Source organism: Emergencia sp., assembly GCF_048465375.1.
Classification (GTDB): domain Bacteria; phylum Bacillota; class Clostridia; order Peptostreptococcales; family Anaerovoracaceae; genus Senimuribacter.
Genome location: NZ_DBFWLQ010000011.1, coordinates 57,672 through 115,342, shown reverse-complemented (window position 1 = coordinate 115,342; position 57,671 = coordinate 57,672). Strand labels below are relative to the sequence as shown.

Here is a 57,671-nt window from a genome sequence, read left to right as displayed (position 1 = left end):
TCCCGGTGCAAACATCAGCGCGGATATGATGATATTGCTGATACCTGTTGCAAAGAGCAGCCAAAATCCGTAAATGGTTCCCAATATGGAAACCAGCCACACCTTGAAGGTGACATTATTTTGCCCCAGCCTGTTATCATGAATGGTGACTTTCAGGCAGTACAGAGCTGATAATACAAATGGTATCATAATGGCACTGGTGGCCAGGGTGTACATCGCCTGATAGGTGGATGATTGAAAATATACGACGATCAGCAGCACTTGCACCACGGCAGCTGTCAGTATCAAAGCGGCTACGGGCGCTTTTTTTCTGTTTTCGCCAGTGAGAAATTTAGGGAAGCAGCCGTGCAGAGCGGGGGCAAAGGCGCTGTCAGCAGTTACGATGGTATAGGAGAACATGGCGCCGGCAATGGAAATGATGACGCCGATGTTGATCAGTGTTGCACCCCAAGGACCGACGATGCTGGCCAGCAAGGTTGCCATAGCGGGATTTCCCAGTGCTGCCAGTTCGCTTCTTGGCATCACGCCCATGCTGAGGACGGAGATTAACACATAGAGTACCAGCAAGAAAAGAAAGGACAGTTCCGTAGCCTTGCCAGCAACTGCTGTATTTTTTGCTCTGCCGGAGATGACCACGGCCCCCTCGATACCTGTGAAAATCCAGACTGTCGTATAGGTAGTTTCGAGGACCTGCTTGCCGAGGGAAAGACCGGTGTCCTGCCCGAGGAAATTATCCAAAAAAATATCAAAGTCAAAAGCACCCAAGAAAATGATGAAGATGATGAAAGCGAAAATCGGGACAATTTTGGCGATGACGATAACAGCATTTATGGTAACCGCTTCCTGCACGCCGCCCATGATCAAAATGGTAAAGACCCAGATCAGAATGGAGGCGCCGATGATAGAGGCCAGGTTGTTGCCGTCACCGAACACAGGCATGAATTGCCCCAAAGCTGCAAATAATAACGTAGCAAAGGACACCTGAGAGAGGATGGCGCTGATCCAATATCCCCAGGCGGCGTTGAAGCCGATATATTCACCAAAGCCCTCTTTGGCGTAGGCGAAGATGCCGCTTTTTAAATTTGGTTTTACAATGCTCAATCTATTGAAGCACATAGCCAGACAGTACATGCCGATGCCGGCGATGGCCCAGCCGATGAGTACGGCCAGTGTTCCGGCTCCATTGTTTGCCATGTCCGCAAAACTGCTGAAAACCCCGCTTGCCAGGGTTGTTCCTATGGCGAAACAAGTTAATTTAAAAAGGCCCAGGCCTTGACGTTCACTCATAATTTGTGTCCTCGCTTGTAAATAAAGATAGTATTAATATGAGTGAGACAGAGAAAATTATACATGGGAAATAAATGGAGATACTGTTGAACTGTAACGTAGTTTGCGTTACGATATAATAAATAGGAAGGTGACAATATGGATAACTATTCCATATTTTACGTTATCTGAGATGAAAAAGTAATCGTAACCAATGTCCTATACAGCGCTTATGATATTAATAGGCGTTTGAGCAGGGAAAGTGAATACGAATAAATACAGCCTTTTTAGAGGCTGTATTCATTATCCATTAAAAGCTACAGAAACAGAAAACCACTCTTCATCGTATTTGACGTCAAAGATGCCGCCGCTTTTTTGGACGATGTCCTCCACGTTGCGCAGTCCCAGGCCGTGAACACCTGGGTTTGACTTGGTGGTCGCAAGACGGTCGCCGACGGTTTTGACGATGCCGTCATAGGTGTTTTTTATTTTAATGATCAGACAACCCTGTTTGTAGGCGATGGATAAATGAATTTCTTTGTTAGAGCAGCCCTCTTTTCTAACTGCTTCCAGGGCGTTGTCAATCAGGTTTCCCAGGACTAAAGTCAGGTTGTAAGCATCAAAATGAAGGTCAGCGGGAATCTGAATCTGGTAATTAAAGGAGATTCCTTCGTCCCCAACGTGGAAAAACTTGTAATTGATCAGGCTATCGATGACGGGATAGCCGCTTGCAGATATTTCATCACTGGAATTGAGATTTGCTAGAATTCTTTCCATATAGTCATGAACCTCTTCGTGACGTCCCTTTTGAATCAACCCCTGAATAACGGTTAGATGATTTTTCATGTCGTGACGAGTGCTTTTGACTGCAGCACCAGAATTTTGCAGTATCTCAAGCTGTTTTTGGTAGGAGTCGTTCTGCTGCACAATCATGTTGTTTTCCATCTGCAGACGCGAAACACGGGTAGAGCGGTCGTAGAGGAAGAACAAAATTACATTCAGAAGGAGAAGAATCGCTGAACCGATATAAAAGGTGAGATCCAAGCCGTTTACCTCAGCAAATAGGGGAATATTCTGAAGCTTAGAACCTCGCGAAAGGACGTTGATATCCACTAGCAGGGAGAAACCCACCAGCAGCAAAATGGAAATTGGCGTCATCAGGCTGGAAATCCAGCGAATCCAGGCAGTCTGGTGATTTTGTCGGTATTCTGTTAAGAATGAAATGGGCAGAAACAACAGCCAGAGAATGACGGCATAGAGAATCAGGCCAAAGGTGGCGTTGAACCTTGGCGGCGTGAACAGTCCCAGATGGATTCGTCCGGATAGGCGGATCAAAAAATATTCTACTGCCAGCATTACCGTAATTAGAAGGATTGTGGATAAAACTCTGCGGGCAGTTTTTGATTGGTAGATAAAAGTCAGACCAAGGCAGAGCAGCAGCTTAAGGCCCCAACCGACGTAGTAATTGACGTGAAGGAGGGGCAGAAGGGTGGAGACGCACCAAAACAAAACATAAGCAGAGAGTTCGAACCTTTTGCTCAGCTTCGCAACGGGATACAGCAGATGGTAATACCGATAAATTAGATAGGTCAGAAATCCGTCTGTCAGAGCAGATGCAAGCAGATAGAGATATATCATACATCTTCCTCCTCAAGTAATTGCCTTTTTTTGTGCTCTTTGAAACTTTGCTTATAAGTCTCTCCGATGGACAAAACCGCACCGTCTGACATCGTGACGGCAGCTGCGTGAAACTCCATGACCCGGCGCAGGTTGATGATGTAGGATTTGTGAATCCGACAAAATTGAATGGGCAGGGAGGGAATGATTTTCTGCAGCTGGCCGTAATAGGTAAAGCGGTTCGTTTCTGTAACGACAGTGATTTTACGATTGCGGCTCTCGAAGTAGAGAATCTGATTGTAGGGAATTCGGAAGGTGTCTCTTCCAATCTGAAAGATATGGGTTTTCTCCAAATCGCCGCATCTCTTTCTTGCAAGCTCCAAATCCTTGATGACCAGCTGCGGATCAATTGGTTTTGCGATGAAGTGGAGGGGCTGCACATCGAAAAGCTGTCGGTCGTATTGCGTCGTTCCCGATACAAAGACAATCTCGGTATCGCTGTCGCAGAGGACGCTGCGGATGTTCCGACTCAGTTCTATGCCGCTGAGGGAAGGCATTTCGATATCCAGATAGATCAGGTCAAAGCCGTGTTCCCGGCAGATAAAATCGTAAAGATCAGTGCCGTCATAGAAGACTTCAATCTCTGCGCGTATTTTGTTTTCTTGCGTGTATTGAATCAGCGTATTTTCAATAAAGTGACAGATCGCTCTGACGTCGTCACAAATGGCGATATTCAGCATCACAGTTCTCCTTTTATAGGGGTATCTTATCATATTTTTTACCGATTTACTACATTTAACTTTGCTGTTTACAACATCAAAAGGCAGAGACCGCAGTTATGAGGTAAAATAAGAGAAAGAAAGGGGTGTTTAAAATGAATAGGAATCGAAAAATTCTGCTGTTGGTAATCTCTGCCTGTCTGTTTACAATGGCTATAGCTGGCTGCAGCGGTGATAACACAGCAAAAAGCAGCGAGGGAGAAAGTCACACCGTCAGCCAAAAGGGGACAGGTGTTGATGTGGACAAGTATACTATGGATTTAAAATTAGATACGGAGAAAAAGACCTTGTCGGGAACTGTAATCATAGATTTGACTAACCATACGAAAGAGACGATTCCCGACATCTGCATCCGCAATTATGCTGCGTCCATTCTGAAAGAAGAGAAAAAGGGAAACAGTGAAATCCACAGCGTAACTGTGAACGGTAACCAGATGGAATCTTCTGTTGCGAGAGACCCTTCCGTGATTTATGTAAAGCTTCAGGATAAGAAACTGAAACCGGGCCAGTCCATCTCTCTAAAGGTGGATTACCTGACCGACATACCGAAGGTCAGAGATCGATTCGGTTATTATCAGGCGGGAAAGCGGCAGAACTACCTATTGTCTTTCTGCTTTCCGCAGCTTGCAATGTATGAGGCCGGAAAATGGAAGACACCGCCATACATTTCTGGCGCAGAATCCACCTGCAACAACGTCACTGACTACCGGGTGCGACTGGAAACAGAAAAAGACTTTATAATCGCTGCCAGCGGTGAAGAGAAGACGGAGGACGGGATTACGACGATTACGGCAGAAAACATGCGGGATATGGTCATTACGGCTTCCAATAACATGGATGTGAAAACAGAAACGGCAGAAGGCGTGAAAATCAATCATTATACCTTGCAGTACGACGGAGCTGGGAGATATAACGACTATGCCATGGAGGCGGCGAAGGATGCAGTAAAGCTGTTTACGGAAAGGTTCGGTAAATATCCTTACGAGGAACTGGATATGGTTCAGTGTTTTGACGAAGGAGGAATGGAATATCCGGGATTGATTCTGGTTGGTCTGCCGGATATCGCTCCGGCAGAAGACATCGTGTCTCAGCTTGATAAAAATGGAGGCTACAGCGAACTATGCCTTTTGGTCGCTCATGAAACCGCGCACCAGTGGTTCTACGGGGCAGTGGGAAACGATCAGTTTGAGGAACCGTGGCTGGATGAAAGCTTTGCCGAATTCTGCGAAAGCATGGTTTTCGGACTCTCACGGCCAGACAGCTTGAAGAACGCCATGGCATCAGATGAGAAACGGTTTGAGTATTACGGCAGTCCGCTTATCTTTTACGAAACTGAAAAAGATGTCGAGGAACATCTGAAATATGCGGATGAGGATCAGTTTCCAATCAACAAAGCTTATGATGAATACAAGGAACCTGACGATTACTCATGGACTGTTTATCAGGATGGAGCGCTGTTCCTCTACGAATTGAAAAAATCTATGGGCGAGGAGAACTTTTATGAAGCCATGCAGGATTACTATAAGACTTATTGTCTTAAAATCGCTAAGGGAGAGGACTTCTTAAAAATCATCAGGAAGTATGATGATTCTGCTAAAACCCAGAAGGTAATAGACAAATACATTGAAACCTCCAGCTAAAGGCGGTATCCTATAGTCAGAAGGAGACGGATTGGATGAAGAAACAAATTATTTTTTCCATGGTGGCGCTGATTGCAGTATTGGTTTTGGTCATCGTGCGCATTACCATCGGCTATGACATAGAAAAGAAAGAAATTCTGGACGACGAATATTATAACCGGCGTGTGAAAGCTGAGTGGAAGATGCAGGAGAAGGCAGATGGAGATGCCCTGGAGACTTTCCGCAAGCTTGAGAAAAACCCGGAAGACAGGGCGCAATGCGTTGAAGAGGTCACTGACTGCCTGCAGTATGCCCTGGATCACTTTGCAGAATTGGACAAGGGGCAGGAGGCAGATATAGAAATTACTGCTAAATTGTGTTACGCCCATAGCTTTATCACCGCCTTGTATATGCACAGTGATTATGACCAGACGGTGCACACCGCAAAGGAAAAACGATTTTGGAAATGCCTGGTCAATCGCTATATCCACCTTTACAGAAACTATGCGATTAATGCTACGTCGAATCATCAGGAGAAGGCTGAGCTACTTGAAATCGAGGCGCTGGCACGCAAACTATTGCCGAACCTGGACGAAGAGGCAGCGGTTTTCGTCAATCGTCTGGCAGATGTGATGGAAGAAAGCAGCCATTGAGAAGGTCTGCATCTGCAACTATGCGGCTTTGATTCTGGAAATCATCAGAGTACTAGTGACATTTTAATCTGCCGTTTCTTTTGCAGGCGATTCCTCTAAAAAGGTTGAACAGCACTTTGCAATCAGTATGAACTGCCCCAGATTATCAAATCTGCCATAAAACTCAAAAAAATAAAGAAATATGGCAGATGTTAAAAGAGATCAGGGGTATATTGGTTCTCAAATAGGCAAAAATTCATAAAAAAATAGCCAGGTAACGCATATAATAAGAATGAACTATATGAATTTTGATGATTTTTCCTGCTGAGCTGAGCGTATTGCGGTACGTAGGTGTCTGTAACCATGGAATAGATGCAAAAATTCGCCAGAACTCGCAAAAAAATAGTGAAATATGGCATTTTTGTGATCCACACCTTGTGACATACCTGGACGGGGTATAGTGAACTGCCTTCGCGGTTTTTGCTGAAACGAAAGACCCAACAAAAAACACATCTTTTGAATGGAAACATTCTTAAGATGTGTTTGTATTTGCAAGATAAATTGAGGCAACTCTATTATATGACTAGCGTCTAACGGCTCGCGGGAAGCTAAAGCATAAGATCTGTCAAGTCAAATCAAAGATTTGGGGCAGGACCATTACAATATCGGCAATTTGAACATGATAATGGTAAAGATGATCATACCGAACAAGGCGAACGGATAAGTTGCGCCGTAGCCTGCGCCGGGATCATCGCTGCCCAGTGCGTCAGTGGCAGCACCCAGTCCTGGAGTGGAGGTCATGCCCCCGCAGATCGCACCGCAGAGCATTACCCAATTGAGTTTAAATACGTAGCGTCCCAGGAGGAATCCGACCAGAATTGCCAGCAGCCCGACAATAATAGATACGATGGCGAGGGTCAGGCCTGCACCAGCTAAGGCGGTGATTGCGCCGTAACCGTAGTTGAGGCCTACGATGGCCAGGAAGAAAACCAGCCCCAGTTCTCTGACCGTGGCCAGAGTTTTCGGATCCATCCTAAAAGAAAGGGGACCGATTTTGCCGATGTATCCGAGAGCCAGAGAGGCGATAAGAACGCCGCCGGTGGATTCCAGGCTGACATAACCCAGAGGTCCCATATAGATATTCAGGTTTCCTAATAAATAACCGACAAAACATACGATGGCGAAGGACAGAATATTGAAAGGCGTCGTTGGAATCTCCTTGACCTTGACGTCTTTTTTCGCTTGCGCCATTTCCAGGGCGTACCTTCGCTTTTCCTCCTCCACATCAAAACGGAAGATGACATTTAGAAAGTTGACTGCTAAGATAACGACGATGACACCAAAAGGGTAACCGACGGCGTACCCCATGCCCACCTGCCCGGCGGCATTGGATGCATAGGCAGCTGTCATACCTTCATCCAGAGTTTTGACTTCAGAGGCCTTCAGATTATAATCGTCGCTGATATTGATGACGTCGATGACGGCAGCTTTTTCTTCCACAGACAAAGTCTCATAGTCTGAAGCCACATCTTCTGCATGCTTTTCTGACGTTTCCAGTGCAGAAGCGAGACCTGGAGAACTGGTCAAAGCGCCGGTGTAGACGCCGGATACCGCATAGGCGTTGGTTCCTTTGACGATGGCTGTCGCGCCGTAAGTGGCACCGGCACCGACTAAAGTGATTACCAGACCTAGTATGACGAACTTGGCACCATATTTTCTGAGGACGATGCCCAAATCCTTTGCTGCCAGCAAGCCTACTGCCGCTACAAAGAAAATCAAAGAAGTAGAAAAGAAGTTGGTGTGAATCAGTTTGCCGCCGTTTCCAGAGAAAATGGTGGCCGCTGCGGCAAAACCAGCTGCACTTTCGTCGCCCGATTCATAGACGCCGTTGGCGTATTTGTAAACTATCCAGCCGATGACCAGACCTACAAATAAAGCGCCCGATGCACCAAAGCTAAACTTGCCAAACTTGATTTTACCGAATAGCAGACCCAAAGCGATGGTGACGAACATCAGCACAAAGGGGTTAAATAGCAGACTCATGTAGTCAAAGTGAATAAAATCCATTCCGTCCTCCCATTGTAGTTATTTTTCAACACTATGGTCAATTATATAGCAATAGGAGGGGGTTACAACCCCCGTGACAGATTGAAAACTTGTACATTTGTTTATTTTTTGTATATTCCGGTTGTATAACATGTAAAAATATGGTAGCATAATGGTGATAACAAAAGGAGCTATAAGAGGAAGGGTTTAGAGATGACAGATGCATTGCTAATTGGAATCAAGTGCCTGTCGGCAATTCTGGTGGGAATTTTTGCCGGCAACGGCGCTGTGTACTTTTTTAATAAGATGCCAGCTGCGTGGCTTTGTGACTATGGGGAAAAACCATCGCAGGAATTGCTCGACCCTTATACGCAGAGAGTGAAAAGCTACCCGTGGAAATTTATTTTTACTATGCTTTTTGTCGTATTGGGGATTAAAATGGTCATAGATGACTGGCAGTTCGCTGTAGCAGGAATCTGCGCACTTTGGCTGTTGCTGGAAATGGCCATTGCAGATCAGAAATACCGTATCGTACCGGATCAGTTAATTATTCTCCTGGCTTTGACTGCGTTAGGGTTTATTCCTTTTCACGGCAGCTGGCTGGACTGTCTGATCGGCGGCGCTTTGGGCTTTGGCATCATGGGGTTTGTCGCCATTCTGGGCAAGATGGCTTACAAGCGGGAGACCTTGGGCGGCGGAGACATCAAGCTTTTTGCCAGTCTGGGTCTGATTGCGGGAACCAGCGGCATTTTGGTCATCTTCGTGATGACGACATTGCTCAGCGCAGCCCATTTGATCTGGCTTTTGGCTCGTAAAAAAATCAAACGCAGCGATACCATAGCGATGGTTCCCTATATCTCAGGCGCGGCGGGCGTTTATCTGGTGTTTCTGTGGGGAAGCTTCGACGTGCTGCTGCTTTAGATGTTTGGCAGAGGCTGCTTTATTACATATAAAGTATGGCTGTACTGTTGAAGTTGGTTTAACAGTGTGAAAATCCGGCGCTCAGGTATTAAAAATACAGGATTTGTGCCAAATTGACGGATTCCTTTTTTCAGAGATAGCGGAGAGGTGACAGTATGTTTATAGATATGAAATCTCAGTGCTTTATGGAAGCAGCAAAATGCCTGAACTTCACGAGAGCGGCGGAGAAACTGTATATTTCACAGCCAGCGCTGTCCAAAAACATCGCTGCTTTGGAAGAAGAGTGCGGCATGAAGCTTTTTTTCCGCGATACTAAGCGCAGCAAGGTGAAACTGACGCCGGCGGGAGCAGTGATGCTCTGTGAATTTCAGAAGATGGAAGAGATTTTAGATGGCGTTATCGACAAAGCCCGCCGGGCAGAATCGGGTCAGGAGGGACATCTGACCATCGGTTTGCTCTTCGGTCAGATTTTCAATGAAATCACGCGGGAAGTCCTAAACCATATCGATGATAGTTACCCGAAGATTGAAATTGAGAAGCTGACAGGCGGCTTTCGAGACTTGCGCGGCTGGCTGGAGGATGGCACAGCGGATATGGTAGTGACGTATGAGGAAGAAGCGCAGTTGGTGAAAGGCGTTCTTTATGAGGAAGTGGCTGAGACGCCACTGGGCTTTTTAATCCCGAAGGGACATCCTCTGACGCGTAAGCGCACCATCAAAATTCGGGATTTGGAAAAACAGAGGATTATTTTCCCGGACGAAAAAGAAACCTTTGCGATTTACGATCATTTTAGGGAATTATGCATGCTGGAAGGGTTTGTGCCTCAAGAGATCCAAGCGGTGGATCTGAATCACATGAACATGATGGCGGAGATGGGACGGGGAATCAGCATTGCCAGGGAAGACACCATGGTGACCAGAAGCCCCAACGTCAAATATTATAGAAGTGAAGAACTGGGAAAGGTCAGATTGGTGGCTGCCTGGAAAAAGGATAATCTCAATCCGATCATCACTTTCTATCACAATATGTATGAAGAAATCTACCAAAAAAACAAAACAGAATAGTCAGACGTATTACATTGTGCCCATAACCTCTGGTTATGGGCGTATAAATTTTTGCTATTTTACGGCAGGCGAATTATTTGGTATCTTGTAATTGACAGAAAATTAACGGACTTATTTGAAAGTGATTTACACAAACCAAACTTAAGTATCGGAGGAATTATTTATGAGTAACCAAACTACTACCGTAAAAGCCAGCAAGAGCAATTTTGGCTCTAAGGGCTGGTTCGTCATCATCTTTTCATTCTTATGTATCCTGTTGCAGAGTTCACTGATCAATGACTCGCTGAACGTCGTTATTGAAGCTTTTGCCAAAACCAGAGGATGGAGCACCAACTCACTATACGCATTCTCATCTATTTGTTCAGCAATCTCAGTATTGGGCGCGGCCTTCTGGGGATTTGTCTCAAACAAAACTAACATTCGATTCGCATGGGGCATCTCCTTGGCAGTCACAGCAGCAGCCTGCTTCTTCTGGGGCAGCGCACAGAGCAGCACCATCTACTTCATCTGCCTGGCAGTCTCCACCGTCTGCGGCATGGCCTTCTGCTACATCGCCAACATGAACGTCATCTCCAACTGGTTCCCTAAGAAGAAGGGCATCGCCATGGGATGGGTCACCATCGGATTCCCACTTTCTGCATCTATCACCACACCTTTGGTAGGCGGTATAGTGGAATCTGGGGGACTGGAGAGAGTCTACACCGTATATGCCATCATTGCGGCAGTCTTCGCTGTCATCGCATTCGCTTTCATCAGAGACTATCCAGAGCAGGCGGGCGCTTATCCTGACAACGACAAGTCCTACTCCAAAGAGGAGGCGGACAGAGAGCTGGCAAAAGGTCTGGAATATATGAAGATATCCCCGTGGAAGCCAGGTAAACTATTCAAAACTGCCACCGTATGGAAAATGGCATTCTCCCTAGGGGTATTAGAACTGTTATCTCTGGGAATCATGACAAATTTCAGACCAAGATTTTTGCAGGCAGGCTATGAAGATCCTGAAATCTTTAAGATGTTAGGTATCGCAGGCATCCTGGCTTGCTTCGGAAGCTACCTCTGCGGACAGCTTGACGCTCACGTGGGATCAAAGAAAGCCATCTTGATCACACAGGCCATCGCCATCGTCGCTATCGTGCTGAACCTGATCCCGACGAAGCCGACACAGTACCTGTCCCTGCCGTTCCTGGCAATGATGCTGGGCGGCGCGTCCAACTACCTGGTATCCCTGGCAAACACTATCTGGGGCCGTTACGACTTCCCGATGGCATACAAGGTGCTGAAACCGATGGTAGCTTTAGTAGGCGCTTGTGGCGTTGCTATCACAGGCATCCTGGGTCAGACTTTCTCCTACGTCATCGCTTACGGCGTGCTGGGAGGATTGGCAGCACTGGCGCTGATCGTCATGATGGTCACACCAGACACTTACCTTGGAAGAACCGAGGACGACGTCAACAAAGCAGCATAGTCAATATAACTGATTTGGCATTAGCCTTTTGATAAGTAATAAAGTATAATATTTTAGGAAAATAGAAAGAGGAGTTTTAAAAATGAAGATTTTAGGAATTTCTGGCGGAAGCAAAAACGGCAACAACGACGCTATGTGTAAAGAAGCTCTCATGGGCGCAAAGGAAGCAGGCGCTGAAGTTGAGTTTATCAACCTGAACGAATTACATATCGAGCACTGCACAGGCTGTACAGCCTGTGTCATGAGTCTGATGAGCGGTAAAGGCGGAGCCTGTCCGGTCAAAGACGATTTTGAATGGCTGAGAGATAAGATGATGGATGCAGACGGTATCGTTTGGGCGATTCCAATCTTTGAGAAAGGTGCATCCGGACTGTTCAGAACGATTACAGACAGAATGGGACCTAGAAACGACAAGGCGATGATCATCGTCGGCAGCAAGATTGCGGAAGAGAGCGGCGGAACCATGCCTGATCAGAGAATGCTGAAAGAAAAAGTCGTTTCCTACATCGGCATCGGCGGATCTGACTGGTCAACGAGAATCCAATGTGACTTCTTCAACCAGGCGCTGACTCCAGCGTGGACTGTTGTGGACACAGAAGTGTTCCCTTGGTCAAAATGTATCGTCATGGAAGATGAGAAGGTGAAGAGAAGTCATCAGATCGGCGCAGACCTTGCCAATGCTGCAAAAGACATCGAAAACGCGAAGTGGATCGGCGATCCTGGAATCTGCCCGCACTGCCACTGCAGAAACTTCTACCTCAATGACGACGCGACAAAAGCTGTCTGCTGCGCTTGCGGATTAGAGGGCGAAATCAAGGTTACAGACGGAAAGGTATCTTTCCACTTTGATCCAGAGACAGAACATCACGCACACGACCTTCTGTCCGGCAAGTTCATCCACGTGGACGATATCAAAGAAAACGAAGGCAAACTGATGGAATGGAAGAAGACCGATGAATTCAAGCAGAAGAAGCAGGCCTATATCGACTTCATTTCTTCCAGCAAACCGGCAAAATAAGAATAGGAGATGAGTGCATCATGACGAAGAACATGCTTGGCTTTGAGCCGATGAGAAGCTTGATTTATGTTGATGTAGCAAAAGAAGACTACAGAGTAAAATTGGAGAACTGGCTGTATAAGTATCACATTCCAGACAGCATTTCCCAGTTCGGACCTTATGTATCGAAATACGCGTTTTACCAGGCGCTGCCTGTGCCAGAAGGCGGGGAACGTTTTGGCGCCATCAAAATGCAGCTGACAGAGCACTACTGGCTGGCGAACCCTAATAACATCGCGCAGTTTGACCACCACAAGGCTTTGACGGAGTACTTTCCGCCAGACGTGCTAAAATGGCAGGGCAATCTGCCGGACGAAGACTTCCAGTGTGAGAATGTAGAGGGTGATGAGGCCAGAGCCGTCAAAGGCGACGCGTCAAAGGGAACAGTCCCTTTCATCTTTGCTTTCGTACCAGTTTGGTGGGAGGAAGATTACAAAGGAGCGGGCAGGACCATCGAGGATGGACCGAATTATAGATGGCAGATGGTCATCAAATTCCCGGATGATGCCAAGGACACCGGAGACAAGTGGCTGCGCGATGAATTCATTCCGGCCTTTGTAGAATGCGAAGAGACGACGAGAATTTTGTCCAGCAAAGTCATTAAAGAAGCTAACGGCTGTGAATTTGACAGAGTGGTTGAAATGTGGTTTGAAGGACCGAGTGCCTGGAAAGCCGCGGTAGACAAGGCAGCAAAGAAGGTGCGCAGACCTGCCTGGTTCGAAACAGAGGACTTCCCGTACCTGACACAGTCCTACGGTATCTCCAGCATCTTCCTGTCAGATATCGCAAGATCAGACAACATGACACAGTACAACGGATATGTTACAATGAGATAATGGTTCTGGTCCCAATTTGCGGGAGCAAATTGGCAGACAGACCTTATGCTTTCGCGTCCCAAGAGAGCGAGCGAAGAGAAGCTCGATTGGCGAGGAGCGAGTCGTATAATGGTTCTGGTCCCAATTTGCGGGAGCAAATAGGATAGACAGACTTTTCATGGTTAGAGACTGGCCTCGCCGGCCGGTCTTTCGCCTATTTGAGACAGAAAGGAGACAATATGGCAGAAGAAAAATTCTACGCAAAAGGACCTGGCAACGAAGGGTTCATCAAGAATCTGGAAGTCCAGTCCTTCTGCAATCTGGATGGCGAATGCGGCATGTTCCAGATGGCTTTATATAAGACAGAAGAGGGTAAATACTATCTTTACGGCGCCTGCTTCGGCGGCACTAAGAACGGTGTCATGATCAGTGATGTGACTGATCCGCAAAATCCGGAATTTATCAAACATTTTCAGCTGGTAGACCCGCAGGAATATCCGACGACGACCACGCCAAAGCTGCAGATTGCAGATGATCTGATGATCTGCGCCATGAGCGCAGGTTCTGGCCCTGACGCCCTGGTGGATCAGTCAGAACTGAAGGATATGAAGTGCGAGGTAGGCATCAGGATTTACAGCCTCAAGAAAGATCCCCTCAACCCTGAGTTCCTGGGTTATTGGGACTGCGGCGTACCCCATTCCATCGGTGTACATCGGTTCATGTATAACGGAGGCAGATATGTACATCTTTCCTGCGAATCGGATCGTTTTGAAGGAATGATCTATAGAATTGTCGATATTGCAGATCCAACCCATCCGGTAGAAGTGGGTAACTGGTGGTCGCCAGAACAATTTGCAGACGGCTATCCGGGCAGGACTGTGGATCACACGGCTCCGCATGTGCCGGCCTTCATGGACAAAGGATGGATGCACGGGCCTCCTTTTGTCAGAGATGGCAAAGCCTACTTAGGTTACTGTGGAGACGGACTCTACGTTTTAGATGTAGAGGATATGACTCGCCCTAAGTGCTTAGGCAATCTGCGGTTTATGCCGGCCTTCAGCAGCGAACTGGCGGGCGCGAGAACCCATACAGCATTGCCGCTGCCGGGAAGAGATTTGGTAGTTGTAACCAACGAAGGCGAACGATTCCAGTTCTTTCCGCAGGATAAGGTGCTGAAACCGCAGGCTATGAACAACATCCACATGGTCGACGTCAGCGACCCGACTCGGCCGACACTCATTGCAGAGTTCCCTTATCCGGAGGTTCCTGAAAACTTCCCTTATCAGAACTTTAATGTAATGCAGAGAGTCAATGCCGGACCTTTCGGGCCTCATAACCTTCACGAGCCGATGGACGGAAAACCATGGCTGGAACAGAGGGGCGACAGAGTCTACTGCTGCTACTTCCATGCAGGTCTCAGAGTTTACGATGTCAGCGATCCATATTATATTAAAGAAATCGCCTACTTCATTCCGCCAAATCCAGGCAAAGAGCCGGAAGGGTCTTATTTCCCTGGATTTCCAGGTCCGCGCAACGCGACCACAGAAGACTGCATCGTAGATGATAGAGGAAACATCATCATCGATGCCCTCGATGACGGATTTTATATCTTAAAGATGAAAGAAGACAAGTAACAATCCATTCATTCTGAAAAATCAGGGCATGTGTCTTTATTTGAAGACACGGCACTGATTTTTTTGTACAGAAAAAGAATGTTCAATTGACATATGCTTGCCTAAATGATAAGTTTAATATATAAAGAGAGAAAGCGTGGTACGATTAATCTATGAAGAGAAAATGCAGCCTGAAAAATTTGATGATAGCAATTTTCTTACTATCTGCTGTTATTTGCGCTGTGGGGGTCATGCAGATGAACGACTTTCCAAATGAAAAGATCCCACAGAGGACGGATCCGACCTTTGAAAAAGGCTGGACGTACCAGATCGGGGCCAGGCAGGGCACAGTGGACAGTTTTCCGCTTATTGAAAAAGGGAAGGCTGATCGTCTGGTTTTGACGGCAAAGCTCCCGCATCTTGATGGCAGCGAATATTTGTCCTTTGCCAATCAATATGCTGGCTGCCAGGTTTTCGTGGACGGTGTGAAAATCTTTGACTACGGAGAAGAGATGACGGCACCCTTCGGATCCATGCTGGGCAATCTGTCTTGCAATGTGCCCCTGAAAGGACAGTATAGTGGAAAAACTCTTTCCATCCACTTAGAGAAAAAGTATGATTTTGCCAGCTTTAAAGTAGAAGAGATATTACTGGGTTCTGGCAGTGAAATTCGATTCTACTATGCGAAAACCAACGTTGGAGTGCTGGCATGCACCTTGTTGATGTCCCTCCTTTCCCTTGCCATGTTCGTTTTGTATCTGGTGCAGAAGTCAAAGAAATTCAGATACGATTATAAGTTGTTTCTTCACTTAGGATTCGTTTCCTTCATCGGCGCCATATGGATTTTTACAGACTCTTTATTGCCCCAGTTTCTCTTTGGCAACACGCTCATCATTACCGTTCTCTCTTTCTGGTCCTTTATGGCCATGCCGATTCCCGTCATTCACTTAGTCGATGATTTATGCCGGTATGGGAAAAAAGGTCTTCATACAGCTGAAATGGCTATCTTTCTCAATATGATTGGTCAGACCCTGCTCTATATGTTGAACTTGGCCGATTTCCCGCAGATGCTGCTGGCAACCCACGCCATTTTAGTGTTTACATTGGGATGCATTGTCTACGCCTTGCTCAAGGATTCCAGGAGCAGCGAAGCCAGATTTGCAAATGACATCTTGTTTGCCATCCTCGTATTAATTCTCTTCGGCCTTGTCGCGCTGACAGACTTTTACGTTTCTGGCAGCAGCAATAACAACAGTCTCTATTACCGCTGGGGTATCGTCATTTTCGTCCTTCTTCTGATTGTGGCGAATATCAAACGAATGGGCGCTTTCCTGGAAGAGTGGGAGCAGAACCGTGTTCTCAGCAAGCTGGCTTTTATGGACATCATGACCAAAACCGGCAATCGATCCGCCTATGAGCGGTTTTTGGACGATAAGGCCGACTTAGATGTTAAAGGGGGGAATTTATCTCTCGTTCTGCTTGATCTCAACGACCTCAAGAAAATCAACGATACTTATGGACATAATGCAGGCGATCAGGTCCTGGTCGAAGCTGCCAGGTGCATCAAAACGATCTTTCAGAACGTGGGCGATGTATATCGAATCGGCGGTGATGAGTTTTTGGTGATTATCGAAGGAGACGATGTGGATGGTCAGCATTATCAGGAGAAGCTGAGCGCAGAAATAGAAAAGAACAATCAAAAGACGAAATACCCGTTTACACTGGCTTTTGGTTTTGCCTCTGCCAGAGGAGACGACTGCAGCGATTTGAAAGAACTGCAGAAAAAAGCTGATTTGAACATGTATCAGGATAAACAAAAATACAAGAAGTGAAAACAAGAGACGGCTGCAGACCGTCTCTTTTCTTTGGCGCTGATGTCAAAAATCTGTGTAATCAGTAATTATTTAGAGAAAAAAACAGTGATTTATGGTATACTATAATGGATTATAACTAGAAATAAGATGAAAGAGGATTTGAATATGATATCGAGCAAACAGAGAAGCTATTTGAGGGGGCTTGCACAGCAGGTCGACCCTACTGTATATATTGGAAAACAGGGACTGACAGAGAATGTAGTCAAGGAAATTGACACTGGTCTGACATGTCGCGAACTTGTGAAGGTCAAGCTGCAGGAAGGCGCTGACCTGGAGCCCAAGGATGTGGCTAACGAGATGGCAGAAAAATTGAAGGCCGAATTTGTACAGGCAATCGGCAGAAAATTCGTCTTATACAGAGAATCTAAGGATAATAAGCAGATCGAGCTGCCAAAGAAATAGAGATGGAGAGAAATATTCTGCTGACAATAGAATATGACGGCACCAACTTCTGCGGCTGGCAGCGACAGCCAGGCGTCCGTACGGTGCAAGGCGAGTTGGAGCAGGCTCTGAGCAAGGTCTGCGGCGAAGCAATCAAGTTGAACGGAACCAGCCGCACTGACGCCGGGGTGCACGCTCTGGGACAGCGGGCTTCGTTTAAAGGGGAGTTTGGCATTCCCACAGACAGAATCATGCTGGCCGCCAACAATTTGCTCTGTGGCGGTATGAACGTCAAAGGCAAATGCTCTGATGTGTGTATCCGCGAGGTGAAAGAAATGGCGCCAGCCTTTCATGCCCGTTTTGATGCCAGAGGGAAGAAATACCGTTATATCATCAGAAACAGCCGAGAAATGGATGTCTTCGCACGCAATTACTGTTACCAGGTAAAAACACCGCTGGACCTTGCGGCCATGCGGCAAGCGGCCTCTTTGATCGTCGGCACACACGATTTCGCCTGCTTCCAAGCTGCAGGCGGCAATCCCAGAGAGACTACGGTGAGGACTGTTTTCAGCCTGGATGTTTTCCACAGAGAAGATGGGCATATTGTCATCGAAATCACTGGCGATGGATTCCTCTACAACATGGTGAGGATTATTGCAGGAACACTGGTCGAAGTCGGACAGGGGAAAATAAACCCCCAGGAGATTTCAGCTGTCATTATGAGTAAGGAAAGACAACGAGCGGGACATACTGCCCCGCCAGAAGGGTTATATCTAGTAGAAATTTATTATGGAGAGTTTTATGAAAGAGAGGCATGAAGAGATGGTTCAGATTGTTGACGACAGACCCAGCTGGGACGAGTATTTTATGCAGATGGCACAGCTGACCGCACAGAGATCCACTTGTCTGCGCAGAAAAGTGGGGGCGGTGATTGTCAAGGACAAGCATATTATCGCCACTGGCTATAATGGAGCGCCGCGGGGGCTTAAGCACTGCGTTGAACTAGGCGGCTGCCTGAGAGAGAAACTGAAAATTCCCTCAGGTCAGAGACATGAACTCTGCAGAGCCCTTCATGCGGAGCAGAATGCGATCATACAGGCGGCGACGCTGGGACAAAGCATAGAGGACGGAACGATCTATATCACCCATCAGCCTTGTGCAATTTGTGCAAAGATGATCATTAACGCAGGATTAAAGAGAATCGTAGTAAAAGAAGGGTATCCAGATGACCTCTCAGTAGAAATTCTGGATGAGGCAGGACTGAAAATTGTCATGCTGAACAAATAGACAGACTAGGAGATGTTGAAAGAAGATTATGGAAATTACTAGGATAACATTACTGGCTGCCTTTGTTACATCTCTGGTGCTGGCACTGATTTTTTCGCCGGTAGCAATGAAATTGGCGCCCAAAATCGGGGCTATGGATATACCAAAGGATGGCAGGAGAATGCATACGAAGGCCATGCCGCGATTTGGCGGACTAGCCATCTATCTGGGGACAATCGCCTCCCTCCTGATTTATGCCGGCAATAACGAAAAAATCATCGCGGTCGCCGTAGGCGGCACTTTGATCTATCTATTGGGCATTGTGGACGACCTGATCAATCTGGACGCAAAGATCAAGTTTGCAGGTCAGCTCCTGGTGGCGGTTCTCATGTATTACATGGGACTGCAGATTAAATTTATCAGCAATTATTTTGGGGAAGGTGCGCTGCACTTCGGTACGGCGATGTGCTTCATCGTTACGATTTTATGGATTGTGGGAATCACTAACACCATCAATCTGATTGACGGTTTAGACGGTCTGGCGGCGGGAACAGCTTCTATTGCCGCCCTCTGTATCGCATATGTGGCGTACATCCACGGTGACGAATACGGAATGATGGTGGTTTGCCTGGCCATGCTGGCATTGGCAGGCGGCTGTATTGGATTTCTGCCGTTCAACTTTTATCCGGCCAAGATTTTTATGGGTGATGGCGGTTCGCTGTTTCTGGGCTTTATGATGGCGGCCCTCTCTGTGGTCGGACCCCTAAAACGTTCTACGGTCATCGCCGTGGTAGTGCCAGTCATCGTCCTGGGGATTCCCATTTTCGATACCTTTTTTGCCATTTTTCGCAGATTGATCAACAAAAGGCCGATTATGGAGGCCGACAAAGGACATCTGCATCACAAGCTGATGGCTTCTGGTTACGGGCAGCGGAGAGCGGTTCTGATGCTGTATGGTATCAGCGCCATCATGGGCATGGCGGCAGTTCTGATCAGCCGCGAGTTATATAAGGATTCCTTTGTTCTGGTGGCAATTGCGGCAATTTATCTCTATGTGTTCTTGACAGATCCTAACCACAAGATGCCGCAGATCAAAGCAGTCAATATAGCAAAAGAAGAACGAAAAGAAGAGAAACAGGAGCCAAGGTGTCAAGAAGAGAAGGAAGAATAGAGATTGATGACAGCCAGCTTTATAGGAAGCTGGCCCGGATAGCGGTTCCCATCTCCATCCAGGGAGTGGTTTCTGCAACGCTGAATTTGATTGACAATCTGATGGTCGGATTTCTAGGAGAAGCTGATCTTGCAGCCGTGGGCATCGCATCACAGATCTATTTTATCCATTATCTGATCCTCTACGGGTTTACTAGTGGGACAGCGACTTTTATGGCGCAATTCTATGGAGCGAAGGATTACAAGAACATCCGAAAAGTCGTCGGCTTTTCCATCGTCGTCGCCCTCTGTATTGCAATCATTTTTTTTACTGCTGGATTTTTTTTCACGGACAAAATTTTGGGTATCTATTCTAATGATCCGCGTATTATAGAAATGGCTCGTCCCTATGTGAAAATCGGTACGGCCAATTTCTTTTTCCTGGCCGTTTCCGTGCCTTTGGAAATGGCTTTTAAGGCGACGCAGCAGACCAGGGTGCCTCTGATTGTCAGCACTGTCGTTTTCAGCACCAATACGTGCTTGAATTACATATTTATCTTCGGCAAATTTGGCGCACCGGCTATGGGCGTAGCGGGGGCTGCACTGGCGACAGCTATTGCCAGATTTCTCGAGGTTTTGATCAGTTTGATCTTCGCCCACAGGAAGAGCAACTGCTTTCACGGATCTTACAGCGAGTTCTTCGGCTGGAAAAAAGAGATGGTGCTCAGAATCGTCAAGAATTCCATGCCGACTACACTCAATGAACTGCTTTGGAGCGTAGGACAGTCTATGTATGTAGCCGCTTTTTCCAGAATCGGCACGACGGCCTATGCGGCCTACCAGGCGGCAGCTTCCATCAACAGCATCTTTTCCTTTGCTGCTTTCAGCGTAGGGGATGCAGCGCTGATTTTGGTGGGCGAAAAGCTGGGAGAGGGCGAGGGAGAGCAGACCTATCTTCTGGGGAAGAAGCTGCTGAAAATCGGCACGGTTTTGGGCATTATCGTGGGAATTCTGCTAGTTTTGGCGGCAAAACCGCTGGTGGGATTTTTCAGTCTTACAGTTCTGGGCAAGACTTACGCCTTTCGAATTTTAGTTATTTACGGCCTGTGCATGGGCTTGAGTTTGTATAACGGGATCAACATCACCGGAACTCTGCGCGGCGGTGGTGACACGCGCTTTGCCATGGTCGCCGAATGCAGCTGCGTATGGATTGTGGCTGTACCGCTGGCGTTTTTGGCATCTCAGGTGCTGCACGTGCCAATTTTTATCGCTGTTTTGATGATCAAAGCAGAGGAAGTGGTCAAGTGCGTCATTCTGACAAAACGTTTTATATCAAAAAAGTGGGTAAACAACGTAATTACAGGACTTTAATAGGGGGATATTTACATGCAAAGATTAACAAATTTTAAAAGAGTGATTTTGATGGTCACCATTGTGACGCTGATTGCCGTTTCAATACCGGTGACGGCATATGGCGACGAACAGCCGGAGACCATCAAAAAAGAATATATCATTACGTCCAGTGGAGATTTATCGGCCGTAAAGGAAGAGGGACATATCGTCGACGTCATTCTTGCGGACAGCCATACAGCCTTAATCAAATTGGACAGTGCGGCTAATTTGGATAAAGCACAGCAGATGTTGACCGATCAATTTCCTGACCTGACTGTCCAACCCAACTATGTATACGAGACTACCAGCGTCAACGATCCTTACTACGATCTGCAGTGGGGACTACTCAATACGGCTGGCGGCGTGGATATCGGATTTGAAGAGGCGCAGAATTTTATCGAGTCTAAAAAACCGATGCTGAAAAAGACTGTCGTGGCAGTCATCGACACGGGTTTTGACTTTACACATAATGACCTGGTGGATAACGTGTGGATTAACAAGGATGAAATTCCTGGCAACGGCAAGGATGACGACGGAAACGGATATGTGGACGATACATACGGTTACGATTTTTCTTCCAGTTCATCCGTGACAATGCGGCCTACGAGCAGTGAATATGAACACGGCACCCATTGTGCGGGCATCATCGGTGCGGTCAGCAACAACAACATCGGCATCACGGGCATCGCCTCCATCACTGACAAGGTTCAGCTGATGAATCTAAAGGTGCTGGCTGGAAACGACGGCGAGGGTTCTTCTTTTAACCTGATTCGTGCCATCAAGTATGCGGAAAACAACGGTGCAGATATCTGCAATCTGAGTATGGGTTCTTATGGCAATGATACGGCCCTCTACACTGCTATCGCAAAATCTAAAATGCTCTTCGTCTGCGCCGCAGGTAACGATGGGAGGAATCTGGATAACATGCGTGTCTATCCTGGCAGCTATGATTTGGACAACGTTATCTGTGTAGCCAATATGAAATCCAACGGAACGCTGAATCGGCTCTCTAATTACAGCAGCAGGTATGTAGAACTGGCGGCGCCGGGAACAGAAATTTACAGCACCGTGCCGGGAGACAAATATCGAAACATGAGTGGTACGTCTATGGCCACGCCTTATGTGAGCGGGGTCGCAGCTTTACTGCATTCCTATTATAATGGAATCAGCGCGGCGCAGATGCGTCAGCTGATTATTGAACACACCACTTATTCGCAGAACCTGCGGGGGAGAACGGAGACCAGCGGTTATCTTAACGCTTACGAACCTCTGTCCGCCTATGATTCAGATGCCTTCAAACCAGATGAGACGGCACCTGTAGTTACGGCTTCCGTGGTGGACATCGAAGGCTCTTATAAGCAGAAGTTAGTCATTACGGCTACCGATGACAGCGGGGAAACGCCAGAGGTAAGATATGTAAGGGGCGATAAGACGCTGGCCTACTTCAGAGGCGGCAAGGGCTATGACGTGAATCTGGACGAAGACAATACCGGTTCAAAGACCATGGCAGTACCGTCGGTTTATTCGATTTATGCTGTGGATTCCTCTGGAAACGACGTGCTGTATCAGGTAGAATGCACAGCCGATGCTGTGAAAAGTATCAAGCTGAATTACATCAAAAAAACCGTCAAACAAGGGAAAACTTACAAACTGAAGACGACGCTGTCAAAGAGCGGAACTTATGGCCGAAAGGTGACTTATACCTCATCTAAGAAATCTGTCGCCACGGTATCCAGCACTGGAAAGGTGACGGCAAAGAAAAAGGGAATTACAACGATTACTGCAAAGACTGAAAATGGTTTGACTGCGAAATGCAAGATTGTGGTGAAATAAGAACATATATTATAAAAACTGCGGACCGAAAATGGTTCGCAGTTTTTTGTTGAAGTGAGGTATGGAGCCGTAGAGGCTTATGTTAAATGTTGATTTCGCCTTCAGCTAGAATGACAGCGCTGCCGCCGACTTTGATCAGGCAGTCTTCTCCTTCGGCATTGATTTCCGTCAAGATGATAGATGGACGTTCCATTTTCTCTCCCTGGATGATTTTGCAGTGGTCTTTGGCCTGTACAATATTGTTGAGATAGAAGTAGTAAGTAAGCGCGCCGTTGGAAGTGCCTGTTGCCGCTTCTTCGTCGATGTCATACAGTGGCGCAAAGTTTCTCGTATGAGCCGTCACACCGTCTTCAGCATCCAGGGTGAAGGCGTGAACACCTGTAACCTTGTAGCGTGCTGATAGGTCTGACAGAGCCTTCATATCGGGCTCCATGGCGTTCAGATCAGCTTGCGAAGCCAAAGGCATCATGATGTCGGGCAGTCCAGTGGAAATCAGCTTTGGCAAGAGTTCGATGTTTGTTGGATTGTAAGCGGCACCCATGACGTCGTAAAGCTCTCTGATTGCGGCTTCGTCTTCGATTGTGGATATTTCCACTGGAGAAGCCATATCCATCATGACAAAACCGTCTTTTATGTTAATGTTCAGATCACCTGCAAGGGTGTGGTTGATGCAGTGACAATTTTCGCTGACAATCCCCATATGCATCAAAGCGCAGAAGGAACCGATGGTTGCATGACCGCAGAGGTCCACTTCTGCTGCAGGCGTAAAATATCTGATTTTAAATTCGTTTTCAGCTAGTTTTTTGATAAATGCGGTCTCAGAGTAGCGGAGTTCTGCGGCGGTTTTTACCATGACCTCGTCGGATGGAAAATCGGCACCCTCTGACAGAACGACTACTCCGGCAGGATTTCCGCCGAAAGCTGTCTCTGTAAACGCATCGACAATTAAAAATTTCATATGATTGGCCCTCCTAATTTATTCAATAATCGTACGACAAACTTCAATAACTATAGTATATTGTAAAACCTTTTTTTTAGCAAGAAGTAAAATAAATTGCACATAATAGTGTTAAAGATACAACAAATTACGATGAAATTTATTGATACAACACAATTTTACGCGACGCCGTGTGAAATAAATGTGAAAACTATTGGCTTCGGGTGTATTCGACAATTAGGATGCTTATAATAGTAGAGTCGCTTAAAACAAGTGACAAATTTAAAACAGAAAAAGAGGAGAAACAAGAATATGGCAAAGAAGCTATTTGTTGTGTGGCTCTTGATCACCATGGTAACGTTCTCATCGATTTCTATTTATGCTACAGAACAGACACAAGGAGATTTTTTTATTCCAAAGACCCCGTTGATGAAAGTCAATGAGGAGGACGCGAAAAGCGTAAAAGAGGAAAAAGAAAGCCGCACAAAGACAGAACCAGAAAAACTGGAAACTGCCATGGCAGTAAAAGCTACTGCCATCAGAAGTAAATTAGAAGACAAAGAATATTTAGAAGGCCTGTCCTCGTACATCCGCCATGTGAACCGCAATGTCGGCAAGCAGGAGTCGATGGATATGGCAGAGAGTTTTGTAAAATATGCTGAAAAATATGGAGTTGATGAGAAGATTGTCATGGCAATCGCTCAGAACGAAAGCTGTTATTACAGCGATGCAGTCAGCTGTGAAGACTTTAAGGGTCTCATGCAGACTGGAGACGGACTGGCAAGAAATGCTGGGTATGATCCGCAGGAATTATTTAATCCTGCCGTGAGCATCAAGGTTGGTGCGAGGTATATCAGCATGAAGCTGGATGAGTTTGGAGACGTCAGTCTCGCACTTACCGCATACAATCAGGGTTCAGGTTCCGTTCACTCGGGAAACTATTCTACCGGTTATGCAGAGCTTGCTATGGCAAGGACTGCCGCCATGGAAGACTACCTTGAAGAGAACGGATATGTTGAATAAAAAATCATTAGACTAATTTGAGAGCATTTAATAGAAAGCAGTCAGCGGCCGGGGAGCTTCCCGGCCGCTGACTGCTTTTTGTAATTCTTAAGAAATCTTAAGAATTACCGCTGGAAATTGTATTCATTTGTAGATAAACAACAAGTAATAAAAGAAAAATATGGACTGCATCACCAAAGAATCGAAAACCTTTGTGAAAAGCCTGTGAAATATAAGAATTTCTTAAGAAAAAGCCTTGCACATTGTTTATAATAAATAAAGCAGCAGGAAAGAAATCCCTGCCGCACAATAAAAATATAGAGAAAAAGAGGAGAAGAAAGAAATGGCAAAAAAGCTAGTTACAGCGCTTTTAACGATTACCATCATCGCTTGCTCATCAATTTCCATTTATGCTACAGACACGAATCAAATTGAAACAACAGAAGCTAAAGCTACAGCGACAACAGAGAATGCGGAACCAGCGGCGGATACTACAGTCAAAGTACAGAGCTCATCTACAAAAACAAATTCTAAGTATAAAAAGGGATTGGCTGCTTACATTAGAAAAATCAACCCCAATGTAAGTAAAACGAAATCATTGAATATGGCAGGTCATTTTATCTCAAAGGGAAAGAAGTACAATTTGGACGCTAAAGTCTTAATGGCTATTGCTCAGAACGAAAGCACATTTTACACTAACGCGAGGAGTCCTTATGGATACAAGGGACTGATGCAGACCAGCGATGCACTGGCGAGACAGTACGGTTATAAGCCTTCCAGCCTATACAAGGCACAGGTGAGTATTGAAGTAGGAGCTAGATATCTAAGAGCCATGAAAAACGAATTCAATACTTATACCAAAGCGCTTTCTGCGTATGCTTACGGTTCAGGAACGGTAAAGTCAGGGAACTATTCTACAAAGATTGCCAAGAAGCTGTTGAACACCAGAGTACAGATCAGAAAGTATCTTGAGAGAAATAACTATATTTAATTAAGGCTTATATTTACGGCACTAGCATGTAAATAGAATTTAAAAGACGCCGGGGAAGGCAGGTTTGCTTTCCCCGACGTCTTTTAAATTCTTTATTTAGTCCACATGTTTATCGAAATGCTGAATCAGCAGCTGGTGAACCAGTTCGTGCTCGCAGGCTCTGATGGCGTCGAGGATCTGTACGTGTTCTTTGATGTTGTCTTCTCGGTTCAGAGCGGCTTTCTGATAGTTGTACCGCGCAAGAAGAAAGAGCAGGGTGTATTGCTCCTCAAAGGCTCTGGATAGCTTTTCATTGCCGATGACATCGACAAAACAGCGATCAAAAGCCAGGGCGGCATGGATGGAAGTTGCGATATCTTTATCCAGGCTCTTTTGCTGTTTCTCCAAAGCTTTTTCTAACATGATGCGCAGTTTACTGGTAATATTTTTGACCACGCAAAGCTGATAGGAGCCTGATATGAGAACAAGAAAGATCTGATTCATTTCGTTGCCCAGGCTCTCAGTCATTTCGACGACCTTTACTCTGGAATTGAGGGAAGAGGTCACCAGGCCTTCCATTTCTAAGAGAGAAAGTGCTTCTCTCACCGGCGTATTGCTGACGCCCAGTTCCTTGCAGAGGGGCAGAATTCTGATCTGATCTCCCCAATCGTATTCTTGAGACAGAATCTTTTGTTTTATTATTTCATAGACCTGCGTCCTCATGCTGACCTTGTTTAACTGTAACATGGGTTCGTTCTCCTTTGATAAATAGTGTGCACAGTACATATTTTAATACAATCAGAAAGAAATGTCAAACAATTGTGAAAACAGCTTGACAAATTTCGCACAGAGTGTAAAATGATAATAACAATTTAAAGTATGCATACTATTGTGGGCATACTTTGCGCAAGCAAAATAGGAGGATGTTATCATGTCTGAGAAAAAACAAAATGAGGGATTCAGTTCGCTCTTCGGGTTCCTGCTCACGGTAATCGGTTTTGCCGTCGGCGTAGGCAGCCTTTGGCGTTTCCCTTATGTCTGTGGAACCAATGGGGGTGCGTTGTTTATCCTTACATATGTGCTGGTCATTGTCCTCGTCGGTATCCCTTTGTTAACTGCAGAAATCTCGATGGGATATGTTTCGCAGAAAACAGCCATTGGAGCGTACAAGACTCTAAAGCCCGGCAGCAAGTGGTATACCGCCAGCTATCTGCATATCGTCGTGGCGCTGTTGATTTTCTGCTACACAGTGCCGATTTACGTATGGGTTCTGGCCTATATATGGAGAACTGCTACGGGATTTTTTGTAGGATTAGATGCAGAAGGCATCGCGCAGTCTTTTGAGGCTCTGTCCGGCGATCCGAAAACCATGTTTATATTCGCAATTATTAACTGGGCGTTAATCGCCATTATCGTCAGCGGAGGAGTGCAGAAAGGCGTAGAAAAAGTCAACAAGTTTCTGCTTCCCGCATTGGCCGTTATCATGGTTGTCTGTATCGTCATCGGGCTCAATGTGGAGGGATCGTCAAAAGGGCTTGCGTATATGTTCAAACCAGATCTCTCGTCTTTTTCCTTTGACGCGGTAACAGCTGCTACTGGCCAGGCATTTTTCGCCTTGGGCCTGGCTATGCTGGGGTCTATGATTTTCGGCAGTTACATCAAAGATAAAAAGGCCAATATTCTGAAGCAGGCTACGATTGTCAGCGGCTCTATCGTAGCGGCTGGTCTGGCGGCGGGCATGATGATCTTTCCGATGGTATTTGCCTTTGGTCTGGAACCAGGCGCGGGCACGGGCTTAACCATGATTACGCTGCCTAATGTGTTCAACTATATCACCGGGGGCAGAATTATCGGGACACTGTTCTATGTGGGTTTTTACTTCGCAGCCTTGTCATCTGCAATCGGTATCGGTGAAGCCATTGCTGCTGTCTTCATGGATCTTTTCCACATCAGCAGAAAAAAGGCCGTCGCTTTGGTTATGGCCTTTGCTGTGGTCATCGGCAGCTGCTCCATTTTGATTCCGGGATTCCTGGACACAGTGGACATCATCACGGGTAATTACTTGTTAGTCATCAGCGGCCTTTTAATTGACATCTTTGTAGCCTGGATTTGGGGCGCGGATAACTTCCTCGACGCGATTCACGTGGAAAAGAAAGCACTGCGCATCTGGCTCAAGGTCTCAGTAAAATATCTCTGCCCGATTGCCATTGTTATCATTCTGGTGGGAAATTTCTTACAGTAAATTCTAATTTCATTATAAGTCTTCTAAAAAGCCGCCATGCTGTTGATCACCGAATCAGCAGCATGGCGGCTTTTTGTCGTGTTTGCAGCCCCCCCTTGTTTGAGGGTTACGCATTTTAGGTGTATTATTGGCCTGCCAGATAAATTTTTTCAGGTTTTAAGCTGAATCCGCGTAACCTTCTGGCATGTCGAGCTCGGCAGTTACGCAGCGAGAAGAGGTTCTGGGGTCTGTTTCTTAACTTTTTGCAGTTTTTAACTGAATCTGCGTAACGGTCCCGGTACGTCTAGCTGCCGTGTTACGCAGAATGGGGAGTACGCCGGACGTAACGATAATTTCTAAGAATTTTGAAAATTTCCCCTTGACAAAATATTTTAGAAGGGTAAAATGAAACTATAAAATATGCATAGTGCACGATGCATAAGTTGATGAGAACAAACTGAGGAGGAATATGATGAGAAGTTTATACGAACCAATGAAGGCAGAGGGCCTTACTACACTGAAAATCAGATATGACTGGAAAAAAGACCAGTTCTGGATGGAAGCCATGAAGCAGTGGGAGCAGGATCTGGATTTCAGCAAGTACAACAAAGAATTCTACGTGGAAAGCATTTTGACAGAAGACGTGGTCTACCTGAACACAAAACAGGTGAGAGCACTGTACAAGAAATACGACCTGGAGGATTACCTGGATGAAATTCTCGACTTGATCAGACAGGGCAGACACTTTGGAATCGAGTGCTATTATAACGACAAGTATAACATCCGGTTCATGTGCCACCAGCACAGCCGCAAGCTGGGTGTCAACAACCGGCTGCACGCCACTTTGGCAGGCGGAATCAGACGTCATGATGTAAACGAAGACGAAAAAGAGGTCATTATCGACGGATTGAACCTGGGGCGAGGTATGAGTTTTAAAAACGTGGCCGGCAACCTGGCCTTCGGCGGCTGTAAAACGACGGTACAGATGGAGGAACTGGATCTTTCAAATCTGGAAATCATGGGATTCCTCGGCTTTGCCATCGACAACTGCAGAACCATGACCGGTCCGGATATGAACTTCCCGACAGAGATGGCTGATGTGGAAAACGCTAATTTCTCCATGAACTACACCAGCGGACCCAATTCACCACTGGGGGAAACGGGAAAACCTACGGCATATGGAGTCTATGTGACTATGAAGCAGGCGGTCAGATTTAAGGAAGGTACAGACAGTCTGAATGGAAAGACCATCACTTTGATCGGTCTGGGTGCAGTAGGCTGGTACTTGGGCGAATATCTGCTGCAGGAAAACGTCAAGCTTTACATAGCGGACTTGAATCAGGAAACTGCACAGAAATTTATAAACGAAAATCCTGGCAAAGACATAGAAATCGTATCCCTGGATGAGGCTTTATATATGGATGTGGATATTGTCAGCCCTTGCGCCATCGGCGGCATCCTCTACGACGACAACATTCCAATGTTGAAATGCAAGATCATCTGGGGATCGGCCAACAACCAGTTAAGAGCTTCCAGTCAGGAAGAAGAAATACGCATTGCGAAGCTGCTGGCTGACCGAGATATTCTCTTCCAGACAGAGTGGTGGCATAATACCGCCGGCGTCATCTGTGGTGCGCAGGAATACATGGAAGGCGAAAATGCAAGCTATGAAAAACTGACCAAGGTCATCGACGAAACCATGCCAAAGCAGACGTGGGATAACCTGACCAAGGCCGAGGCTTTAGGAATTACGCCGTGCGAGAACGTTTACAGGACTTGCCAGGACGTGATATACGGTAGATAACCGGGGAGGACATGATGTCAGAGAAAAAACAAAACGAGGGATTCAGCTCGATTCTGGGCTTTCTCCTCACAACCATCGGTTTTGCTGTAGGCGTGGGGAGCCTCTGGCGTTTTCCATATGTGTGCGGAACCAACGGAGGCGCGCTGTTTATCATCACCTACGTACTGGTCATCGTGCTGATCGGAATTCCCCTTTTGACAGCGGAGATTTCCATGGGTTACGTAACGCAGAAAACCGCAGTCGGCGCTTACCAGACTCTGAGGCCGGGAACAAAATGGTACACTTCCAGCTATCTCCATATTCTGGTGGCACTGCTGGTCTTCTGCTATACCGTTCCTATCTATGTATGGGTTCTGGCCTATATCTGGAGGACGGCGACGGGTTTCTTTTCCGGTATGGATGCGGCAGGCCTCGCAGACTCTTTTGCGGCACTGACCAGCGATCCCAAAACTATGTTTCTCTTTGCCGTCGTCAACTGGGTGATTATCGCTGTCATCATCAGCGGCGGCGTGCAGAAGGGCGTGGAGAAGGTGAATAAGTTCCTGTTGCCGGCATTGGCTGTCATCATGGTGGTCTGCATCGTAATCGGCCTCAACGTGGAAGGGGCGTCAAAAGGGCTGGCATACATGTTCAAGCCGGATATAAGCACATTTTCTTTTGACGCTGTAACCTCGGCAGTGGGGCAGGCATTCTTTGCCATCGGCATCGGCATGTTGGCCTCCATGATCTTTGATAGCTATATCAAAAATAAGAAGGAAAATATATTGAAGCAGGCTGCAATCGTCAGCACTTCCATCGTAGCAGCCGGAATCGCCGCCGGACTGATGATCTTCCCGATGGTATTTGCTTTCGGTTTAGAACCAGGGGCAGGCGTCGGCCTGACTATGATCACTTTGCCAAATGTCTTCAATTATATTTCTGGCGGGAGAATCATCGGTACTTTGTTCTATGTAGGCTTCTACTTTGCTGCACTGTCTTCTGCCATCGGCATCGGTGAAGCCATCGTGGCAGTGGTCATGGATGGCTTTCACATAAATAGGAAGAAAGCTGTCGCCATTGTCATGGCGTTCGCCGTGGTCATCGGCAGCTGCTCTATTCTGATTCCAGGCTTCCTGGACACCGTGGACGTCATTACCAGTAATTATCTGCTGGTCGTCAGCGGGCTGCTGATTTCTATCTTTGTAGGGTGGATTTGGGGAATTGACAACTTCCTCGATTCTATCAACGTACAAAACAAAGTCCAGCGCACCTGGCTGAGGATTTCAGTCAAATATCTGTGTCCAGTAGCAATACTGATCATTTTCATCGGTAATTTTCTATAACATCAATGGCGGCATTACATGGATGCTTGCCGCAAGAGCAATTCATTGCTTGCAAGTGAAGTGCTGTTTGCAGCACTTTGAAATAGAAGAACACTGTCGGACGAATTCGTCTGACAGTGTTCTTTTATCACATAAAAAATCGTCTGAAGGACATATTTTTAGTATTCAAAATGTTTGTCGTAGTGAATATAGATGAGTTTCTGGGCTCCCATGAAGTTGTTCTTCCTGACCGCATCGAGAATCTGCTGGTGCTCACTCAGATTGAATTCCCGGTTAGGTTCAGGATGCTGGTGGGTGTAGCGGGTCAGCAGATAAAGAATCGGGGACTTGGTATCGAATGTGTTGAGCAGATAATCGTTGCCTGTCGCGGCGACAAAGCATCGATCAAACTCGATAGCCTTAAATGCGTAATTCATATATTCCTTCTCCTTGAGAGCGCGCTCCTGTGCGAGAATCGCGTTTTCCATCAACTCTAAAAGATATTCAATTCGATCCTCTAAATAGCACGTAGTGTAGCAGCCGGAAATAATGGAAAAAAAGGTATGATCGATATCTTTATATAAATCCTCGGTGATATCGATGACTTGGACTTTGGAATTCAGCGTGGAAGTCACTAGACCTTCCACCTCTAAACGAGAAAGCGCCTCGCGAATCGGCGTGTTGCTGACGCCCAGCTCGTTGCTCAGCGCAGAAATATTGATCGTGTCGCCGAAGTCGTACTCCAGCGAGAAAATTTTCTCTTTAATGATTTGGTAAACCTGGTCTTTCATGCTGGTCTTTGTAATTGCCGTCATATCTGTCCCTCCCTGTTTCACTACAATTATACACTATTTGGCAGATAAAGTTAACAAGATTTTCGATGGCACTTTTGTTGACAACATACACAGTACATGTTATATTTGTATTTACAAACACGGTGTATGTATTTGAGGAGGTGTGAGATGCCGCGCAATAAATATCCGGAAGAAACAGTGCAGAAAATACTGGATGCTTCTCTGAAGCTCTTTCTTGAGAAAGGGTATGAGGAGACGACGGTCTTAGATATCGTAGATCATCTCGGAGGATTGACAAGGGGGGCTTTTTATCATCACTTTAAGTCAAAAGAAGAGGTTCTCGACGCCTTAGGGGACAAAATGTTCTTTGATAATAACCCTTTTGAAAAGGTGAAAAAGGAAAAAGGTCTGACCGGTCTGGAAAAGATGAAGAAAGTCATCAAACTGCAGTTTCAAAACCAGGAAATGCAGGAAGTGAACGCCATGTCTATTCACTTGCTAAATAATCCGCGGATTTTAGCTGACTTTTTGCAGAATCAGCAGAATGTAACCGCAGCGTATTTTGAGGAGCTTTTTCAAGAAGCCATAGAGGATGGCTCCATTAAAGACGTAAAATACCCGAAAGCCCTAGCCAGTTTTTTTACGATGATTGTAGACGTATGGATGATTCCTTCCATTTTTCCATGCAGCAAAGAAGAACTGACAGAGAAGCTTTACTTCGTCAAAGAATTATTTGAGGGCATGGGAATTCCCATCATTGATGAAGAAATCCTACAGGGGTCTTTACAGCAAATGGAGCGCCTTACAATAGAATAGAAGCAATGAAACTCCCAGAACCCTCCTCACAACATGAACGAGGAGGGCAGGGGCATTTTTTTCATCAAAATACATACAAACACCATGTATATAAAAGGAGAATGATTATGAAAAAGACAGATCGAGCCATTTCTGTAAAAGGGGTGTATAAAAGTTATCAAGAAAAATCAGTGTTAACGGATGTGAACTTTGAGGTGGAGAGGGGAACAGTTTACTCTCTTTTGGGCTCCAACGGCGCAGGGAAAACGACGACCATCAAGATGCTGACGACATTGCTAAGGCCAGATGCCGGGGAACTGCGGGTGAGTGGTCATGATGTGATAAGAGAGCCGGAAAAAGTGCGGGAAGTGATCAGCTTGACAGGGCAGTTTGCAAGCGTGGACGAATCGCTGACAGGTAGAGAGAACCTATTGCTGATTGGGAAACTCAATCATATCGCAGGTCCAAAAGAGAGAGCTGATGAACTGCTAGCCTATTTCAACTTGACGGATGCTGCTAATCGTTATGTATCGACCTATTCTGGAGGGATGAAAAGAAAATTGGATATCGCCATGAGTTTGGTCAATAGACCTGAGATTATCTTCTTAGACGAACCGACAACGGGTCTCGATCCGCAAAGCCGTCACAGCATGTGGAAGATTATTCGGGAACTGAAAGATTCCGGGGTGACGATCTTTTTAACCACACAATATTTGGAGGAAGCTGAGCAGTTAGCCGATAAAATCGGCATTCTGGACAAAGGGTCTATCCTCGTCGAGGGAACGGCACGAGAATTGAAAAACATGCTTCCCCAAGGTGTGGCAGAGTTCACCTTTGCCGATAAAGAAGCCTTTGCGCGGGCTTGCAGGCTTGTCAGTGAATTTGAAACGATGGAGACACAGGAAGAGAATAAGCTGACAATCTATACTGACGGAACAGCAAATATGCTGTCCCAGCTGTTCCAGAAGTTTGCTTCTAACAGGGGAGGAATCAAAGAATTCACGCAGAAGCACCCCACCCTTGAGGATGTCTTTTTAACGCTGATTGGAGAAAAGGAAGGTATAAAAAATGAAAAAACTTGTTAGCTCGTTTTACGATACAAAAACCATGGCTGGTCGATGTTTATTATTAACAAAACGAAATCCCGATATGATTTTGACCAGCTTTGTAGCACCTGTACTGATGATGATTCTCTTCGTCTATGTTCTCGGCGGAGCAATGAACGTAGGCAGTACCTCTTACGTCAACTATATTGTTCCAGGCATTATACTGCAGAGCTTGGGACAATGTGCGACGACCACGGCAATCAGTGTAAGCACCGATATAAAGACGGGCATCATTGATCGCTTCTGCACGATGCCGATCAAAAAATCCGCTATATTATCCGGTCATCTCTGGGAATCCTTTGCTAGGAACGGACTGACGACAGCTCTGGTAGTGGCGGTTGCTTTTCTTGTCGGTTTCAGGCCAGAAGCGAATTTTGCAGGCTGGCTGGTGGCGATACTGATCCTCTGTCTATATATCCAGACAATTTCGTGGTGTTCCATCTTCTTTGGCATCATCGCTAAAAGCCCAGAAGGGGCAGGCGCCTTTTCTGTATTCGCCATCGTCCTTCCATACATAAGCTCCGGTTTTGTTCCGACAGATACGATGCCGAAGGCTCTGCGGATTTTTGCCGAGCACCAGCCTATGACACCGATCATCGATACCTTGCGGGATGCTCTGCAGGGAAAAGCACTGCAGGCGGATATCGCGCTGACTGCCATGTTGTGGTGTGTATTTCTGTTGGCGGCGTTTTATGTCCTGTCAGTCAGAGCCTTTCAGAGAAAATATTAAAAACAGATTATTTTGAAAAATGTATTGACACAGACGGGAACCGGCGTTATAGTTAACTTAGATATTATGCATTGTGCACGATGCATGGTGTTGCGCAGAAATTAAGAGTGAAAAGGTTAATGACGGAGGTGAAATGATGTCAAAGATATCTGAACTGGCTGCAATTGTAGAAGCAGGGAAACTAGACGACGTGGTTCCTGCAGTACAGGCCGCCCTTGATGAGGGTAACGCACCCTTAGATGTACTGAACGAAGGGCTGGTAGAACCAATTAATATCCTGGGGGAGAAATTCCGGGATGGAGAGATCTACGTGCCTGAACTTCTGATTGCATCTAAGGGCATGAAGATGGGCGTGGAGGTAATCAAACCTCTGCTGGTGACAGGCGATATCAAAGTTCTTGGAAGATGTCTTTTCTGCACTGTAGCAGGAGATATGCACGATATCGGAAAAAATCTGGTTACTTTGCTCTGTGAGAGCGCAGGCTTTGAAGTAGTAGATCTGGGTATGGATATCGAGCCAGAAGATATCGTGGACGCTATAGAAGAAGATCCGACCATTCAGATTCTTGGGATGAGCGCCATGCTGACCACCACCATGTACGCCATGCAGGATACCATCGAGGCGCTGGAAGAGGCGGGGCTGCGAAATAAGGTGAAGATTATGGTGGGAGGCGCTCCGGTCAATCAGGAGTTTGCTGATAAAATTGGTGCAGATGGATATAGTCCCAATGCACCGATGGCTGTAGAGCTGGCAAAGAAACTGCTGGTCTGATGGAAAAGAAAGAAGGATGAATCATGAGAAAGCAATATCCATTACATTTAAATGCGGCCTCTCCTTTGGAATTTCTGAACCGGGAGGAGATGGAGAAAATACATAGCTGCGCACTGGAACTGCTGCAGGACACGGGTGCGGAAATCCAGCATAAAGGCGCAATTGAAATGCTGAAAAAAGCTGGCTGCTTTGTGAAGAGAAAAAGGGTGCATATTCCGCCAACCCTGGTAGAGTGGGCGTTGAAGCAGGCTCCGTCGAGAATCTTCCTCTACGATAGAGACGGAGAAATTGCTATGGATTTGTCAGAGCGAAACACCTATTTTGGCACGGGATCGGATTGTTGTAACCTGTACGATTGGGAGAGCCGGTCTCACCATACCTTCACAGAACAAGATATGATCGATGGTGCAAAAATCGCGGACAGCCTGGAGAATATCGATTTTCTAATGTGCCTGGGTTTGATGTACATGTATCCAGGAACTAGTTATGAGCATCAGTTTGCGGCGATGCTCCGCAATACGACAAAACCGATGGTCGTCACAGCGGCAGATAGAGAAAGTATCAAAAATATTGCAGAGATGATGGCCGTGGTACGGGGCAGTATGGAAGAAGCCGTCAACAAGCCGCTGATAATTCTATATGATGAACCGACATCGCCGCTGAACCATACCTTTGAAGCAGTGGATAAGCTGATCTATTGTGCCGAAAATCGTTTGCCCACCAATTACGCACCGGCAGTGATGATGGGAGGCACTGGTCCGATGACGATGGAAGGGGCTTTGGTGCAGTGCCTTGCTGAATGTATGACCGGCATTGTCATTCACCAGTTGTCAAATCCGGGAGCGCCGTTTGTCTTCGGAGGCTGTATTACTAACATGGATTTGAAAATTACTCAGCCGGCATATTCCTCACCTGAAGCCAATATGTGCTATTCTATGATTCCGCAGATCGGCCGTGAACTGTACCATCTGCCGACTTGGGGCATGGGCGGTGCCTGTGGAGCCAAGATGCCGGATGCACAGGCGGTCGCTGAAGGAACACAGCAGGCATATATTTCTGGCCTCTCCGGCGTCAACCTCTGCCACGACGTAGGGTTCATGAATTATGGCCTGACCTTTTCCTTTGAGTTCTTGGTCATGATGGACGAAGTGATCAGCCAGCTGCGCAGAGTCTTCTGCGGAGTTAATCTGACAGAAGAAAACCTGGCTATGGACGTGATTAAGACAGTGGGGCCGAAAGGATATTTTCTAGCTGAAGACCATACCCTGCGCCACATGAGGGAGATGTGGGAGCCAAAGGTTCAGGATCGAAACGAGCACGTCAAATGGGTAGAACTTGGACGGCTTTCCATGGAGGAACGCGCTCACGAGATTGTGCAGCAAACCATCAAGAATTATATACCAAAGCCTCTGACCGACGAGCAGGAGGCCGGCATTCAAAAGATCTTAGAGGCGGCAGATTCTGCCAGTAAGATCAAAGCATAGGAAAGGGTGAGGCAAAGACGTCTGTGACACGTCTTTGCCTTTTTTAAAGAGGGCGGCGCATATGAAAATCGGAATTGGAATTGATACAGGGGGAACTTGTACTGATGCGATTGTTTATCATTTTGAGGATAAGACAATTTTGGCATCTGCTAAGACGGCAACGACAAAAGAAAATCTCTCAAAGGGAATCGCAGCGGCGCTGCAGGGGCTTCCAACAGAATTTGTAAAACAGGCGGAGGTCATCGCCCTGTCTACAACCTTGGCGACCAATGCTTGTGTAGAGAACAAAGGCGGTCGTGCAAAGCTGATTTTCTTCGGTGTGAAGGCGGAAAATGTAGCGCGAACAGGGGCGGAATACGGTCTTACCACGGAGGACTCGCTGATTTTCATTGACAGCAAAACCAGGCCTGATGGGCAAATTGTGAAAAGACCTGACTGGATCCGATTTCGACGGCAGGTCAAGGAGACGCTGCGGGGCATCGAGGCAGTCGGTATTGTGGAGATGTTTGCAAAGAAATCAGGAGCGCCTTTGGAGAAAATGGCCAAGGAGATCATTCAAGAAGAGCTTGACATTCCAGTAGTTTGCGGACACGAACTCTTTGCAGAAAATAACATCGTGAAACGGGGTGCCAGTACCTTGCTCAATGCGCAATTGATATCCATCATTGCAGAATTCATGCGGTCGGTAAGGTCGGTCCTAAAAAGTATGGATATTGACGTGCCCTTTGTCATTGTACGAAGCGACGGCAGCCTGATGACAGAAGAATTTGCAAGAAAACACCCTGTAGAGACGCTGCTATGCGGCCCTGTAGCCAGCGTGAGAGGCGCCATGGAACTGAGTAGTGAAGAAGACGCTGTCGTGGTGGATATGGGAGGAACGACCACCGACGTCGCTCTTGTTAAAGAAGGCGTACCGCAGAATGCGGAAGAGGGCGTGCAGATTGGAAACTGGAATACCTTTGTTAAAGGCCTCTTTGTAGATACCATAGCATTAGGCGGAGATAGTGGTATCCGATTGGACGAAAATCATCAAATTTGCCTGGAAGACGAGAAGGTCATGCCCTTCTGCATGGCTGCTTCAGAATTTCCAGCGTTAAAAGAAACTCTTTACAGGATACAGACGGACAAGTCAATGCTGCTGACACAGAGAGAAGAAATTTATCTGGGCATCAAAGAGATATCAGACGGTTATACAGATTTAGAGAGGGGAATTGCTCAGCTGTTCTATAGAAATCCTCTGACCTTGGAAGATGCAGGCAAGCACTTGGGACAGACTTTGCTGAGGGTTCATCTCGCCAGATTGATAAAAGAAGGGGTTGTGATCCGCTGTGGCATGACTCCTACAGATGCCATGCATGTACTGGGAGATTTTGCCCACTATGATACAGAGGCTGCAAGATGTGGAGCAGCAAAGCTCGCCCGCATCAGAAGAGAATCCGTGGATTCTTTCTGCAGGCAGGTTTACACTGCGGTGGAGCGGAAATTATATTGTAATCTGGTCCGCGTTTTGCTTGAGGACCGAAATCGGAAGGTTAAGGATCTGGCGAAATTTGAGCCGTTTTCCGCTTTCATTGCAGACACCTTTGATGATGAGACAAAGAATAACGACTTTTTCTTAAACCTGCACTTTCAAACAAATGCCGCTCTGGTGGGCGTAGGGGCGCCAACCCATGTCTTTTTGCCGGATGTAGGAAGACGGCTGGGTGCCAGGGTGATTACCCCCATGTATTCAAAAGCTGCCAATGCGCTGGGCGCCATTGTTGGAGGTGTCAGCGCTAAAGCAGTTATCGAGGTTCTTCCCAACCGGGAAGACGGCTCGTTCATCATATGCGGCTGCGGGGAGAGACGGATTATGACCAATCTTCAGGAAGCAGAGGAAGCGGCCGTGACTGTGGCGATAGAGAAATCCCGCCAAGCGGCTTGCCAACGCGGCGGTGTAGAGCCCCTCGCCATTCAAGTAGAAGAAAAAGAAGAAATTGTAAAGACGGATTTCGGACCAGTGTTTATGGGATACAGAGTCAGTGCAAGGGCAAAGGGCGAACTTTGCTATGGTGTAAAAGAAAAAAGGCAGGTGGATCAGGGATGGGTGAAAAGATGACAGAAGTTCAGCTTCAGCTCAATGAAAAACAATGGCAGAGAGCCGCTTGTTATTTTGATGCCTATACCCATATTGCTATCAGCGACGTGCCAGAGAAATTCAAACCTTATGTTCTGCCGATGAAAGAAGTAATTTCTGATGAAGGAAGGCTGATTTTGAAGTATTGCTGGGAAGATGTAAAAGGGCGTGTGGAAGACGGTATTTTGCTGGCAAAGGGCGAGATGCTTACGAGTGAGATTATCCGCAAGGCTTATAAGGACACGAGAAAAGTTGTTCTCTTTGCGGCATCTGTAGTCAATATAGATCCGCTGCTAGAAAGACACGAGGATATGATGGAACAGTTTTTTCTCGAGTTTTGGGCAGTTTCAATACTCAGTGTGGCGAGAGAATGGCTGGTAGGGCAAGTTGAAACCACGTTAGCAGGCAGCGATTTGAAACAGACCAGCGTCTGGAGTCCGGGGCAGTCCAAGTTTGAGCTGTCCAACCAGGGAGCTCTTTTCAGACTGCTGCAGCCGGAAACAGTGGGAATCACCTTGGATCGGCATTTTCGCATGATACCGTTGAAATCCATATCGGGCACCATCGGTATCGTACCGGCAGAATCTGAGATAACAATGATTTCCTGCGACTACTGTGAACATGCGAAGACCTGCCCCGGCTACATGGGTCAGAAATACGCCGATATTGAAGGAAACCGTCGCCTGATATGAAAGAGGATTTCTATATTAAAAGCATGCTTTTTAGAACGGAGGTGTAATTTATGACAGATAAAAAACAGAATGAAGGCTTCAGTTCCATTTTTGGATTTCTGATGACCGTCATCGGATTTGCCGTCGGCGTGGGCAGCCTGTGGCGATTTCCGTATGTATGTGGTACAAATGGTGGAGCCCTGTTTATTTTAGTATATGTTTTGGTAATCGTGCTCATCGGAATTCCGCTCCTGACTGCGGAGATCTCAATGGGTTATGTTACGCAGAAGACAGCGGTGGGTGCGTATCAGACTTTGAAGCCGCACTCCAAATGGCATCTTGCCAGCTATCTGCACATTATCGTGGCGATTTTGGTCAATGGTTATACAGTACCGATTTACGTATGGATTTTGGCATATATTTATAAGACTGCCACGGGATTTTTTCAGGGTCTGGATGCAGCGGGCATCGCTGAATCTTTTGATGCCTTGTCGGGTGATTATAAGACCATGTTCCTCTTTGCCGTTATCAATTGGCTGATTATTACGGTGATTATCAGCGGGGATGTGCAGAATGGCGTAGAGAAGGTAAACAAGTTCCTACTGCCGGCGCTAGCGGTCATCATGGTGGTATGTATTGTCATCGGCCTTAGAGTTGAAGGCTCGTCAAAAGGGCTTACCTACATGTTCAAACCTGATTTTTCTACATTTTCTCTCAGTGCTGTCACTGCTGCTGTCGGACAGGCTTTTTTTGCCATCGGCATCGGCATGCTGGCCTCGATGATTTTTGGCAGCTATCTAAAGAACAAAAATGAGAATATCGTAAAACATGCTGCGGTCATCAGCACGTCCATTGTGGTGGCAGGCATTGCAGCTGGTTTAATGATTTTTCCAATGGTATTCGCTTTTGGCCTGGAACCGGGTGCCGGTGCTGGGCTGACCATGATCACCCTGCCAAACGTGTTCAACTATATCGCAGGAGGCAGGGTCATCGGAACCCTGTTCTATGTGGGATTTTATTTTGCCGCTTTATCGTCAGCAATCGGTTTGGCTGAAGCCATCGTAGCCGTGGTCATGGACCGCTTCCAACTGACGAGGAAGAAAGCTGTAGCTGCGGTCATGGGCATCATCATTGTCATCGGCTGCTGTTCAATCCTCATACCGGGATTTCTGGATCAAGTGGATATCATCACCAGTAATTATCTGTTGGTTGTCAGCGGACTTTTGATTGCGATTTTTGTCGGCTGGATTTGGGGTATTGATAACTTCCTCGATGCGATTCATGTTGAGCAGAAGGCGATGCGGACCTGGCTGGGCCTTTCAGTCAAGTACCTGTGTCCCATTGCCATATTGATTATATTTTTAGGAAACTTTATATGACTTTTATTGTTTTATATTGAACTTTTTCGCGGAGGGCTGCCTGTGGCCCTCCGCGTTTGCGAGGTCAGGGTATTTTAATTAGGGCAAATTATGTATCAAATTATGCAAGTAGTCTGCAATTGAGTCAGCTGCAGAAAATGTTGGGAACATTTCTTTCATGTCTATGTGTTTGCGGACTGCGAAGAAGGTTTTTCAGGGGTGAAGAGTCCGCAACTGACCAAGCTGCAAAAAATGTCGGGAACATTTCTTTCAAACTTATGTGTTTGCGGACTGTTAAAAATTTTTCTCTGAGGTATTCATTCATAATCTATATAACCACTTAAGTGCTGTTGCTACACCGTTGCGAAGATTCTGATAGAATTTAGGCAGGGTGGCACAGGGGAAGAACTTTTATATGTTTTGCGGCATCAAAAGCTAGAGATAGTGCTCAGTTTTTTATCTGTTTATTATAAGCAAACAACAGGGCTATTTCCCTTGCAGAGAAGGTAAGATTAATGGTATAATGGACGCTATAATCAAGACAGCCTTGTCTTTTTACTCCAAGCTTGTTGGGCTAGGCAAAACGGACAGCGAGAGGAGCGGAAGTGACTGAAGGCGTATTGGGCAAGTAATACGTTGCCGCAGGGAGACATGCATTAGATTCCAATTATAGGCAGGTGGAGAAATGAAAGTATTTGAAATCGCACCAGTGAAATACATAGATAATAAGATGTTGGTTTTAGATCAGACGCGCTTACCCGGCGAAGAAATCTACGAAGAGATGCATACGAAAGAAGATGTTTGGGAGGCTATCTACAAACTGAAGGTCAGAGGGGCGCCAGCTATCGGTGTTGCGGCGGCTTATGGTCTCTACTTGTCGGTGAGAGATTTCCAGGGCACAGATATCGACGACTTTGCGCGCCAGCTGAAGGCTGCTAAAGACTATCTGGTGACAGCCAGACCCACAGCGGTGAACTTGGCTTGGGCGCTTTCTCGCATGTGGGACAAGTTTGTAAGCGGAATTGATGGAACTGGGGCTGCATCTGACAAAACCGCAGCAATGGGGTTCGACGTGAAAACAGCCAAGGAGGTTCTTTTTGCTGAAGCAGAACAAATCCGCAAAGAGGACGAGGCAGCCTGTTTTGCCATGGGAGAATACGGGCTGTCGCTGCTCAAACCCGGCATGGGAATTCTGACCCATTGTAATGCTGGTACCATTGCAACAGCAAAGTATGGAACTTGTCTTGCACCTATTTACCTGGGGCAGGAGCGGGGTTATGATTTCAAAGTTTTTGCTGACGAGACGAGGCCACTCTTGCAGGGAGCGCGGCTGACTAGCTGGGAGCTTTGTAAGTCAGGAATCGATGTGACTTTGATTTGCGATAACATGGCGTCCATCGTCATGAAAAACGGTTGGATTGATGCCGTGGTCGTAGGGTGTGACCGTATGGCTGCCAACGGAGATGGAGCCAACAAAATCGGCACATCAGGCGTGGCAATTTTGGCAAAAGAATATGGCATTCCATTCTATATGTACGTGCCGACTTCGACGATCGATCTGAATACGCCTACGGGAGAGGATATCCATATCGAACTCCGCGATGGTGAAGAAATCTACAAGATGTGGTACGAAAAGCCGATGGCGCCGGAGGGAGTAAAGACTTACAATCCATCCTTTGATGTGACACCGGCAAACAATATCACAGCAGTCATTACAGAGAAGGGAATATGCAGACCGCCATACGAAGAGAGCTTGGCGGCGCTGTTCAAATAAAAATGAAACATACTAGAATTTACATACTGATGGTGCTGGCAGCATTTTGCTGGTCAGGTGCTTTTATTGCCGGAAAATTTGCGGTACCCTACATTCCGACTGTATCGCTGACCTTTGGGAGATTTGTCGTGGCGACTGCCGCTATGGGATTCATCAAAAAATACATGGAGTCAAAGAATCCAGAGGAAAAATACATATTTCAGAAGACGGATTTGAAGAAGTTCCTCTTTACAGGTATCGTCGGCATGGTGGGATACCATATCTTTTTCTTCTTGTCGCTGAAATACACCACTGCGATCAATTCGTCGATTATCGGGGCGACCAATCCGGTGGTGACTGCCTTGTTGGCACTGCTTTTTTTGAAACAAAAGCTGCCCCTGAAGCAGGCATTGGGTATCGCTCTATCGCTCTTCGGCGTGGTATTGACTATCACCGCAGGCGATCTGTCGGTACTGGCAGCATTTGACTTGAACAAAGGCGATCTGATCATGTGCCTGGCAGTCATCGTTTGGGCAGCATATGGCGTATACAGTAAGAGCAGATGTGCAGGGATTTCTCCGGTTGCTATCACCTACTACAGTTTTTTGGTATGTACCTTGGTGCTGATACCTTTTGTGCTTTTGGAAAAACCATGGGAATTTCTGCCAGGGGTGCCGGCAGAGGCTTACATCGCTGTCATTTTTATGGCCATTTTCCCGTCCTGTTTTTCTTATCTGGTACAGCAGATCGCCATCAAAGAAATCGGACCGGCCAGGACTTCGGTATTCATCAACCTGGTGCCGATTTTCTCCTTTGTCCTGGCTACTTTGATTTTAGGAGAAACCTTACAGCCAGTGAAGATTTTGACCGCCGCGCTGATCATCGCCGGGGTCTGTATCTGTCAGCTGGCAGGAAATACAAAGAAGGAATCGTGAAGAATGGAAAATAAGAAACAGGGCTTTTTAGCCCGCTATGTAAAAATTATCGTCGTCTTTGCCGTGGTGGCGGGGTCATCGTCGGGAATCTTCGGCAGTGTCATTGAGGCACCTTCCATGGCCATCGGGTTTTGGAGGCTGAGCCTGGGAATGCCCGTCTTTGCAATTCCCGTTTTACTGAAACAGCGAGACGTGCTAAAGAAAATTTCAATCAAGAATTACATATGGACCTTTGTGGCAGGCACTTTTTTGTTCCTCCACTTTTTTACCTGGTTTAACGCTGTCAAACTGACGGATATCGGCAGCGCCTCTGTGCTGGCGGCCCTGCATCCTCTGATCGTTTTGGTCATCACCATATTCGTCTTTCGCAGAAAAGTGGGGGTGCGTCCCGTCATAGGCATCATTCTGGCTTTGCTGGGCGGCGCTTTGATTGCTGGGCTGGATTTCAGACAACTGTCAGCCAGTAATTTTGCTGGCGACGTTTTGGCCTTTTTGGCGGCGATGTTCATGGGACTGTATTTCACAGTCGGAAATGAAGTGAGAAAAGATGTATCGGGCAGTGCCTATGTGTTCCTGGTCTTCCTCGCCTGCTGGATTTGCTTTGCCGTAGGTATGGTGGCTACAAAGACGCCGGTCTTCGGATATTCAAAGGCGGACTATGTGTATATCATCGGTCTGACTTTGGTATGCCAGATTGGCGCACACGCCGTGTTCAACCTCTGTTTCGGCCATGTGGATTCTCTCTATGTCTCGGCTTGGGAATCCGGCGAATGTGTTTCGGCCATCATCATGGGTGTGATATTCCTAGGGCAGGTTCCGACATCCTGGCAGATGATCGGCTGTGCGGTTGTAGTCATCGGACTTTTGTATTATAATTACTATACCGGCTTGGCGGAAAAAGAAGCCGAGGAAAAGGAGCAAGTATGAGTTACAAGGTTAGACTGCAGTCCTTTGAAGGACCTTTTGACCTGCTCGTGTATTTGATAGAGAACGCTCAGATGAGCATTTACGATATTCGGATTTCGGAGATTACAAGACAGTATCTCGCATATATCGAAGACATGAAGGCCATGGACTTTAATGTGGCGACAGAGTTCATGGTGCTGGCAGCCACTTTGATCGATATCAAATCAAAGATGATTCTGCCTAGGGCGACGGTAGAGGGAGAAGTGCTGCTGGAGGAAGATCCTAGAAGTGAACTGGTAGAGAGACTGTTGGAATACAAGAAGTATAAGCGGGGGGCAGAAGAGCTGAAAGAGCGAGAGGATTATATGTCCCTGATCTACGAAAAACCGCAGGAGGATATATCGGAGTATCTCAATCAGCCGGACGAATACCTGGACTTGGATATCAAAAAATTCGCCAGCGCCTTTGATCAGTTCCTGCGAAAGAAAAAGCGGGAAGAAGAGGTACGCGCTCACTATACAAAGGTTGAGCGAGAAAAGGCGACCATAGAAAGCCGCATGGTCTACATCAAAGACCGTTTTAAGAACGTATTTCTGAAAGGAATTCGTAAGTTGAACTTAAAAGAGCTGATTCCCAACAAGAAAGATCGTTACGATATTGTCGTCACCTTCGTCTCTGTGCTGCAGATGATAAGGGACAAGTATCTGGATGCAGACCAAAGAAGTGTCTATGGGGAAATTACAGTGGTACCGGGTGAGCGAAAATTTGAGGAGGCAGGCGCAGATGAATAGTAAGAAGACAATTAAATCTGCCTTTGAGTCCATGATGTTCATTTGGGGACAGCCACTGGACGTGAAGACTTGTGCAGATTTATTTAATATCAGTAAGGAAGACGCTATGACCTATTTTCTCGAACTGCAGGAAGAATATGAGCAGGAGGGAAGGGGGATCGTCATCAGGCAGGTGGGAAGATCTTTTCAGTTTGTGACCCGGCCTGAGAATGCAGAGTTTATTGAACGGCTCTGCACGCCAGTTAAAGTAAAGAAGTTATCGCAGTCAGCCCTTGAAGTTCTGGCAATCATAGCCTATAAGCAGCCAGTAACAAAAGGGGAGATTGACGCCATCAGAGGTGTGAAGTGCGACAGGGTCATCGACGGTCTTCTAAAGAAAGACTTGATCTTGCCAAAGGGAAAATCTGACGGAATCGGCAGGCCGATTCTCTATGGTACCACTGATACATTTTTGAAAAATTTCGGATTTACCAGTCTGAAGGATTTACCTGAGATTGAGGATATTGAAGGGGTAATCAACCTTTCTGAGGAAGAAGGGGAGGACGACGATAACGGCATGGAACAGATTTCAATAGAAGAGGTGGAGTATGGAGAAAGAGAAATTTAAGTGTCCCAACTGCGAACACGAAATTACGATGAATCTCAACGAGTTTGTGGATGTTTCCACAGATCCGGAGTTCAAAGACCAGATTATGAACGGGGAGTTTTTCCTGATCAAATGCCCTGAATGCGGAGATGAGACTCTGGTGGAATATCCTGTGATGTACATGGATCCGGGCAAGAAACTGACGATTTACATGGCGCCGGAACACGAGTCGGATCTGCTGGAACAGTTGAACAGTCTGGAAGTACCGGAAGGGGATTTGGACGAAGAAGCCGTCTTCCGTGTGGTTGGAAACAGCGCAGAACTGCTGGAAAAGATTTTGCTAGCTGACGGCGGCAGAGACGACCGGATTATAGAACTTTACAAGGCCATCATCGTGGAAAATATGAAGGAAGAGTGGCCTGATGTAAAAATCAGAGACCTCTTGTATTTCTTTGACAATGGCGAAGAGTATTTTATCATCTGGGACTACGACAATGCGGCTGGCGAGCAGCTGACGGTCAATGTGGACGATGAATTATACAATCAGCTGAAAGATGACTATCTATCTGCCTTGGCAATTCCGGCTAACAAATATGCCGAGGTCAACGATCAGTGGCTGGCAGAGAGAATCGACGTGGTGGAATAGAGCGCAGGCGATTGCCGTTTCGGCAGCGTTCTGACAGATACAGACGGATAACAAAAAGCAGCGCATCGTGAAGACGGTGCGCTGCTTTTGAATGGTTTGACGGGTGCTGAGGCAAGACGTTCTATATGAATCGGCGGCATTATAATAACCCGTATTTGTTCAGCTTGTTATATAGTGTCTGCCGGGCAATCTGCAGTTCTTTGGCGGTGCGCGTGATGCTGAAGTGGTTGCGTTCAATGGCGCCTGCCAGAATGTCCTTTTCCAGAGCTTCTATCTGGCAGGACAGAGGCGTGTTTGGCTGGACGTATTCCGTTTTTTCCGCAGCTACTGCCTGCGGCTTTGATGCAGACGGAATGCGGGCGTTCGTTTTCTTCTTTTGGACCATGTAATCCGGGATATCACCCCAGCCGATGTCGCCTGCGGCTTTGATGGTGCAGGCGTATTCGATGACGTTCCGCAGTTCTCTTACGTTGCCGTCCCATTCGTATTGATTGAAAAAGTTCATAACTTCTTCGTTGACGCTGTTGATATTGTGGTTCAGCAGGGCGTTGTAGTGATCGATATAGTGGCTGCAGAGAAGGGGGATATCGTCCCTGCGTTCCCGCAAGGGCGGGATGGAAAAACTAGCTACATTGAGGCGGTAAAAGAGGTCCTTTCGAAATGCGCCTCTCTGCACCATGGCGCTGAGCCGTTCGTTGGTGGATGTGATGATCCTCACGTCGGTTTCCCGCTCAAAGCTTTCGCCGACCCGGCGGACGGATCTGCTCTCGATGGCACGGAGCAGCTTCGCCTGCAGCTCCAGGGATATGGAGTTGATCTCGTCCAAAAACAGTGTCCCGCCTTTTGCCACTTCAAAAAGCCCCGCTTTGTCCACAGCGCCGGTGAAGCTGCCCTTGACCGAGCCGAAGAGGATGCTCTCCATCAGATTGCTGGGAATGGCGGCGCAGTTCTGGATGATAAACGGTTCCCTTTTGCGCGGGCTGTTGGCGTGGATGGTGTGAGCAATCAGCTCCTTGCCGGTTCCTGTTTCCCCATATATCAAAATATTCGCGTCACCTTTGGCCAGCATGCGCAGCTTTTCGAAACTCCCCTCGAATTCGGCATTCTGGGTCAGGATATCCTCAAAGTTGTACTTGGAAGAGACGGAGGACATTTTCTTCTTTCCCGATCGGTTGTCCAGCTCGATGGACATGACCATGCAGCCGATGACCCCATTTTCGTTGATCAACGGGTAAGCCGAATTGAGGGCTTTTTTTTGTTTGCCGTTGATCTCGAATTGCTGGACCTCATTGACGATGACCTGCCTCGTATCAATTGCTTTAAAAAAGGTAAAATCCTCCCGCTTGAAAAAAGGATAAAGCTCAAAGATGGAGCGTCCTACGGCATTTTTATATCGCCGCATATTGATCCGGTCATTGTAATCCTCGTAATAAAGAATTTTACCATTGGTATCAGCAATCAGAATCAGATCGCTGTGTCCGAACATTTCTTTGAAAACTTTGTCTTCTGCATTCATGAATCTTCCTCCTACTGTGGTAAGATATAGATTATCAAAAAATATGACAAAAAACAAGTCAATTTGTCTATATTTTAGACAAATTGACTTGTATAAAGACAATTGTAATGGCCTTTCAAAAAGTTTTGCCCCTTGCATTGCCGCGTTTCAAGGAAACAAACTGGCGTGCATGTTGAAATCAGCTGCTTTGACGTCGTTTTTGATTCACGGACCGCATTGATCTGAATTATGGTACAACTCTTGCTTTATGTATGGCAGATGCATCGAATAGATTGAGAAGGAGAGGAACTATGAAAAAGAAAGGAATGACAGGGAAAGATTATTTCGCATTGGCATTTGGCAGTATGATTGGAATCGGCTGGCTTGTTTCGGCGCCACTGTGGATTGCTAACGCCGGCTCTGTAGGCGCAATGATTGCCATGCTGCTGACGGCTTTGATCGTGATCCCTATCGGATTTGTTTATTCTGAATTATGTACAAGCGTTAAAATAGTTGGCGGCGAGTTCGCCTATGCATATCAGTTTCTGGGGCGATTGCCCGGGTTTTGTGCAGGCTGGTTCTTGATATTAGGGTATGTCAGCATGCTGCCCTGGGTCGTGCTGTCTACGTCCTCTATGCTGAACTATCTGTTTCCGCAGATTCAGACGACATTGCCGCTTTATACGATTTTGGGGAATACCCTCCATCTGCCGGAAATCATTATCGGCCTGGTCATGATATGGGGCATCACCCTGATTAATCTGCGGGGCATGCAGTCGTCAAAGAAATTTCAAAATGTAGCCACAGGAGTGCTTTTGCTCACTTTTGCGTTGTTTTTTATCTGCAGCTTCATCTTTGGCGATATCGAAAATCTGAAACCGGCTTTTTCGGCAAAGGGCGCGGGAAGCGGCATTTTGATGGCGATTGCGTCCATGATTTTCTTCATGAACGGGTTTGACACAATCCCGAAAGCGGCCGACGAGATGGACAAAGACATCAATGCCCGAAATCTGGCAAAGGCACTGGTGGGAACGATCTTAATGGGAAGTTTCATCTACATCCTGGTCATTCTCTGCTCGAGCCTGATTATGAATCCGGGCGAGAGCGTTAATCTGGGAGCGCTTCCCCTGGTAACTTCCTATGAGCTGGCTACTGGTTCAAAGGCGCTGGGATTCATCATGGTGTTGGGCGCTTTGATGGGTGTGCTGACCACGTTTAACGGATTCCTCATGGCGGGGGCAAAATTTATCTGCTCTTTTGCCGATGCGGGATTTATGGGCAAAGCGTTAGGAAGCGGTTCTTCTGAGAAGCACATCCCGAGAAGGGCGTTGCTGATACTGGCCGCTCTTGCAACCGCCGGTATGTTTATGGGAAAGGGATTGCTGGCACCATTGATTACGATGGGCGGCATTACCTTCCTGATCGTTTGGATGATTATGGGCATTGCAAACTGGCGCTATCGTGCAATGGAGCCTGACGCGCCGAGGCCGTTCAGAGTGCCTGGAGGTAAAGCAGTAATCCTGCTTGCCATTGTGATTTGCGCGGCGTTGATTGCCATGATGGTGATTCCAGGAACGTTGATTTCGCTGGGAATCGTAGAGAATATCCTGTTGATTGGCTGGATAGCAATCGGGATAGTCGTCTATATCGTCTATCGTGGACAATCCATTCAGATAAAGAAAAACTTTGATAGGAAAGAATAATGAGGTGAAAACTATGAATAAGAAACATTTTGGTATTTTGGGATTTCCGTGGGATGGCGGCGCTTCTTTAGGCAGACCGGGCGCAAGATATGCCCCAAAGGAAGTAAGGGAAGCCTTTGGCTGGTTCAAGGGACGCATTCAGGATGAGAAAGTCTATCACGTGGAATCCAGAAAGAACTACAATGTGAATGCAGAGGAGATTGTAGATTACGGCGACATCGATATCACGGCTTACGATGAGCAGCAGACTCTGCTGAATGCCTATGAAGCGACGAAGGCCATTCTCGATAAGGGAGGCTTCCCCTTCGTCATTGGCGGGGATCATTCCATCTCCTATCCGCCCATCAAGGCGCTGCATGACACTTGTGAAGGAGAAGTCGGCATCATCCACTTTGACGCGCATCTGGACTTGGTAGACGAGAATCACCTGCAGGGAAGGTACTCGCAGAGCAGTGAAATTCGCAGGGCTTTGGAACTGGAGCGGGTAAATCCGGAGCATATCGTGCAAATTGGCGTCAGAGGATTTAATTATCCGTGGTACAATGACTATTTGAAGGAAACGGGAATCAAACAGTACACCTCCTATGACGTCCATGCGGGAGATCCGCTGACGATTGCGAGAGAGACCATGGAGCTGCTTCAAGACTGTGAGAAGATCTATCTGACCTTCGATATCGACGTCATGGATCCAGCTTTCGTACCGGGTACCGGCGCGGATGAGCCCTTTGGATTGTATCCTTTCCAGTGCATGGTAATGTTGAACGAAATGTACGACAAGGTGGACGCTTTTGACATTGCGGAAGTGAACCCGACTTTTGACACACATGGCATCACTACGGCAGTTGCCGCCAGAATCATGTTCGAATGCTTCATCAACAAATTTGGCAGATAATATAACCGCTGTCAAATAAAAAGGGGGTTCTTCTGTGTTTTGGGTTGCGGCAGCAGGTAAAGCCGTGCTATGATAAACCATAGCAATCAGGGGAGGTTAGGGATGATAAGAGAAAAGACAGAAAGCTACCGGCTGCACAGGGAGGGTGAGAGGCAATATCTGACCTTTCCGCAGCTGGACGATTACGAGGAACTGCGTCACTTGTTCACTACACGTCACGGGGGTGTGAGCCAGGGGCCTTGTGCCACTTGGAATTTCGGCGAACGGCATCTGGATACGGACGAAAACATCTTGCAGAACTTTGAACTTCTCGGACAGGTGCTGGGTGCAGACACAGATCAAATGGTGACGTCAGCGCAGACCCACACCACCAATATCAAAGTGGTGACAGCGGCAGACCTGGGCAAAGGCGTAGTCCGGGACAGAGACTATGCGGATATCGACGGCTTGGTGACTGATGAACGCAATTTGACCATCATCACAGGACACGCAGACTGCAACGCCATCTTTTTCTTTGATCCGCTCAAACAGGTCATCGGATTGGCACACTCAGGCTGGAGGGGAACCTTGGCAGGCATCGGCGCGGCTATGGTCTCAAAGATGAAGACCGAATATGGGTGCCAGCCATCTGATATCATAGCTGGTATCGGACCGTCTCTTTGCCAGGACTGCTTTGAAGTGGATGAGGATGTCGCGCTGGCTTTCTTTGACGCAGATGAGGCCTATCGGCAATTTGCTGACCGGCGCGGCTGCAAGTTCCATATTGACCTGAAGGGGATAATACGCCATGATTTGCTGGCTGCAGGTCTTGCGGAAGGAAATCTGTCGGATATGAAACTCTGCACCAAATGCAATAAGGAGATGTTTTTCTCCCATCGCGGGCATCAGGGCAGGCGGGGACTCATGGTCGCTGCAATGATGCTGGTGTAGACGCCAACAGAGGTTGTTTCAATTCGAGGGAAAGGTGCGAAAGATGATAGAATATGCAAAAACGGAAATGGATTATATCTCTGCAAAAGATCCAGTCATGAAAGAGCTGGTTGCACACTTTGGTCATTTGGGCGGCGGTGAAAGAAAGGATGTATTTGCGTCTTTAATCAGCAGTATCGTAGGGCAGATGCTCTCTAACAAAGTGGCTGACGTTATCGACGGCAGGCTGCGGCAGTTGGTGGGTGATTACTCACCGGAGCTGATTTTGCAGAAAAGCGTTGAAGAAATCAAAAGCTGCGGCATGTCCCAACGAAAGGCGGAATACATCAGAGGGTTGGCGCAGGACGTGGAGGACGGAAAGTACGATTTTACTTTGTTAGTGGATATGGATGATGACGAAGTGGTCAAATATCTAATGCAGATCAAAGGCGTGGGGCGTTGGACGGCTGAGATGATTGCCGAATTCACCCTGGGCCGGCTGAATATTTTCAGCTTTGACGATGTGGCACTGCAGAATGGCATCAAAAAAGCCCACGGCTATAAGACGCTGAGTAAGCAGAGATTTGAGCGGCTGCGGAAGAAATACTCACCCTTCGCTTCAGTCGCATCGCTGTATTATTATGCGTGCAACGATGAAAAATGAAGATTATATTTTGCTATCGCGGCGCGGATATGTTAGAATAGAGGCTGTGACTAAAAAAGTAAGAGGTACGAATAGATGAAAAATGTCATTTTAGTTGGAATGCCGGCCTGCGGCAAAAGCACCGTAGGAGTGGTGCTGGCAAAGACTATGAACAAAGGATTTGTGGATACGGACATCCTCATCCAGCAGGCGGAGAGCAGAACGCTGCAGGAGATCATCGATCAAGAAGGCAATGATTATTTCCATCATGTGGAGGAACGAGTTCTTCTGGATTTTGACGGAGAGGATTACGTGGTGGCTACAGGAGGCAGCGCCATCTATTTTGATCGGGCCATGGACAAGTTCAAGGAAAAGGGCGTCGTGGTTTACATCAAGGTCACCCTGGATACAATCTTAGAGAGGCTGAATAACATCAAATCCAGAGGTGTAACTCTGGAAAAAGGCCAGACCATCGCAGACCTTTATGAGCAGCGGATTCCGCTTTATCAAAAGCACGCGGATATGGTGGTAGAGGCAGACGGCCTCAGTGTGGAAGAAGTTGTAGAGAAAATTGTTGAATTAATATAAAGGAGTAAGAAATTAGTGATAGATGTAGTGAACGTGAGCCTGAATTTCAGCGGGCAGACACTTTTTAAAGATGTAGATTTGAAGTTTACGCCGGGCAACTGCTACGGCATTATTGGCGCCAATGGAGCAGGTAAGTCCACCTTTCTGCGCATTCTCTCAGGGGAACTGGAGCCGACCACCGGGAACGTGTCCATCAAGCCGGGTATCAGAATGTCCGTCCTCAAGCAGGACCATTTTGAATATGACGAATATACGGTTCTCGATACCGTCATCATGGGCAACCAGCGTCTTTACGACGTGATGAAAGAAAAAGATGCCATCTATATGAAGGAAGATTTTAACGACGAGGACGGCATCAAAGCAGCGGAGCTGGAGGCCGAATTTGCCGAAATGGATGGCTGGGAAGCAGAATCCGATGTCAGCCGCCTGATTCAGGGGCTGGGGCTTACAGGTGACATCCTGTATAATCAGATGGGCAGTCTGAGCGGTAAAGAGAAGGTCAAAGTGCTGCTGGCACAGGCCCTCTTCGGCAATCCGGGCATCATCCTTCTGGACGAGCCGACCAACCATCTGGACATCAAAGCCGTCAACTGGCTGGAAGATTTTTTGATGGAGTACGAAGGCACGGTCATCGTGGTTTCCCACGACAGACATTTCCTCAATACGGTCTGCACCAACATCGTGGACGTGGACTACGGCAAGATCAAAATGTACGTCGGCAACTACGAGTTCTGGTATGAGTCCAGCCAGATGATTCAAAAGATGGTTAAAGATCAGAATAAAAAGAATGAAGATAAAATTAAGGAACTGCAGGCTTTTATCCAGCGGTTCTCTGCCAATAAATCCAAGTCGAAGCAGGCTACCAGCCGTCGTAAGCTGCTGGATAAGCTGACGGTAGAGGAGATGCCGTCCTCTTCCAGGCGTTATCCTTTTGTCGGCTTTACTATGGATCGCGAAGCTGGCAAGGATATTTTGATTGTCGAGGGAATTTCAAAGACCATCGACGGCGTCAAAGTGCTGGATAACGTTTCTTTCCGTGTGAACAAAGGTGACAAGATCGCTTTTGTCGGTGAAAATGAAATTGCCAATACAACCCTGTTTAAAATCATCATGGGTGAGATGGAAGCCGACGAGGGCAGCTACAAATGGGGCGTGACTATCACTTCCTCTTACTTCCCGATGGACAATTCGGAGTATTTCAACGGCTGCACCTTGAATCTGGTGGACTGGCTCAGCCAGTATACTTCAGAGACCACGGAGTCCTTTATGAGAAGTTTCCTGGGCAGGATGCTCTTTTCCGGCGACGACGTGTACAAGGAAGTGCAGGTGCTGTCAGGAGGGGAAAAGGTCCGCTGTATGCTGTCCCGCATGATGCTCTACGGCTCCAACGTGCTTGTGCTGGATCAGCCGACCAACCATCTGGATCTGGAGTCCATCACAGCAGTCAACGAAGGACTTGCGAACTTTAAGGGGAACGTGCTCTTTGCATCCCACGACCACGAGTTCATCCAGACCATCGCCAATAGGATCATCGAGTTCAAGACTGATGGAACCATGGTGGACAGACTGGGAACATATGATGAATATATAGAAGAGAATTAAGATTGAAAGTAAAAAGACTAGTGCACTGACAATTGATTTATCGGTTGGTGTACCAGTCTTTTATTAATTTGACAATCTTTACCTAATTCTTACAAAGATTTAGCAATTCCATGATAGATGAGAGCAGAGACTTTTTGCTAATATATATAGAAAGGAAAGTAAAAGACTGGAGGTAGAATGAAAGAAATTACGTACAAAGAAGTGAAGCGTTTGGATGAAGTAAACGCTTATATTGAACAGGGAAATGAAGTGCTTGGCGTGTTGGGATATACGGAGCATTCGAAAAAGCATGCGGCCAAGGTGGCGGAAATTGCCGGAATGATTCTCAAGAAACTGGGCCATGACCAACATCTAGTTGAATTGGCAAAGATAGCAGGTTATCTGCACGATATGGGCAACAGTATTAATCGGTCAGATCACGCCCACACAGGGGCTTTGATGGCTTTCCAGATGCTGAGAGAGTGGCAGGTTCCGCCAAAGGATATTGCGGTCATCATCAGTGCCATCGGAAACCACGACGAAAGCACCGGCACAGCTGTGGATCCGGTATCGGCAGCGTTGATTCTTGCTGACAAAACTGATGTGCGCAGGAACAGAGTCCGCAACAGGGTGAAGGCAAACTTTGACAAACACGACAGGGTGAACTATGCGGCTCTTGCTTCTGACCTGCAGATCAATGTGGAAAAGAAGGTCATCACTCTGGAAATTGAGCTGGATGAGTCGATCTGCTCCATGATCGACTATTTTGAGATTTTTCTTCAGCGGATGCTGATGTGCAAACGTGCTGCGGAACTGTTGGGATTGAAGTTCAAAATGACAGCTAACGGCAATAAGATTTGCTGAGTCTTTTGGTAAAGGGCTGTAACATGCTGTATCACAGGCACGACTTAAAAGAAATAAAGACCTATCATTGCAAATTCTGATTTTAAAGCAAAACCTGGCCGATGAGCAACTGCCGCCAGAGAAGCTATACATAAAATACAAAATAAATGGATAAAAAATCATTGGCGGCCGCAAGAGGCTGCTGATGATTTTTCGATTATTTACTTCCAGACGCAGGAGGTAACGGGAGGCGGATCTGCCATCTTGCGATGACCGCGCTAAATTTTGCGAAATACCTTGAAGTGACCTTTTCGATAGATTATAATGAACAAAGGAATGTCAGTCGTTACACAACTCTATTAGGAGAAGGAATAAATATGAGATACAATTGGGATTTAGAGAATTTAGGAGAGAATATCAAGCGAAGTGTCCAGGACGCTGTAGATACGAAAGATTTCGGCAGCCTCAACCAGACCATACGCAACACCATTAACAGCGCTTTCGGCGGGGCTATGGAGAGCACGACGCCGCCGGATATTGACCTGGGAACGGGTGCGTCATCCAAGCGCAAGACCTATGAACATAGAAAACAGGAAACAAATTATGATAGGAGCAAGACTGTAACTCCGGCAAATACAGCGTTATATACAGGAATTGCGGGGAAGAAAGCATTTGCCATCGCTTTGACGGCGGTCGGATATAGCATGGGCGCGATTACAGCATTGGCATTTCTGGCAGCAGCTGTATCTTCATCCATGGTCGGCGGCAGTCTGCTTCATGTGGCGCTCAGCACATTGGGGGCGCTGATTGTGCCATTTGCAGCTATGGCTGTAATCGGTACGCGCCGTCTGGGGAGAATCAAGCGGTTTCAACTATACTTGAATACGATCAAAGGCGAGCAGTACTGCAATGTAAAAGACTTGGCTAAACGCATTATGAAGCCGGACAAGTATGTGGTGAAAGATTTGCACTGGATGCTGAAGAACATGTGGTTTCTGCAAGGCCATCTGGATGACAAAAACACCTGCCTTATGACGACCGATGCAGCATATAGGGAATATTGCCGGTTGATGAGACAGCGGGAGGAACAGTTGAAGGCGGAATCCGAAAGGGCTGCGGCGGCAGCAGAAGCAGAACGAGGCAGAAAACAATCTATGGACCCACAGGTGCTTTCTATTATCGAAAAAGGAAATGAATTTATCAAAAAGATACGCGCTTGCAATGACGCTATACCGGGTGAAGATGTGTCGGCAAAGATCTTCCGCATGGAGACTCTGACGAGAAGAATTTTTGCCCGCGTGGAAGAAGAGCCAGATACTGTGAGTGATATCCGGAGATTGATGGAATACTATCTTCCGACAGCCGTAAAGCTGCTGGAGGCGTACAAGGATTTAGACGCACAGCCTGTGCAGGGTGAAAACATCATCTCCTCAAAGCGAGAAATTGAGGAGACCTTGGATACCCTGAACGGGGCTTTTGAAGTTTTGCTGGACGATATGTTCCAGGATACGGCGTGGGACGTATCTTCAGATGTTTCCGTACTGAAGACCATGCTGGCGCAGGAAGGACTAACCGAAAAGGATTTTAAAACAGGAGGAAGACGATGACAGAGGATTTTAAAGATATGCAGGAGAAACCATCACTGACATTGGACCCGTTTCAGGAAACTGTGGTTCCTGAAGTGCAGTTTCCGGCCGCGCAGGAGGAGCCAGAAATGGACGAAACCGTTTTGTCAGAGGAAGAACGCCGTATGGCGGAGCAATTTGCACAGCAGATTGACCTCACTGATTCGTCCATGATTTTGCAGTACGGCATTGGAACACAGAAGAAGATGGCGGATTTTTCTGAGTCAGCACTCGAGAACGTGCGAACAAAGGATTTAGGGGAAATTGGAAACCTGCTCAGCGGGGTGGTTTCTGAACTGAAGAATTTTGACGAGGAAGAAGAAAAAGGATTTTTAGGCTTTTTCAAGAAACAGAGCAATAAGATACAGAACATGAAAATTAAGTATGCGAAGACGGAGGCCAATATCAATCAGATCTGCCAGGTGCTAGAGAACCATCAGGTGCAGTTGATGAAAGATATCGCTTTGCTGGATAAGATGTACGACTTAAATCGGACTTATTTTAAGGAACTGACCATGTACATCATCGCTGGCAAGAAAAAGCTGAAAGAAGTCAGAGAGGGACAGCTTCAGGTGATGCTGGCAAAAGCGCAGCAGTCTGGCTTGGCAGAAGACGCCCAGGCGGCGAGAGACCTGGATTCTATGTGCCAGCGTTTTGAGAAAAAGATTCATGACCTGGAACTTACAAGGATGATTTCCATTCAGACGGCACCGCAGATCAGGCTGGTGCAGGGCAATGATACCGTGATGACGGAAAAGATTCAGTCTACCCTGGTGAACACGATTCCTCTGTGGAAAAGCCAGATGGTTCTAGCTCTGGGTGTTGCCCATTCGACGCAGGCGGCAAAGGCGCAGAGAGAAGTTACGGATATGACCAACGAACTGCTGAAAAAGAATGCAGATACCTTGAAGATGGCAACGATTGA

The 57,671-nt window shown here is 46.9% G+C and carries 51 protein-coding genes (2 of these 51 cut by a window edge); 43 read left to right on the top strand and 8 right to left on the bottom strand.

Going from position 1 to position 57,671, the window contains the following annotated elements; translation table 11 throughout:
- The 3 genes from ACMQ5W_RS09685 to ACMQ5W_RS09675 form a co-directional block, all read right to left on the bottom strand.
- On the bottom strand, positions 1 to 1,287 hold the 5' portion of the coding sequence (locus ACMQ5W_RS09685; protein ID WP_419025004.1) for a basic amino acid/polyamine antiporter. Its footprint begins 135 nt before the window's first position; 1,287 of the gene's 1,422 nt are visible here — the first part of the coding sequence; it begins with the start codon at positions 1,285 to 1,287; its stop codon lies beyond the left edge, outside the window.
- A gap of 282 nt (positions 1,288 to 1,569) precedes the next feature.
- Positions 1,570 to 2,904: a sensor histidine kinase gene (locus tag ACMQ5W_RS09680; protein WP_419025003.1), complete on the bottom strand. Its 1,335-nt coding sequence runs from the start codon at positions 2,902 to 2,904 to the stop codon at positions 1,570 to 1,572.
- Positions 2,901 to 3,623, bottom strand: coding sequence for a LytR/AlgR family response regulator transcription factor (locus tag ACMQ5W_RS09675; protein WP_419025002.1), 723 nt, complete (start codon positions 3,621 to 3,623; stop codon positions 2,901 to 2,903). The genes ACMQ5W_RS09680 and ACMQ5W_RS09675 overlap by 4 nt, the downstream gene beginning before the upstream one ends.
- Before the next feature lie 134 nt (positions 3,624 to 3,757).
- On the opposite strand from ACMQ5W_RS09675, the gene ACMQ5W_RS09670 reads away from it, so the two are divergent.
- A complete protein-coding gene (locus ACMQ5W_RS09670; RefSeq protein WP_419025001.1) occupies positions 3,758 to 5,302 on the top strand; it encodes a M1 family metallopeptidase in 1,545 nt (514 codons plus the stop codon).
- A gap of 35 nt (positions 5,303 to 5,337) precedes the next feature.
- Complete coding sequence (locus ACMQ5W_RS09665; RefSeq protein WP_419025000.1) at positions 5,338 to 5,934, top strand: hypothetical protein; 597 nt, start codon at positions 5,338 to 5,340, stop codon at positions 5,932 to 5,934.
- A gap of 636 nt (positions 5,935 to 6,570) precedes the next feature.
- Here ACMQ5W_RS09665 and ACMQ5W_RS09660 read toward each other — a convergent pair.
- Entirely contained in the window at positions 6,571 to 7,980 is a 1,410-nt protein-coding gene (locus ACMQ5W_RS09660) for a hypothetical protein (protein ID WP_419024999.1), read from the bottom strand.
- 192 nt (positions 7,981 to 8,172) lie between these two features.
- Here ACMQ5W_RS09660 and ACMQ5W_RS09655 point away from each other — a divergent pair, with 192 nt between their 5' ends.
- The 13 genes from ACMQ5W_RS09655 (at position 8,173) to ACMQ5W_RS09595 (ending at position 22,789) form a co-directional block, all read left to right on the top strand.
- Positions 8,173 to 8,880: a prepilin peptidase gene (locus ACMQ5W_RS09655; RefSeq protein ID WP_419024998.1), complete on the top strand. Its 708-nt coding sequence runs from the start codon at positions 8,173 to 8,175 to the stop codon at positions 8,878 to 8,880.
- 155 nt (positions 8,881 to 9,035) lie between these two features.
- The gene (locus ACMQ5W_RS09650) at positions 9,036 to 9,944 is read left to right on the top strand and encodes a LysR family transcriptional regulator (protein ID WP_148494378.1); all 909 of its coding nucleotides are present in this window, start codon (positions 9,036 to 9,038) and stop codon (positions 9,942 to 9,944) included.
- A 163-nt stretch (positions 9,945 to 10,107) separates the two neighbouring features.
- The gene (locus tag ACMQ5W_RS09645; RefSeq protein WP_419024997.1) at positions 10,108 to 11,409 is read left to right on the top strand and encodes an MFS transporter; all 1,302 of its coding nucleotides are present in this window, start codon (positions 10,108 to 10,110) and stop codon (positions 11,407 to 11,409) included.
- Between the two features lie 82 nt (positions 11,410 to 11,491).
- On the top strand, positions 11,492 to 12,427 hold the full coding sequence (locus ACMQ5W_RS09640) for a flavodoxin family protein (protein WP_148494374.1): 936 nt from the start codon (positions 11,492 to 11,494) through the stop codon (positions 12,425 to 12,427).
- A 20-nt stretch (positions 12,428 to 12,447) separates the two neighbouring features.
- Positions 12,448 to 13,302 carry an acetyl-CoA hydrolase gene (locus ACMQ5W_RS09635; RefSeq protein ID WP_419024996.1) on the top strand — a complete coding sequence of 285 codons (855 nt, stop codon included), beginning with the start codon at positions 12,448 to 12,450 and terminating at the stop codon, positions 13,300 to 13,302.
- 218 nt (positions 13,303 to 13,520) lie between these two features.
- On the top strand, positions 13,521 to 14,915 hold the full coding sequence (locus ACMQ5W_RS09630; protein ID WP_419024995.1) for an LVIVD repeat-containing protein: 1,395 nt from the start codon (positions 13,521 to 13,523) through the stop codon (positions 14,913 to 14,915).
- Between the two features lie 236 nt (positions 14,916 to 15,151).
- Complete coding sequence (locus ACMQ5W_RS09625; RefSeq protein WP_419024994.1) at positions 15,152 to 16,726, top strand: GGDEF domain-containing protein; 1,575 nt, start codon at positions 15,152 to 15,154, stop codon at positions 16,724 to 16,726.
- 147 nt (positions 16,727 to 16,873) lie between these two features.
- Positions 16,874 to 17,170 carry a ribosome assembly RNA-binding protein YhbY gene (gene yhbY, locus ACMQ5W_RS09620; protein ID WP_148494368.1) on the top strand — a complete coding sequence of 99 codons (297 nt, stop codon included), beginning with the start codon at positions 16,874 to 16,876 and terminating at the stop codon, positions 17,168 to 17,170.
- Positions 17,171 to 17,172: 2 nt separating this feature from the next.
- Entirely contained in the window at positions 17,173 to 17,967 is a 795-nt protein-coding gene (gene truA, locus ACMQ5W_RS09615; RefSeq protein WP_419024993.1) for a tRNA pseudouridine(38-40) synthase TruA, read from the top strand.
- A complete protein-coding gene (locus tag ACMQ5W_RS09610; protein ID WP_419024992.1) occupies positions 17,951 to 18,436 on the top strand; it encodes a deoxycytidylate deaminase in 486 nt (161 codons plus the stop codon). The genes truA and ACMQ5W_RS09610 overlap by 17 nt, the downstream gene beginning before the upstream one ends.
- Before the next feature lie 28 nt (positions 18,437 to 18,464).
- Positions 18,465 to 19,586 (top strand): glycosyltransferase family 4 protein, encoded by a 1,122-nt coding sequence (locus ACMQ5W_RS09605; protein WP_419024991.1) that lies wholly within the window; start codon positions 18,465 to 18,467, stop codon positions 19,584 to 19,586.
- Positions 19,562 to 20,935, top strand: coding sequence for an MATE family efflux transporter (locus tag ACMQ5W_RS09600; RefSeq protein ID WP_419024990.1), 1,374 nt, complete (start codon positions 19,562 to 19,564; stop codon positions 20,933 to 20,935). The genes ACMQ5W_RS09605 and ACMQ5W_RS09600 overlap by 25 nt, the downstream gene beginning before the upstream one ends.
- A 15-nt stretch (positions 20,936 to 20,950) precedes the next feature.
- Positions 20,951 to 22,789 carry a S8 family serine peptidase gene (locus tag ACMQ5W_RS09595; RefSeq protein ID WP_419024989.1) on the top strand — a complete coding sequence of 613 codons (1,839 nt, stop codon included), beginning with the start codon at positions 20,951 to 20,953 and terminating at the stop codon, positions 22,787 to 22,789.
- 82 nt (positions 22,790 to 22,871) lie between these two features.
- On the opposite strand, the gene ACMQ5W_RS09590 is transcribed toward ACMQ5W_RS09595, so the two are convergent.
- Positions 22,872 to 23,747 (bottom strand): PhzF family phenazine biosynthesis protein, encoded by an 876-nt coding sequence (locus tag ACMQ5W_RS09590; RefSeq protein ID WP_419024988.1) that lies wholly within the window; start codon positions 23,745 to 23,747, stop codon positions 22,872 to 22,874.
- 291 nt (positions 23,748 to 24,038) lie between these two features.
- Between ACMQ5W_RS09590 and ACMQ5W_RS09585 the strand changes: the two genes are divergently transcribed.
- Positions 24,039 to 24,749 carry a lytic transglycosylase domain-containing protein gene (locus ACMQ5W_RS09585; RefSeq protein WP_419024987.1) on the top strand — a complete coding sequence of 237 codons (711 nt, stop codon included), beginning with the start codon at positions 24,039 to 24,041 and terminating at the stop codon, positions 24,747 to 24,749.
- A gap of 322 nt (positions 24,750 to 25,071) precedes the next feature.
- Positions 25,072 to 25,719: a transglycosylase SLT domain-containing protein gene (locus ACMQ5W_RS09580; protein ID WP_419024986.1), complete on the top strand. Its 648-nt coding sequence runs from the start codon at positions 25,072 to 25,074 to the stop codon at positions 25,717 to 25,719.
- Positions 25,720 to 25,815: 96 nt separating this feature from the next.
- Here ACMQ5W_RS09580 and ACMQ5W_RS09575 read toward each other — a convergent pair whose 3' ends face one another.
- Positions 25,816 to 26,445 (bottom strand): GntR family transcriptional regulator, encoded by a 630-nt coding sequence (locus tag ACMQ5W_RS09575; RefSeq protein ID WP_419024985.1) that lies wholly within the window; start codon positions 26,443 to 26,445, stop codon positions 25,816 to 25,818.
- 184 nt (positions 26,446 to 26,629) lie between these two features.
- On the opposite strand from ACMQ5W_RS09575, the gene ACMQ5W_RS09570 reads away from it, so the two are divergent.
- The 3 genes from ACMQ5W_RS09570 to ACMQ5W_RS09560 all read left to right on the top strand — a co-directional run bounded on the left by ACMQ5W_RS09570 (position 26,630) and on the right by ACMQ5W_RS09560 (position 31,045).
- The gene (locus tag ACMQ5W_RS09570) at positions 26,630 to 27,940 is read left to right on the top strand and encodes a sodium-dependent transporter (RefSeq protein WP_419024984.1); all 1,311 of its coding nucleotides are present in this window, start codon (positions 26,630 to 26,632) and stop codon (positions 27,938 to 27,940) included.
- A gap of 448 nt (positions 27,941 to 28,388) precedes the next feature.
- Entirely contained in the window at positions 28,389 to 29,723 is a 1,335-nt protein-coding gene (locus ACMQ5W_RS09565) for a Glu/Leu/Phe/Val dehydrogenase dimerization domain-containing protein (RefSeq protein ID WP_419024983.1), read from the top strand.
- A 14-nt stretch (positions 29,724 to 29,737) separates the two neighbouring features.
- Positions 29,738 to 31,045, top strand: a complete 1,308-nt coding sequence (locus ACMQ5W_RS09560) for a sodium-dependent transporter (protein WP_419024982.1) — start codon at positions 29,738 to 29,740, stop codon at positions 31,043 to 31,045.
- 158 nt (positions 31,046 to 31,203) lie between these two features.
- On the opposite strand, the gene ACMQ5W_RS09555 is transcribed toward ACMQ5W_RS09560, so the two are convergent.
- Positions 31,204 to 31,839, bottom strand: coding sequence for a GntR family transcriptional regulator (locus tag ACMQ5W_RS09555; protein WP_419024981.1), 636 nt, complete (start codon positions 31,837 to 31,839; stop codon positions 31,204 to 31,206).
- A 147-nt stretch (positions 31,840 to 31,986) separates the two neighbouring features.
- Between ACMQ5W_RS09555 and ACMQ5W_RS09550 the strand changes: the two genes are divergently transcribed.
- From ACMQ5W_RS09550 to ACMQ5W_RS09485, 14 genes are all read left to right on the top strand, one after another.
- Positions 31,987 to 32,634, top strand: coding sequence for a TetR/AcrR family transcriptional regulator (locus ACMQ5W_RS09550; RefSeq protein WP_419024980.1), 648 nt, complete (start codon positions 31,987 to 31,989; stop codon positions 32,632 to 32,634).
- Between the two features lie 107 nt (positions 32,635 to 32,741).
- Positions 32,742 to 33,698 carry an ATP-binding cassette domain-containing protein gene (locus ACMQ5W_RS09545; RefSeq protein ID WP_419024979.1) on the top strand — a complete coding sequence of 319 codons (957 nt, stop codon included), beginning with the start codon at positions 32,742 to 32,744 and terminating at the stop codon, positions 33,696 to 33,698.
- The gene (locus ACMQ5W_RS09540) at positions 33,682 to 34,449 is read left to right on the top strand and encodes an ABC transporter permease (protein WP_419024978.1); all 768 of its coding nucleotides are present in this window, start codon (positions 33,682 to 33,684) and stop codon (positions 34,447 to 34,449) included. The genes ACMQ5W_RS09545 and ACMQ5W_RS09540 overlap by 17 nt, the downstream gene beginning before the upstream one ends.
- A 133-nt stretch (positions 34,450 to 34,582) precedes the next feature.
- Positions 34,583 to 35,221, top strand: a complete 639-nt coding sequence (locus ACMQ5W_RS09535) for a corrinoid protein (RefSeq protein ID WP_419024977.1) — start codon at positions 34,583 to 34,585, stop codon at positions 35,219 to 35,221.
- A gap of 23 nt (positions 35,222 to 35,244) precedes the next feature.
- Positions 35,245 to 36,705 (top strand): trimethylamine methyltransferase family protein, encoded by a 1,461-nt coding sequence (locus tag ACMQ5W_RS09530; protein ID WP_419024976.1) that lies wholly within the window; start codon positions 35,245 to 35,247, stop codon positions 36,703 to 36,705.
- 61 nt (positions 36,706 to 36,766) lie between these two features.
- Positions 36,767 to 38,803 carry a hydantoinase/oxoprolinase family protein gene (locus tag ACMQ5W_RS09525; RefSeq protein WP_419024975.1) on the top strand — a complete coding sequence of 679 codons (2,037 nt, stop codon included), beginning with the start codon at positions 36,767 to 36,769 and terminating at the stop codon, positions 38,801 to 38,803.
- Positions 38,788 to 39,513 (top strand): hypothetical protein, encoded by a 726-nt coding sequence (locus ACMQ5W_RS09520; protein WP_419024974.1) that lies wholly within the window; start codon positions 38,788 to 38,790, stop codon positions 39,511 to 39,513. The genes ACMQ5W_RS09525 and ACMQ5W_RS09520 overlap by 16 nt, the downstream gene beginning before the upstream one ends.
- A 50-nt stretch (positions 39,514 to 39,563) precedes the next feature.
- Complete coding sequence (locus ACMQ5W_RS09515) at positions 39,564 to 40,871, top strand: sodium-dependent transporter (protein WP_419024973.1); 1,308 nt, start codon at positions 39,564 to 39,566, stop codon at positions 40,869 to 40,871.
- 664 nt (positions 40,872 to 41,535) lie between these two features.
- Positions 41,536 to 42,624, top strand: coding sequence for an S-methyl-5-thioribose-1-phosphate isomerase (gene mtnA, locus ACMQ5W_RS09510; RefSeq protein WP_419024972.1), 1,089 nt, complete (start codon positions 41,536 to 41,538; stop codon positions 42,622 to 42,624).
- Positions 42,579 to 43,538 carry a DMT family transporter gene (locus tag ACMQ5W_RS09505; protein WP_419024971.1) on the top strand — a complete coding sequence of 320 codons (960 nt, stop codon included), beginning with the start codon at positions 42,579 to 42,581 and terminating at the stop codon, positions 43,536 to 43,538. Before mtnA ends, ACMQ5W_RS09505 begins: the two co-directional genes overlap by 46 nt.
- Positions 43,539 to 43,541: 3 nt before the next feature.
- Positions 43,542 to 44,465 (top strand): DMT family transporter, encoded by a 924-nt coding sequence (locus ACMQ5W_RS09500; RefSeq protein WP_419024970.1) that lies wholly within the window; start codon positions 43,542 to 43,544, stop codon positions 44,463 to 44,465.
- Complete coding sequence (locus tag ACMQ5W_RS09495; RefSeq protein ID WP_148494328.1) at positions 44,462 to 45,235, top strand: segregation and condensation protein A; 774 nt, start codon at positions 44,462 to 44,464, stop codon at positions 45,233 to 45,235. Before ACMQ5W_RS09500 ends, ACMQ5W_RS09495 begins: the two co-directional genes overlap by 4 nt.
- Complete coding sequence (gene scpB, locus ACMQ5W_RS09490) at positions 45,228 to 45,842, top strand: SMC-Scp complex subunit ScpB (RefSeq protein ID WP_148494326.1); 615 nt, start codon at positions 45,228 to 45,230, stop codon at positions 45,840 to 45,842. Before ACMQ5W_RS09495 ends, scpB begins: the two co-directional genes overlap by 8 nt.
- Positions 45,823 to 46,467 carry a CpXC domain-containing protein gene (locus ACMQ5W_RS09485; RefSeq protein ID WP_419024969.1) on the top strand — a complete coding sequence of 215 codons (645 nt, stop codon included), beginning with the start codon at positions 45,823 to 45,825 and terminating at the stop codon, positions 46,465 to 46,467. Before scpB ends, ACMQ5W_RS09485 begins: the two co-directional genes overlap by 20 nt.
- A 139-nt stretch (positions 46,468 to 46,606) precedes the next feature.
- Here ACMQ5W_RS09485 and ACMQ5W_RS09480 read toward each other — a convergent pair whose 3' ends face one another.
- Complete coding sequence (locus tag ACMQ5W_RS09480; RefSeq protein WP_419024968.1) at positions 46,607 to 47,983, bottom strand: sigma-54 interaction domain-containing protein; 1,377 nt, start codon at positions 47,981 to 47,983, stop codon at positions 46,607 to 46,609.
- Between the two features lie 290 nt (positions 47,984 to 48,273).
- Here ACMQ5W_RS09480 and ACMQ5W_RS09475 point away from each other — a divergent pair, with 290 nt between their 5' ends.
- The 9 genes from ACMQ5W_RS09475 to ACMQ5W_RS09435 form a co-directional block, all read left to right on the top strand.
- The gene (locus ACMQ5W_RS09475) at positions 48,274 to 49,665 is read left to right on the top strand and encodes an APC family permease (RefSeq protein WP_419024967.1); all 1,392 of its coding nucleotides are present in this window, start codon (positions 48,274 to 48,276) and stop codon (positions 49,663 to 49,665) included.
- Positions 49,666 to 49,678: 13 nt separating this feature from the next.
- Positions 49,679 to 50,557 (top strand): arginase family protein, encoded by an 879-nt coding sequence (locus ACMQ5W_RS09470; RefSeq protein WP_419024966.1) that lies wholly within the window; start codon positions 49,679 to 49,681, stop codon positions 50,555 to 50,557.
- 102 nt (positions 50,558 to 50,659) lie between these two features.
- The gene (gene pgeF, locus ACMQ5W_RS09465; RefSeq protein ID WP_419024965.1) at positions 50,660 to 51,487 is read left to right on the top strand and encodes a peptidoglycan editing factor PgeF; all 828 of its coding nucleotides are present in this window, start codon (positions 50,660 to 50,662) and stop codon (positions 51,485 to 51,487) included.
- A 43-nt stretch (positions 51,488 to 51,530) separates the two neighbouring features.
- Positions 51,531 to 52,130, top strand: coding sequence for a DNA-3-methyladenine glycosylase family protein (locus ACMQ5W_RS09460; protein ID WP_419024964.1), 600 nt, complete (start codon positions 51,531 to 51,533; stop codon positions 52,128 to 52,130).
- Positions 52,131 to 52,205: 75 nt separating this feature from the next.
- Complete coding sequence (locus tag ACMQ5W_RS09455) at positions 52,206 to 52,697, top strand: shikimate kinase (RefSeq protein WP_419024963.1); 492 nt, start codon at positions 52,206 to 52,208, stop codon at positions 52,695 to 52,697.
- A 15-nt stretch (positions 52,698 to 52,712) separates the two neighbouring features.
- Positions 52,713 to 54,299 carry an ABC-F family ATP-binding cassette domain-containing protein gene (locus ACMQ5W_RS09450; protein WP_419024962.1) on the top strand — a complete coding sequence of 529 codons (1,587 nt, stop codon included), beginning with the start codon at positions 52,713 to 52,715 and terminating at the stop codon, positions 54,297 to 54,299.
- A 177-nt stretch (positions 54,300 to 54,476) separates the two neighbouring features.
- On the top strand, positions 54,477 to 55,142 hold the full coding sequence (locus ACMQ5W_RS09445) for an HD domain-containing protein (protein WP_419024961.1): 666 nt from the start codon (positions 54,477 to 54,479) through the stop codon (positions 55,140 to 55,142).
- 356 nt (positions 55,143 to 55,498) lie between these two features.
- Entirely contained in the window at positions 55,499 to 56,728 is a 1,230-nt protein-coding gene (locus ACMQ5W_RS09440) for a 5-bromo-4-chloroindolyl phosphate hydrolysis family protein (protein WP_419024960.1), read from the top strand.
- Positions 56,725 to 57,671 carry the 5' portion of a toxic anion resistance protein gene (locus ACMQ5W_RS09435; RefSeq protein WP_419024959.1) on the top strand. The gene runs 199 nt beyond the window's last position, so 947 of the gene's 1,146 nt are visible here — the first part of the coding sequence; its start codon is at positions 56,725 to 56,727; its stop codon lies beyond the right edge, outside the window. The genes ACMQ5W_RS09440 and ACMQ5W_RS09435 overlap by 4 nt, the downstream gene beginning before the upstream one ends.

What these genes read in the sequence shown, in the direction of transcription:
- ACMQ5W_RS09680 (WP_419025003.1), bottom strand. Translation starts at nt 2,904, where the DNA reads ATGATATATCTCTATCTGCTTGCATCTGCTCTGACAGACGGATTTCTG.
- ACMQ5W_RS09675 (WP_419025002.1), bottom strand. Translation starts at nt 3,623, where the DNA reads ATGCTGAATATCGCCATTTGTGACGACGTCAGAGCGATCTGTCACTTT.
- ACMQ5W_RS09670 (WP_419025001.1), top strand. Translation starts at nt 3,758, where the DNA reads ATGAATAGGAATCGAAAAATTCTGCTGTTGGTAATCTCTGCCTGTCTG.
- ACMQ5W_RS09665 (WP_419025000.1), top strand. Translation starts at nt 5,338, where the DNA reads ATGAAGAAACAAATTATTTTTTCCATGGTGGCGCTGATTGCAGTATTG.
- ACMQ5W_RS09660 (WP_419024999.1), bottom strand. Translation starts at nt 7,980, where the DNA reads ATGGATTTTATTCACTTTGACTACATGAGTCTGCTATTTAACCCCTTT.
- ACMQ5W_RS09655 (WP_419024998.1), top strand. Translation starts at nt 8,173, where the DNA reads ATGACAGATGCATTGCTAATTGGAATCAAGTGCCTGTCGGCAATTCTG.
- ACMQ5W_RS09650 (WP_148494378.1), top strand. Translation starts at nt 9,036, where the DNA reads ATGTTTATAGATATGAAATCTCAGTGCTTTATGGAAGCAGCAAAATGC.
- ACMQ5W_RS09645 (WP_419024997.1), top strand. Translation starts at nt 10,108, where the DNA reads ATGAGTAACCAAACTACTACCGTAAAAGCCAGCAAGAGCAATTTTGGC.
- ACMQ5W_RS09640 (WP_148494374.1), top strand. Translation starts at nt 11,492, where the DNA reads ATGAAGATTTTAGGAATTTCTGGCGGAAGCAAAAACGGCAACAACGAC.
- ACMQ5W_RS09635 (WP_419024996.1), top strand. Translation starts at nt 12,448, where the DNA reads ATGACGAAGAACATGCTTGGCTTTGAGCCGATGAGAAGCTTGATTTAT.
- ACMQ5W_RS09630 (WP_419024995.1), top strand. Translation starts at nt 13,521, where the DNA reads ATGGCAGAAGAAAAATTCTACGCAAAAGGACCTGGCAACGAAGGGTTC.
- ACMQ5W_RS09625 (WP_419024994.1), top strand. Translation starts at nt 15,152, where the DNA reads ATGAACGACTTTCCAAATGAAAAGATCCCACAGAGGACGGATCCGACC.
- yhbY (WP_148494368.1), top strand. Translation starts at nt 16,874, where the DNA reads ATGATATCGAGCAAACAGAGAAGCTATTTGAGGGGGCTTGCACAGCAG.
- truA (WP_419024993.1), top strand. Translation starts at nt 17,173, where the DNA reads ATGGAGAGAAATATTCTGCTGACAATAGAATATGACGGCACCAACTTC.
- ACMQ5W_RS09610 (WP_419024992.1), top strand. Translation starts at nt 17,951, where the DNA reads ATGAAAGAGAGGCATGAAGAGATGGTTCAGATTGTTGACGACAGACCC.
- ACMQ5W_RS09605 (WP_419024991.1), top strand. Translation starts at nt 18,465, where the DNA reads ATGGAAATTACTAGGATAACATTACTGGCTGCCTTTGTTACATCTCTG.
- ACMQ5W_RS09595 (WP_419024989.1), top strand. Translation starts at nt 20,951, where the DNA reads ATGCAAAGATTAACAAATTTTAAAAGAGTGATTTTGATGGTCACCATT.
- ACMQ5W_RS09590 (WP_419024988.1), bottom strand. Translation starts at nt 23,747, where the DNA reads ATGAAATTTTTAATTGTCGATGCGTTTACAGAGACAGCTTTCGGCGGA.
- ACMQ5W_RS09585 (WP_419024987.1), top strand. Translation starts at nt 24,039, where the DNA reads ATGGCAAAGAAGCTATTTGTTGTGTGGCTCTTGATCACCATGGTAACG.
- ACMQ5W_RS09580 (WP_419024986.1), top strand. Translation starts at nt 25,072, where the DNA reads ATGGCAAAAAAGCTAGTTACAGCGCTTTTAACGATTACCATCATCGCT.
- ACMQ5W_RS09575 (WP_419024985.1), bottom strand. Translation starts at nt 26,445, where the DNA reads ATGTTACAGTTAAACAAGGTCAGCATGAGGACGCAGGTCTATGAAATA.
- ACMQ5W_RS09570 (WP_419024984.1), top strand. Translation starts at nt 26,630, where the DNA reads ATGTCTGAGAAAAAACAAAATGAGGGATTCAGTTCGCTCTTCGGGTTC.
- ACMQ5W_RS09565 (WP_419024983.1), top strand. Translation starts at nt 28,389, where the DNA reads ATGATGAGAAGTTTATACGAACCAATGAAGGCAGAGGGCCTTACTACA.
- ACMQ5W_RS09560 (WP_419024982.1), top strand. Translation starts at nt 29,738, where the DNA reads ATGTCAGAGAAAAAACAAAACGAGGGATTCAGCTCGATTCTGGGCTTT.
- ACMQ5W_RS09555 (WP_419024981.1), bottom strand. Translation starts at nt 31,839, where the DNA reads ATGACGGCAATTACAAAGACCAGCATGAAAGACCAGGTTTACCAAATC.
- ACMQ5W_RS09550 (WP_419024980.1), top strand. Translation starts at nt 31,987, where the DNA reads ATGCCGCGCAATAAATATCCGGAAGAAACAGTGCAGAAAATACTGGAT.
- ACMQ5W_RS09545 (WP_419024979.1), top strand. Translation starts at nt 32,742, where the DNA reads ATGAAAAAGACAGATCGAGCCATTTCTGTAAAAGGGGTGTATAAAAGT.
- ACMQ5W_RS09540 (WP_419024978.1), top strand. Translation starts at nt 33,682, where the DNA reads ATGAAAAAACTTGTTAGCTCGTTTTACGATACAAAAACCATGGCTGGT.
- ACMQ5W_RS09535 (WP_419024977.1), top strand. Translation starts at nt 34,583, where the DNA reads ATGATGTCAAAGATATCTGAACTGGCTGCAATTGTAGAAGCAGGGAAA.
- ACMQ5W_RS09530 (WP_419024976.1), top strand. Translation starts at nt 35,245, where the DNA reads ATGAGAAAGCAATATCCATTACATTTAAATGCGGCCTCTCCTTTGGAA.
- ACMQ5W_RS09525 (WP_419024975.1), top strand. Translation starts at nt 36,767, where the DNA reads ATGAAAATCGGAATTGGAATTGATACAGGGGGAACTTGTACTGATGCG.
- ACMQ5W_RS09520 (WP_419024974.1), top strand. Translation starts at nt 38,788, where the DNA reads ATGGGTGAAAAGATGACAGAAGTTCAGCTTCAGCTCAATGAAAAACAA.
- ACMQ5W_RS09515 (WP_419024973.1), top strand. Translation starts at nt 39,564, where the DNA reads ATGACAGATAAAAAACAGAATGAAGGCTTCAGTTCCATTTTTGGATTT.
- mtnA (WP_419024972.1), top strand. Translation starts at nt 41,536, where the DNA reads ATGAAAGTATTTGAAATCGCACCAGTGAAATACATAGATAATAAGATG.
- ACMQ5W_RS09505 (WP_419024971.1), top strand. Translation starts at nt 42,579, where the DNA reads ATGCAGACCGCCATACGAAGAGAGCTTGGCGGCGCTGTTCAAATAAAA.
- ACMQ5W_RS09500 (WP_419024970.1), top strand. Translation starts at nt 43,542, where the DNA reads ATGGAAAATAAGAAACAGGGCTTTTTAGCCCGCTATGTAAAAATTATC.
- ACMQ5W_RS09495 (WP_148494328.1), top strand. Translation starts at nt 44,462, where the DNA reads ATGAGTTACAAGGTTAGACTGCAGTCCTTTGAAGGACCTTTTGACCTG.
- scpB (WP_148494326.1), top strand. Translation starts at nt 45,228, where the DNA reads ATGAATAGTAAGAAGACAATTAAATCTGCCTTTGAGTCCATGATGTTC.
- ACMQ5W_RS09485 (WP_419024969.1), top strand. Translation starts at nt 45,823, where the DNA reads ATGGAGAAAGAGAAATTTAAGTGTCCCAACTGCGAACACGAAATTACG.
- ACMQ5W_RS09480 (WP_419024968.1), bottom strand. Translation starts at nt 47,983, where the DNA reads ATGAATGCAGAAGACAAAGTTTTCAAAGAAATGTTCGGACACAGCGAT.
- ACMQ5W_RS09475 (WP_419024967.1), top strand. Translation starts at nt 48,274, where the DNA reads ATGAAAAAGAAAGGAATGACAGGGAAAGATTATTTCGCATTGGCATTT.
- ACMQ5W_RS09470 (WP_419024966.1), top strand. Translation starts at nt 49,679, where the DNA reads ATGAATAAGAAACATTTTGGTATTTTGGGATTTCCGTGGGATGGCGGC.
- pgeF (WP_419024965.1), top strand. Translation starts at nt 50,660, where the DNA reads ATGATAAGAGAAAAGACAGAAAGCTACCGGCTGCACAGGGAGGGTGAG.
- ACMQ5W_RS09460 (WP_419024964.1), top strand. Translation starts at nt 51,531, where the DNA reads ATGATAGAATATGCAAAAACGGAAATGGATTATATCTCTGCAAAAGAT.
- ACMQ5W_RS09455 (WP_419024963.1), top strand. Translation starts at nt 52,206, where the DNA reads ATGAAAAATGTCATTTTAGTTGGAATGCCGGCCTGCGGCAAAAGCACC.
- ACMQ5W_RS09445 (WP_419024961.1), top strand. Translation starts at nt 54,477, where the DNA reads ATGAAAGAAATTACGTACAAAGAAGTGAAGCGTTTGGATGAAGTAAAC.
- ACMQ5W_RS09440 (WP_419024960.1), top strand. Translation starts at nt 55,499, where the DNA reads ATGAGATACAATTGGGATTTAGAGAATTTAGGAGAGAATATCAAGCGA.